The organism is Thermovenabulum sp., assembly GCF_049723235.1.
Lineage (GTDB): Bacteria > Bacillota > Thermosediminibacteria > Thermosediminibacterales > Thermosediminibacteraceae > Thermovenabulum.
On the sequence record NZ_JBNARB010000016.1, the window covers coordinates 1 to 57,671 of the forward strand.

The window sequence follows — 57,671 nt, forward strand, 5'->3', positions numbered from 1 at the left end:
CGGATGCCCTAAAATCGCTATTTCATCTGTCTCTCTGGTCATCGCAATTTACTCTAAAAGTCGAATGCCAATTTATATATCAAAAATTCTTTTCAGTTCTTTTGCCTGGCGGCGGCTTACCGGAACTTCATCCTTTTCGTAACCCTGTATTGATAAAATGTAAGTTCCACCAAACCAGGGGATTATTTCCTTAACCTTTTCTAAGTTCACGAGATAGCTTTTATGAGCCCTGAAAAAATTCGGGCTGTTTATTTTTTCTTCCAGTTCCGTCAGGGTATAAGCAGAATAAAATTCTCCGTATATTGTTTTAACTTTACTTCCCTTTTCCTCGGCCTCACAGTAACAGATTTCCTCGGGATATATTAGATGAATTCTGTTATTTTTCCAGAAAGATAGTTTCTTGCAGCAGGGTTTTTCAAGGCTCCTCAAGTATTCCGCCACCTTTAAAATTTCATCCTTCTCTTTCCTGTTTCGAAAAATTTCTATTAGTTTGTTCACAGTTTTTTCAATTCTGCTGGCGGAAAAGGGTTTTAAAATATAATCCACCGCATTTACTTCAAAGGCTTTTACAGCGAATTCGTCGTAAGCGGTAGCAAATATTATCAACGGCGATTTTTCTTTTTGAAGAATGTTTCGGGCTACTTCAAAACCGTCCATATCCCACAGTTTAATATCGAGAAAAACCACGTCGGGCTTTTTTTCATCCACCTTTTCAATGGCTTCCTGACCCGAAAAAGCCTCATCTATTATTTTTATTTCCGGATAAGCTTCCAGAAGATATCTCAGTTCATCCCGGGCTGGCGGTTCATCATCTACCAGCAGCGCGGTAATTTCCATAAGCCTCCCTCCAGGTCCTTTCGGTAGAAGGAATAAAGAACTTCACTTCAGTGCCCTTCATTAACTTCGTATTTATTCTTAAACGGCTTTCGGATCCATAAAGATTTTCCAGCCTGGCATTTACATTATATAATCCTATTTTCTCACCGCACTCCTTCTTATTCAGGAGATTTTCAACTCCATTTTCATCCATTCCAAGACCATTATCGGCAACAGTTATCTCTATTCCGCCTGTAACTTTTTTTGCTTTTATTAATACAACCCCGCCTTCCTTTTTCGGCAGCAAACCGTGTTTTACAGCATTTTCTACCAGGGGCTGCAAAATCAGCGGGGGTACCATTACATTGGTATCCGGTTCAATTTCGTAAACTACTTTTAATCTGTCGCCAAACCTTGCTTGTTCGATGGCAAGATAAGCCCTCACGTGTTCAAGTTCCTGTTCTAAAGGCACCATATCCTTAACGGAGCTAAGGTTTTTTCTCAAGAATTCACCCAGGTAAATAAGAAGTGACCGTGCTTTTTCGGGGTTGCTGCGGCAGATGGAAACAATTGTATTTAGCGCGTTAAAGAGAAAATGGGGATTAATTTGAAACTGCAAAGCTTTTAACTCCGCTTTAGCAAGAAGCTTTGCCTGATATTCCATCTTTGAAAGCTCCAGCTGGGTGGAAAAAAGCTGGGCAAGCCCTTTAGCCAACCGAACATCGATATCGGTAATGCTGTTTTCCCTTACTTTATAAAGTTTAAGGCAGCCTATAACCTGGTCCTTTTCCTTCAAGGGCACGATTACCGCCGACCTTAACGGGCATTCGTTAATCCTGCATTCGATTTCTTCCTTATTTGAAGCTATCTGGCATTCGCCTGTTTCTAAAGCTTTTTGCGTAAGTTTTGTCAATACATTAATCTTGCTCTTATGGTGATCCTCTCCCGCCCCTATGTGTGCAAGTATCTGTTTATTATCGGTAATCGCCACCGCATCGTAATTTACTTTTTCGTAAATTATCTTTGCCGCTTTGTAAGCGGAAAATTCATTTAAACCCTGCCTTAAATAGGGGAGTGTTTCCGAAGCGATTTCCAGTGCAATTTGCGCTTGATAGGCTCCTACCCTTTCCTGCTCGCCAAAGATGCTTTCTATTATCGATATAAAAAGCGCAATTCCTGCGGAGTTTACCGAAGTCATGGGGAACCATATCACCTTTACCAGATTCAGAGCAGCAGAAAAAGGTTTTGCAACGATCAATATAATAACCATCTGTAATAGCTCCAAAGCGATACCAATTAACAAAGCACTTTTCCAGCTTACCTTCCCATGATTTAATTTTTTATGCAAAAGACCGGCTATCGTTCCTTCGGTAAAAGTAGAAAGACCGCAGGCCAGCGCGGTAAACCCTCCAATATCTATGGCCCACCTGTGAAATCCCGCGATGAATCCCGATAAAACACCAACAAAGGGCCCTCCTAAAAGTCCTCCTATTATGACACCTACCGCCCGGGAATTGGCAATAGCTCCATATACAGGAATACCCATATAAGTCCCGAGTATCCCGAAAGCTCCAAAAATAGCTGAAAGCAGTAATTTATCCTTAATTGAAACATGCTGCTTTAATATTAAATTTTTAAAAGCTCTGTTTTTTGAAAGAAGTAGAGCAATAATTATAAATATCCCCAGTCTATTAATAAGTCCTTTAAGGATTAAATAAGCCATTAAAGCTTACCCCCAAAAATATTCTCTCCATCAATAATCTTTATAATATAAATATACCATATTTATGAGATTTTTAATTAATTTTTTGATTTTCCATTTTTCTCTGTTTTTAAGACCTTTTCCAGGTTTTTTCCCCAACGGCTGACAATTACCTTTTCGTTTTTTAGATCCACTGCGGCTATATTTATTCTGCTCCATCCCTTTAATAAAAAAAGGTAGCTCTTTTCAAAGGAATAACTTTTAATAGATTTTTCTACCTTTTCCTCAAGGCCCTCATCTAATATCGCTATCCCGTTTACAATGGTGCACATATGGTCTTTATCAGGATTTACGTAATTATCGTGAATTTTCTTGAGCAACCCGCTAAAAAGCTGAAAATCCTTTTCTTCAAATCTTTTTTCAAATAACTTTATTGCATAATACTCATTAGTATAATAGGAGTCAATAACATCATTGGGAGTTAAAAAGGTTCTAACATGTTTTGCGTGGTATTTTGCAAAAAGATCAAATTTATTTTCATCAATTAAATAATCTTTTTCTATATCAAAAAATGGTTTTAATTTGTTGTATATTATTTCTAAGTACTCTGCCGGTTCCATCAAGCCTTAATCCTCCCTTCTTTAAAGATAAAGGAGGTGGGTATTCACCCACCCCTTTAATTTTTAATTACATTTTTATATTTGTATTTTTACCCGTTTTTTTATTCGTCAGGGTGTTATAAGTTACAACTATCAGAATAATCGAGAGGACGAAAAGCGCCACCGCTAAAAATACCAACAGGTAATTTTTTGCAATATAGAAGTTCTTCATTAAAAGCAAGGTAGCTGTGAGGGTAACTGCAAACATCCAGATCATAGGCACTAAAGTAAACGTTGGGTTCTTACCGGTTTTTATGAACCATGCGGTCAATGCCAGTAATGCTAAAGCCGCAAGGAGCTGGTTTGAAGAACCGAAAATGGGCCATATCTTCTGATAACCGTAGGTCACTAAAACATAGGAAATAATTACGGTTATAGCGGTAGCTACGTATTTATCCGCAATCCAGCTGGTTTTGCCGGTTTCGGATTCAAAATATTCCTGGAAAATATATCTGGCAAGTCTTGTAGCGGTATCCAAACTGGTAAGAGCAAAGGCTGAGAAAGCCAGGGTTATAAATACCTTGCCAAATTCTTTTGGAACTCCAAAACTGCTCATAAATTCAGAAACACCGTTAGCAAAAATTACTGCAGGCGCTCCTTGAGCTTTTGCCACGTAAGATACAGATATTAGAGAAACAATAGCAAGAAGTCCTTCAATTAACATTGCACCGTAACCTACGAACCGGGTATCTTTTTCGCTGTCAATTTGTTTTGCAGTGGTACCTGAACTTACGAGGGAATGGAAACCGGAAATTGCGCCACAGGCTACGGTAACGAAAAGTATCGGGAAAAGATACTGGGGTCCTGCACTGGTAACAACCGTAAAACCCTTAAAAGCTTGAAGTTGAAGCGTCGGTCTCATTATAATAATCCCCAGAGCACCGCCAATGAGCATAGCGTAAAGTATAAAGGAATTCAGGTAATCCCTGGGCTGAAGCAGTAACCATACGGGTAATACCGATGCAAAGAAAACGTATACAAGAAGGATATACTGCCAGGTTTCCTTACTTAACTGGAGGAAGGGGTATTTGTAGCCTATCCATATGGAAAGGAAGATTACTGCAACACCAATTATTGTTGAAACAGCTAAATTTGCATTTCTCCTGTAAACAAACTCACCAAACAGCATTGCAATAAAAATAAACAAAACCGATGCGGTTCCCGCTGCCGGAGTTGCTGCAAAAGCATCTGCGGTTATGCTCGTAAAAGCACCTACCACCAGAATCAGTGTAAGCCAGGCATAGATGTTAAATAGCTTTTTCCCTGTTTTGCCAATATTGGCTTCAATGATTTCGCCTATGGATTTACCCTTGTGTCTGATGGATGCTAAAAGAGCTCCAAAATCGTGAACTCCACCTACAAATATACTGCCTATCACTATCCACAAATACACCGGCAGCCATCCGAAAATAGCCGCCTGAATAGGTCCCGCAATAGGGCCCGCTCCCGCAATGGAGGCAAAATGATGCCCGAGAAGTACAAATCTATTAGTTGGCACATAGTCTACGCCGTCGTAAAGTTCATGAGCGGGAGTTTTCCTGTCTACAGATATCCCCCACTGTTTTGCCAGGTAGGCACCATAAGTGGCATAGGCCGCAATGAAAAGCACGGCACCCAGAATAAGAAGAACCAATGAATTCATTAGTCCAACCTCCTTTTGAATATTAAGCGGATAAATAAATTAAATTCCTATGCTATTAAATCTTTCCCCTTATCCCCCCCTTATCCAGTTTTTTGCGAAATTTGGGGTAATTTTAATACTAATATAAATATACTAATATTCAGTTTATTTTATTATACCTTCAGGCTTTCTTAGTGTAATCTGCTTTTCCCCGAACGGCAAAAAAATAGCTTCCATCGGCACAAATTACGGAGTAATCGAAAAAGCCATCCCTAATTGAGATGGCTTCTATTATTTCAATTAAAAGGCTGGAAAGGTTATTTAAAAACCTTTCCAGCCTTTTTTAAAGAGCTAAAATTTATTGCCTCTTTTTCAAAAACCTTTTTCAAAAACATTCCCGTGTAGGAGTTTTCATTTTCCGCTATTTCTTCTGGGGTGCCTACCGCTATTACCTGTCCGCCCCTTTCCCCGCCTTCGGGGCCTAAGTCAATTATATAGTCTGCCACTTTTATCACATCCAGGTTGTGCTCGATTACTATAACGGTGCTTCCACCGTCCACCAGCCTCTGAAGGACATCCAACAATTTTATTATATCCGCCGGGTGAAGCCCTGTGGTGGGTTCATCCAGAATATACAGGGTCTTGCCGTTACTTTTTCTGGATAACTCCGTAGCAAGCTTTACCCTCTGGGCTTCTCCTCCGGACAAGGTGGTGGAAGGTTGTCCGAGCTTTATATAGCCCAGGCCCACATCCCGCAAAGTTTCTAATTTCCTCTTAATTTTGGGATGGTTTTCAAAAAACTCTAAGGCCTCATCCACGGTCATATCAAGGACATCAGCAATGTTTTTTCCCTTATACCTTATTTCAAGGGTTTCCCGGTTGTACCTCTTCCCTTTACATACCTCACAGGGGACATAAACATCCGCAAGAAAATGCATTTCAATCTTTATTATGCCGTCCCCTTTGCAGGCCTCGCACCTTCCGCCCTTTACATTGAAGCTGAACCGACCCGGCCTGTAACCCCTCATCCTTGCTTCCACCGTTTGGGCAAAAACTTCTCTTATATCGTTGAAAGCTCCCGTATAGGTAGCCGGGTTCGAACGGGGGGTTCTTCCAATAGGAGATTGGTCCACGTTTATAACTTTTTCGAAAAATTCCACACCCTCGATAGAATCATAAACTCCGGTGTTGGCCCGCACATTGTAAAGCTTTTCCTTTAACGCCTTGTAGAGTATTTCGTTAACAAGGGTGCTCTTTCCCGAACCGGAAACCCCGGTTACGCAGGTAAAAAGTCCCACCGGGAAGGAAACATCAATGCTTTTCAGGTTGTGTTCCCTGCACCCCCTGAGGGTAAGCCATCTTCCATCGGGAATACGCCTTCTTTCCGGTATTTCAATCCTCAATTTCCCTGATAGGTAACGCCCTGTCAGGGATTCCTCGCATTTTTCAATTTCTTCCGGAGGGCCGGCAGCAACAACCCTTCCGCCCTTTTCTCCCGCACCGGGACCGATATCAATAATATAATCGGCAGAGCGCATGGTGTCTTCGTCGTGTTCCACCACTATGACCGTATTGCCAAGATCCCGTAGCCCTTTTAATGTGTTTATAAGTTTTTCGTTATCCCGCTGGTGAAGGCCGATGCTCGGTTCGTCCAAGATATAAAGCACTCCCACCAGCCTTGACCCTATCTGGGTGGCAAGCCTTATTCTCTGGGCCTCTCCTCCCGACAGGGTACCGGAAGCCCTGTCCAATGTAAGGTAGTCCAGGCCCACATCCATCAGGAAATTCAGCCGGTTTTTTATTTCCTTAAGAATCTGGTGGGCAATCACCTTTTCCTTTTCCGTAAGTTGGAGGTTCTCAAAGAACTCCAAAGCATCCCTTACCGAAAGGGCACTTACCTGGGCGATGGATCTACCGTTTATTTTTACCGCCAGGCTTTCGGGTTTTAAACGCGCTCCATTGCAGGCGGGGCATGGCTTCGTGCTCATATACTCCTCTATTTCTTCCCGGGACCATTCCGAATCCGTTTCCTGGTAGCGCCTCTTTAAATTGTTAATAACCCCTTCAAAATAGCTTTTAAAATGGCGGGTACCCGAATATCTCCCTTCAAAGGTGAATTCAATAAGCTCGTCGGAACCGTAAAGGAGTATATTTATCATCTTTTCCTCCATTTTCTCAAGGGGAGTATCTACATCGTACCCGTAATGCTCGAGAACCGCTTGAAGCATCTGAAAATATATCCCGTCAGGGCTGGAATTCCACGGTGCTATGGCACCTTCCGCCACCGATTTTGTTTTATCGGGTATTACCAGGTCCGGGTCAATTTCCATGTTTATACCCAAACCGCTGCAAACGGGGCATGCACCGTAGGGGCTGTTGAAGGAAAACATCCTGGGGGTTATTTCTTCAATGCTTATCCCGCAGTCGGGACAGGCGAAATTCTGGGAAAACAGAATCTCTTCTTTTTCCACCACATCAATTAAGACGAGCCCCTCCGCCTTCGAAAGGGCAACTTCTATCGAATCGGCGAGCCTGGATTCTATACCTTTCTTTACGGTTAGCCGGTCCACAATTATTTCTATATCGTGTTTTTTATTCTTATCAAGTTTAATATCTTCCGAGGTTTCGTATATTACTTTGTCCACCCTTATCCTTACAAATCCTTCCTTTTTAATTTTCTCAAAGAGTTTCTGGTATTCACCCTTCCTGCCCCTGACAACAGGGGCTAAAACCTGTATTTTAGTCCCTTCCGGAAGAGCCATTATGGAGTCCACCATCTGGTCCACCGTCTGCTGGGATATCTCCCTGCCGCATTTCGGGCAGTGAGGCTTGCCGATCCTCGCAAATAAAAGCCTTAAATAATCGTAAATTTCCGTTACCGTCCCCACTGTGGATCTGGGATTTTTACTGGTCGTTTTCTGGTCAATGGAGATCGCAGGAGAAAGCCCCTCGATGTAGTCCACGTCGGGTTTCTCCATCTGGCCCAAAAACTGTCGGGCATAGGCTGAAAGGGACTCCACGTACCTCCTCTGTCCTTCAGCGTAAATGGTGTCAAAAGCAAGGGTGGACTTCCCCGATCCAGAAATACCGGTTATCACCACCAGTTTATCCCTGGGAATTTCCACATCTATATTTTTCAGGTTGTGTTCTCTTGCACCTTTTACTATTATCTTATCTTTGCTCATTTTTATCTAACCTTCCCCAAAGCTTTTTATGCCTTTATATTTTTTACCACACCAAATACCTGTGCATTTATCTCAAATATTATATCCCTTATTTTTGCGGCTTTTTCAAACTCTAAATTTTTGGCCGCATCTTTCATTTCTTTTTCGAGTTTTTCCAATAAAGCCTTAATCTCCTTTTTGGTCATCTTGTTTATATCCTTATCCGGCAGGTATTCCATTTTATCTTCAGCCGCTTTGGTGGCTTCGATAAGTTCCCTTATACCTTTTCTAACCGTTTCGGGTGTAATGCCGTGCTTTTTATTGTATTCCATTTGTATTTTTCGCCTTCGGTTGGTCTCGTTTATGGCTTTTGCCATGGACTCGGTGATGGTGTCCGCGTACATGATTACCTTTCCTTCCGCATTTCTTGCAGCCCTGCCAATGGTCTGAATGAGGGAGGTCTCGGACCTCAAAAAGCCTTCTTTATCCGCATCGAGAATCGCCACAAGGGATACTTCGGGTAGATCCAATCCCTCTCTCAAAAGGTTTACCCCCACCAGGCAATCGAATTTCCCAAGGCGAAGGTCCCTCAATATTTGAAGCCTCTCTAAGGTATTTATTTCCGAATGAAGATATTTTGCTTTAATACCCACATCCTTCAGGTAATCGCAGAGGTCTTCCGCCATCTTTTTTGTGAGGGTTGTTACCAGCACCCTCTGGTCCTTCAATGCCCTCTTTTTTATTTCCCCTATCAAATCGTCAATCTGTCCTTTAATAGGCCTTACTTCCACTTCAGGATCCACAAGCCCGGTAGGCCTTATAATTTGCTCAACTATTTTGCTGGATTTTTCAAGCTCATAAGGGCCGGGAGTGGCGGACATAAAGATAACCTGATTAATCTTTTTTTCAAACTCTTCAAAAGTAAGGGGCCTGTTGTCGAAAGCCGATGGAAGCCTGAACCCGTGTTCAACCAGGGCTTCCTTCCGCGAGCGGTCTCCCGCCCACATGGCTCTAAGCTGCGGTATGGTTACGTGGGATTCATCTATTATAATCAGATAATCTTCGGGAAAATAATCGAGCAATGTGAAGGGCGGTTCCCCGGGTTTTCGCCCGGTAAGGTGCAGTGAATAGTTTTCTATACCCTTGCAGTATCCCGTCTCCAAAAGCATTTCTATATCATAGTTGGTCCTCTGCTTCAATCTTTCTGCCTCTAAGACCTTGCCCTGGCTCAAAAGCTCGTTAACCCTTTCCTCCAGTTCCTTTTGTATGGAAGCAATCGCCATCTCCAAGCGATCCCTCGGAGTAACGTAATGGGAAGCTGGAAATATCGCCACATGAACCCTTTCGCCTATCACTTCTCCCGTAAGCACATCCACTTCGGTGATTCTATCGATGGTATCGCCAAAAAACTCTACCCTTATAGCCCTTTCGGAAAACGAAGCGGGGAAAATTTCCAGCACATCTCCCCTTACCCTGAAGCTCCCTCTTTTAAAATCTATATCATTTCTGACATATTGTATTTCCGTTAACCTTCTTATTACCTCATCCCTGTCCCTTTCCATCCCGGGTCGAAGGGAAACCACCTGGCTTTCATAGTCCACCGGTGAGCCCAGGCTGTAAATACAGGAAACGCTGGCCACTATTACCACATCGCGTCTTTCAAAAAGGGCAGCAGTAGCCGAGTGGCGAAGTTTGTCTATTTCGTCATTTATAGAAGCATCTTTTTCTATATATGTATCCGTTTGAGGAATGTATGCTTCCGGCTGATAGTAATCGTAGTAGCTTACAAAATATTCCACAGCATTTCCCGGGAAAAATTCCTTAAGCTCGCTGCAAAGCTGTCCTGCAAGGGTCTTATTATGGGCAATTACCAGGGTGGGTTTTTGAACCCTTTCTATAAGATGAGCAATTGTAAAGGTTTTCCCCGTTCCGGTCGCTCCGAGCAGTGTTTGAAATTTATAGCCCTTAAAAATCCCATCAGCCAGTTCTTCTATAGCTTTCGGCTGATCACCTTTTGGTACAAAATCCGATACCACTTTAAAACGGCCCATTTTCAGGCCCCCTTTTTTTATCAGTTATTCAAATAGAAAATGTCACTTTAGCATTATAACAAAATTAGATTTTGTTTAAAAGTATTATCGAAACATTGTTCGGTATAATTTTATATTAAAAACCGGCCCTTTGCAATAAGCTTAGGGCCGGTTTAGAATTTGACTTAAGTCATTCTCTTACTTAAATTACTTCTCTTCAGTATTTTTAATTGCGGACCTGAGCATGGTTATTGCGGTGTAAACTATTACGAATACTACAAGCCACTTTAGTAATGTTAAAGGTAAGGATTTTACAATATAAGCTGCTATTAATACGCCGAGAGAACCGAAGATTGTGATAGCTACCGAAGCTTTTCTGTCGTAAGCGCCTTCCTGAACGAATTTAATGGATGCTGCCGGCATCAAGAAAGCGCAGGAACCCATCATTATCGGGAATGCCACCCTGGGGCTCATGCCGAGCGCATAAACCAGTGCCATACAGGGTGCGTAAAGTCCGATTCCTATTGTCATCAAAGCGCCCAGGATAAAGTTCCCTACAACACCGATAATTAATTTTGAACCGGTTAGCCCAATGGCTTCACCGCCAACAGGCATCAACCCAAGAAGACCGGCAACGAATACGAAAGCAACTACCAGTAAAGCGATACCCATACCCAATTGAATTTTCTTTTCGGGAAGTTTTGAAACAATTCCGGCACCCAGAACCGCACCAAGGGTTGCCGCAGCGAGCATGGAAATTAACGTAATGGGCTCTACTTTAATTACAGTCATGAATATGAAGGCTTCGAGTACAACGGGGATGGTCATGCTTACGTTCAAAGTACCGGGGATTAGTCTGTCAGGTACTAATTTGAACAGCTTAAAAAGGGCGGTGGTCGGAGCAAAGCTTCCTATTCCAAGGGTGTCGAAAAAGTTTACGATAAATCCTACTACCGAAAGTGTGGCAAAACTTGCGTTGGAGAAGGTGTGCTTGTTCTTCACCGTATCCTTTACGAAATAGTAGGAAAAACCTAAGGTCAAAAGACCCAGCGCTGATAATACAGCTTGAAGCATATAATTTTTTCCTCCTTCTTATTAATAATTTTTCATGGTTAATTTTTATTTTACGATTTTACAGCAGTCACCGCTGGCAGATGAACCGAGTAAGAATCCGTATTTTACGGGATCTTCGGGATCTATTACCATCTGGTTAAAACCGGTTATAAAGGCATTTCCCGTAATTTCAGGTATGACAGCTTTATAAGGCCCAACAGTTGTCTCTGCCACCAGTTCACCTTTAAAAATAGTTCCTATAATACTTTCATAGTAAAAGGGTTGGTTTAAACTGAGCTTCCCTTTTGCAAAGAGGGTAGCCATTTTTGCACTGGTGCCGGTTCCGCAGGGAGACCTGTCCGCCTGTCCATCCCCAAATATAACCACATTTCTAAGGTGAGCGTTAGGATTATCGGTTTCATCGTAGATTTCCACAAGGTCAATGGTTTTTATGTGTTCCTTTTCCGGATGCTGGACTCTTATCTGTTCATTGGCAGCTTTTTTTATTGCCATCCCTATTTTTATTATTTCATCAACATTTTCCGGTTTTACTTTAATATTCAGCTGTTTCGCATCCACTATTGCAAAGAAACTTCCGCCGAAGGATATATCAGCTTTTATTTTCCCTATTCCTGCTACATCTATTTCCACATCGGATTTGTATAAAAATGCAGGGACGTTTCTTACCGTAACCGATTTGACCACATTGTTTTCCACTTCCGCTCTTGCTTCCACAAGGCCTGCAGGGGTATCCAGTTTTACGTAAGTCACCGGCTCAACGGGTTTTACCATACCCGTCTCGATGGCTACCGTTACCGCACCAATGGAGCCATGGCCGCACATATTGAGATAACCACCGCCGTCCATGAATATTATTCCAAAATCCGCTTCAGGATTCACCGGGCTTGTAATTATTGAACCGAACATATCCCTGTGACCGCGGGGTTCGTGCATTAAAGCCCTTCTTATATGGTCCATATTTTTTTCCAGATATTCCTTTTTCTCGGCCATGGTCTTACCCGGAATGGCCGGAATACCACCTATTACCACGCGGGTTGGCTCTCCCATGGTATGAGAGTCTACTGCATATATCATTTTTTCAAACCTCATTTTTTACCACCTCTTCTTTTCATTTTTTCTTTTAATATTTTCAGGGCTTTAATCATATCCTTTTCTTCGACGGTATTCTGGCACACTATTTCCGTCTCCATCCCTTCCTTTGCCTTATCTAAATCAATTATATCCTCCATATACTCATTTTCAACCACAAGCCCGTTTCCTGCAAAGGTTAAGCCAACCACCGGTATACCCCTTTTGCCCAGTTCTTCAATATGAGCTGCAAAATCCACATGCTGATTTCCAAAACCTTCGGCATAAATAATTACTCCATCCACTCCCAAGGCTTCTGCCAGCATCCCCAATCTTTTTGCTACATAAAACTTTTCTTCATTGTCCTGCGGACTTCCCACCACTGCAACACCTAATAAATCTATTTCCTTATCCCTCCTTGCCACATCTACCATGGGGTCATTGACGTGGTGGAGGGTTGTTTCTTTTGTAGAAGGTCCTACACCCATTTTTACCACTCCTAAGTTACCGAATGTATGCCGCCATCCTTTACCTCGTTGGGAGTAAGAATAATCGGCACATTTCCGAGGTCTATGATGGATTTTCCTCCCCTTACACCGCCCGGCTCGGAAGGCATTATAATTTTTTCATGCATTGCCCCCTGTCCCCCGAGCTCTTTTACTATGAGTACTTTGGGCAAGCCCTTTCTCCTTACATCTTTGTAAACCACGGTATTTGCCGCTTCTTCGGGGGATAATTTCTTCAGCTCCTGTCTTATTCTATCCAGTATAAAATCCGCTACCTGATGCGCTGCCAATGGTCCCCGCCTCTCCATACCGGTACCTTTTTCAATAACCACATTAATCCTAAAAATTATATCTTTAGTTCCGGGTGTGCCGGGCATATTAAAGGCTACCTTATCCTTCAGTACGCCGTGGGAGGAACCGAATTCCGACACCTGTTTTCCTTCTTCGTCAACTCCGGTAAGAAAAACCACCATTCCGTTTAATATATGAGTAATTCCTTCCCCTATTTTTCCCTCTACTTTTGTCATTACCGGGATTATATCCATTATCGTATTTGTGAAAATATTTCTATTTTCGGGATAAATTACATCAAACGTTATTTTTTTCACAAGTTGGCTAATTTTTAAAGCTTCTTCCGTTAATGAAGAATCAATATATAAGGTATTATTGCAGATTTTCGTATTATCTGAAATTTTAATATCTTTTATAAAAAATTCTCTTATTTTGAGCTCCCTTAAGACTTCTTCTCTCGGGAGTACCCTAAGGTTTTCCTTTTTTAACTCTTTTTCCCTTTTTTTCTGCTTCTCAATGGCTTCCACGTATTTTTCAGGCATTTCTACGGTAACGCTTTTGGCGTTAGCCATAGATATCTTGAACATATGAAGACCCCCTGACTGCCCCCTGATAAATTTTTTTTAGCTCCCGGCAAAAGCCAAAAAGCTTTTGCCGGGTATAATTTGGGGGGTATTAGATTTTTGCTTTGTATTCGTAGGGTAGGTGAATAATTTTTCCGGGAACATCAATTTCTTTAAGTGCTTTTAATGCATCTTTTAATATTGCTGTTTGCATTGCTTTGTTGTTGGGTTCTCCTACGTTGGCTCCCATGGGTACCATCGGAGCGACTATTCTCGGTGAACCCTGCTGTTTTGCTACCGGCGGCAGTGCTGCTATAAGCACCGTAGGAATTCCCGCACTTTCAATTGCTCTCTGCACAATCACGGCAGAGCGGTGGCAGGTCCCTCACCCGGCGGTAAGAACAGCTACATCCACCCCTTCTTTTTTCAAGATTTCTGCAATGGCAGGACCGGTTTCCTCCTGGAATTTCTTAACGTTTCCACCACCACCCATAAATCCTATATTTACAGGTGCAATGGCTTTTATAAAGCCTTCTGCTGCCAATTCCCTCAACCGGTCAATAGGGAACATACAGTTGATATCTCTGTTTACATCGGTGTTATCATAACCTCCGTGAGTTACCATCAACTCCGAAGAAGGAGTATCTCCCGGAATTTCACGGAAGGTAAAATCGCCTGCTAAATTGAAGGGTTTTTGTGATTTTAAGTGAACACCTGCTGCAGTAACAAAGGCAACAGTGCAATCCTTTAATTCTTTGGTAAAAGGAGTAAAAACGGGTGGTGGGGTTATTGGTACGAATATTTCCGACTGCAGCCCTTCTATTACCGTCAACTTCATCTTTCACGACCTCCCATCATTTATTAATGTCACATAGCTCATCATTAATTCCACTTCGTCTCCTTCAGAGGGGTGCCTGTCGGATATGAGCATCCTCAAGGGCACCCGGAGCATTCCCATTCGACCTTTAAATTCAATTTTTACATCCCTTTCGGTAACCTCAATGATCCTTCCTCGTATCCTGTTGAGGCCCGAATATAATTCATCCATTTAAAAGACTCCCTTTAAGCCTTATATTTTTCATCCACCAGTTTCTGGTTATTTTCTACCACCGACTGATCCCATTTCTTGGAAGGAGGCAGGATTTTTACACCGGCCATTTTTGCTTTGAGCATTGCTACTGCCCTTCTTGCATCTTCGGGGCACAAAGTGTTATCTCCGAGAATCTCGGATTCCATACCGTTTTTGTCTTTGTTGAGCTCTACCATTGCATCCATGTATTTATTTCCAACTATTAACTGACCCTGATAGGCTGCATAGGTAACACCGACTACCGGTATTCCGCGTTTTCCTATTTGTTCAATGTGGGACGCAAAGTCGATGTGGTTGTTTCCAAAGCCTTCGGTGGTTACAATGGCACCGTCTACTCCCAGTGCTTCGACTAAAGCACCCAATCTTTCGGAAACGTAGAATTTCTCCTCGTTAATCTGCGGGCTTCCTACGAATACTACACCGACCAGGTTGAGTTCTTCATCTTCTGCCAGCAGGTTCACCAGCGGTTCTCTGAAGTAGTGGCGGGTATTTTCCTTGGATGCGGGTCCAATGCATGTTAGAGCGTGAATTCCGCCGTCTCTTACTTCATTGGGAGAAAGAACTACGGGTATATTTCCGAGGTCTACATTTGGCCTTCCCCCAAGAACACCTGCGGGTTCTTTCGGTAGTATCACGTTATCGTGCATTGCACCCTGGCCCATGATTTCTTTTACCAGAACTACCCTTGGCCTTCCTACTCTTTCCACATCTTTGTATTCGGTGACCTTTACAGCTTCCGAAGCGGGCTTTTTCTTCAATACCTCTCTGATTTCCTGAATAACGGCATCGCAGGCCTTGTGAGCAGCATAGGGTCCTTTTCTTTCCATACCGGTGCCGCCCTGAATTGTTACGTGAATCCTTATCATAATATCGTTCTCATCAGGGCATCCGGGCCTTCCGAATCTTACTTTTTCTCCGATTATTCCTTCGCAGGAACCGAATTCATGCACCTGTATGCCGCTTTCGTCCACACCGGTAAGCACAACCACAGCTCCGGACATTACGTGAGTTACGCCTTCTCCGAGAGGACCTTCCACCTTTGTAGCAATGGGGATTACGTCCATTATTGTATTTGTAAAAACATTCTTGTTGTCGGGAGTGATGATGTCGATTTCCATTTTCTTTGCAATGGGATCTGCTTTTAATGCATCTTCCATTAATGACTTTCTAATGGTAAGAACTCCGTTTTCAAAGGAGGTTTCTTCACCCAGTTTTACCTCTTTTACTTCAAATTCCCTCATTACAAGGGTGCGTTTTACTCTATCCTCAATTTTTACTTCTTTTTTCTCCTCTTTTGCCTCTACCGCTTCTTTTTCAGGGGCTGGAGCGGTAGCCACAATTGCAGGAATTTCAAGGTTTATACCTTTACCTTCTTCAATGTGAATCCTGATTACGTTAGGAGCGGTTTTTACCGGAGCGGCTTCTACCACTTTTGCTTCCTTTGCTTCTACTGCCGGAACTGCTTCCTCTACCTCTTTTACCGCTTCTTCGCCTCCTTCAATCATATCGGGAGTAATGGGCGTAAGAGCATCCACCGTTTTTACGAGTTTTTTGCCGAGTACTTGCCCGATGGTCAATACATTTGCGGGTATTTTCAAAAGTCCTGAATCTTCTAAGTCCGGGAATATAGCGGGATCCTCCAAATCTGCCGGACTTATTACTGTACCTGCCTGTGCAAGGCAGCAAACCACTGCAGGATCGTTTTTATGCTGGCTGGCTGTTTCTGGAGTTATAGACATCCTTTTTACCTCCTTTTCTTTCTAAATAGACTTCTTCTTTATTATTTTTTTAATCTGCGGACCAATTTATGACCTACGGTACGCAGGACATGATCCGTATGATGGTAAACAGGAAGCTGCAGTTTCGGGGCAACTCCCATTACCGTATTGGTGCAGTCACTGCATGTCCCAACCAAAACTACGTCAGCACCGGCTTTTTTGAGCTTTAATATTTTTTCGGCTTGACCCGGGCAGTTGCCGGGATTTTCGCATTTTATGCCGCCCTTTACATCCATTACCTGTTTGCACCTTTCTACCCCGGCTACAGGAGCACCCATTTTTTCTGCTACTTCCCTCAATCTCGCTTCATTAGCTCCGCAGCCGCAAACCAAAAGCCCTATCTTTCTTTTTTCCTTTGGGAGAGGATCGGTTACGATTACGCCGCCGGTGGTTTTAATTACCGCTGCGTCTAAATTTACGCTTTTTCCCGTAAAGGGGCCACCCATCAAAATTTCACCGTATTCTCCTTCAATACCGCCTGCTTTTTCTATTAACTCCGATACGGGGGTTCCAATGGGTACATCAAAGAACACTACGGGTTTCCTTCCTGACTTTAACCTTCCAACTACGGTCACATTTTTAGATATAACCGGTTTTCTGTAATCCACTGCCTCGGCAATTCTCGACAGGGTTTCCACATTGGTTACTACCGCTTTTGCCGCAGCCGGCAGTTGGTCAGGCCTCAGCAATACTCCCAGGATATCGCGAACCAGAGCCCTTTCTTCTCCCATCGGGTAAATGTCGGGCATCATTTTAACCTCGATTCTGTCATCATCTATTACCGATTTTATTGCTTCAATAGCTTTCTTATTCTTTTCTTTAATTGCAATATACCCTTTAGATGCATTGGTAACTTTCATTGCGTACTTCAATCCTCTGTAAATTAGCTCCGGTTTTTCCTCCATCTGCTTTACGTTGTGAGACAAAAGGGGTTCGCACTCTATACCGTTTGCTATAACATATCCACCCTCGAGATTCACGTTCATTTTTATATGGGTGGGAAAACCGGCACCGCCCATACCGACAATACCCGCTTCTTTAATGGCTTCCAGTATATTATCGGTTTCCTTAATAGGCACAAATTCTTCCGGTTGTTCCTCATCCGCTAAAATTTCTATATAATTTTGAGTTATATTTACAACCTGGCCGTAGAGGCTGGAATGGATATTGGCGCCCAATCCATTGGGGACTGCTATTAACTGACCTTTTTTAACCCTATCCCCAACATTTACCTGTGGGATGGCAGGAGCACCAATGTGTTGTTGCAAATATATGAAAATCCTCTTGCTCAACCGCGTCACCTCCTTTGTGATTGCGTTAACAAATTACTTGCAAAGTTCATGCCATTGTTCCGGTGAATAGCGATTATTTTTTTAAATAAATTTTGTTATTTCCATAATTTTTTTCAATGAGAAAAAATCTATTTTGTACTTAACTTACCCATATAAAAACTTTTACATTCTATGAAAGCAATCCAAGTTTTTACAAAAAATATTCGACATAGTGTACAAAAATTCGACGTTAATTTTATAACATATTTTTACATTATATTTGTTATATCATTCACAATCAGCTTTTTGTCATCTGTTTGACAAATAAAAAAAAGCATGTCCAATAAACTGACGCATTGTCAGTCTGCTGGACATGCAGAAATTCCTAAGGACTGCATCTTGTAATACAAGGTACTTCTTGGTATTCCCAGTATTTCCGCGGCCTTTGCCTTATTGTAGTTCGAAATTTTTAAGGCTTCCATTATTGCTTTTCTTTCTGCTTCCTGAACCACTCTTTCTAAGCTCAGATTGCCCAACTCCCGGGAGGGCCCATCCTTTTTATGCTCAAAGTAATTCAAAAGAGAATTGGGAAGCATATCTTCTCTGATTACGCCGCCCTCCGCTAAGATTACCAGTCGTTCTACCACATTTTTTAGTTCCCTTACGTTTCCCGGCCATGGGTATTTCAACATCATTTCCATGGCGCAGGGTTCTATCCTGTTTATTACTTTTTTATTTTCCACTGAAAATTTTTTGAGAAAGTAATTAATCAAATATGGAATATCTTCTGTTCTTTCCCTCAAAGGAGGAACTTTAATACTTACCACATCCAAGCGGTAAAATAGATCCTCTCTGAACTTACCCTCCTTTACCATTTCCTTCAAATCCCTGTTAGTCGCTGCGATAATCCTGATATTTACTTTGATGGGTTTAATTCCACCCACTCTGTAAAATTCCCGGTTTTCCAGTACCCTTAAAAGCTTTGACTGCATTTCTAAGGGTAACTCACCTATTTCATCCAGAAAAACCGTCCCGCCGTCTGCTATCTCAAATTTCCCCGGTTTTCCCTTCTTTTGAGCTCCCGTAAATGCACCGGATTCATATCCGAAAAGCTCGCTTTCAATCAGGTTTTCCGGTATGGAGCTACAATCCACGACCACAAAGGGCATATCCCTTCTCGCACTGGAGTAGTGAATCGTCCTTGCCAGCAGGTCTTTTCCGGTACCGCTTTCTCCCTGAATTAATACCGAGGCATCGCTTTCCGCCACCTTTTTGGCCAGCATTAAAAGGTCGTACATTACCTTGCTCTTGTAAACGAAATTATCCGTTTCCGTTTCCGGATAAAGCTTTTTTATCTCTTCCTTCAAGTATTCCAAGTACTTAATTTTATCTTCAGCCTTTTTCAGTTCATTGCTCAATTTCTTGATTTCCGTTACGTCCTGATCTATCGAAACCACCCATGCAATAGCTTCATTTTCCATTATGGGAATGGAGCTAATAATAGCTACACTACCTTCCCTTGGCCTGTGCTCAACAAATTCCATAGGTTTTCCTGTTCTCAGTACCTCCAGCGCCAGTGCGTTTGGAAAAAACATCCTTATATCCTGATCAATAATTTGCTCCTTTTTAATACCGTAAAGCTCTTCCGCCTTTTTATTCCAGTAAACTACCCTCATTTGCGAATCAATTACACATATTCCCTCATTTATGTGTTCCAAAACCTTGTCCAAAGGAACCTTAAAATCTATATGTTCAAAATTTTTTTTCGTAATTTGCACCTCCCCTTCTTATCCAGCAAGGGATTATGTATTATTATAGCACTTTATCCGCATGGCATAAATGCGAAAAATGCATTTTTCGACAAAAAAATATAAACCGGGCACAATTCCCGGTATTAATTTACATAGATAATTTTATTTCTTCTTCGCGTTATAAAACCATTTGAGCGCTGCCCGTAGGTATCTTTATTTTCGTGCTGCGCATCGATGTTCATTATTTTCATCATTATTTCCCGTTTTTCTTCTTCGGACGCGTTAATGTAAGCTTTTAAGAGCATTTCTCTTTCCCGTTCTAAGTACTGTTCTCTGGTCATATTATCCCTCCTTTTTTATGTAAATTAACTAAAAATGATATGATAAAAATTATTGCGATAATTGTTGAGACTGTTATATCTTTCACAATTATTATATACTATGTTAAAAAATTATTCAAGTACGTATGTTAAAAATATCCTACAATTTTCTATAATTTTTTCAATTTTTATTTTTTATCCTTCAATAATATTATTTCACCTTTTGCTAAAATTATACATAAAAAAACCTCCCCCCATTCAGGAAGAAGGTTTTTTACTAAATAAATTTTTTATCTTTTTAATGAGGCCCGATTCCTCTAAGGATATTGCAGGGACCTCTTCTCCCCGGGGTATCAGCACAACCCCGAGGCTTTCAAACCCGTAAGGGTAAAAGGACATCTCGGAATACTTCACCTCATTTTTCGTATTCAAATATTCCATCCAGATGTAGGCTGGTGCAAGGGCTTTGATTTCCTTCAGATCTTCTATGGAATTTACAGCTTTATTGTTTATTGAAAGGATGATATCACCGGGTTTCAATCCCATTTTTTCTGCTGGAGAATTTTCTAATACATAAAGAATCCTCATGCCAAAAGGAGGAACGGTAAAGAGAGGATCCCCTTTTTTTTCTTTTGCTTTGCCAATATTTATTAAATATTCATGCCCTACCGGAGCAAACAAGGCGGCAATGTATTTAAAAAAGTTGATCCTCGATGCCAAAACGGAAATAAGTATCAACAGGGTGCTGAATATTAAAAGATTGAAAGCCGATTCCCTTCCTTTTTTACCGGGAAGTCTTGTCAATGCAAAATCTCCGTAGCCCAAAGCTGCGACAACGGGAAGCATCAGGTAAAGAGCATTTTCCAGGTCTACAAAAGGAGGTCTAATTATCGGCCACCAGTCGGGCATATTTACAGAATCCACTCCGGAAGGAATCCCGGTAGCTATTGTCAACAGTATAAAAGGTACCGGCCAAAAGCTTTGCATTAAATAACCGCCAATAATTCCCCTTTTTTCGTCTTTAATAAATACCGGTGAAGCGTTTAAATGCCCGGAAAGATATATAAGGAGGCTTTCTACCGCATGAAGTACCCCTACCAATGCCATTAATCCCGCCACATCTACCTTGGGAACCCCAAACAATAAGGAGATTACCGATATTATGCCGCCTGCATAGGAAAAGCACATAAGATGAGGGCTTATCAGCATCAATAAAAGGGCAAGGGGCCATACATAGGAAAGCCCCGAGCCTGCTATACTTACACCAAGGGCTACGACAATTACGCTTCCCAAAAAACCGCCGAATATGCCGTACAAAAGCGAAGACGAAACCCTTTTTATGGGATTCGTCGTAACAAAACCAAACATTTTCTCTTCAAAGTCTGCGGCTCTTTTATATTGAATATAAACAATTACCAGGACAAACCAAAAAAAAGGGTTAAAAATAGCCTGGGGAATACCGAGCAGTATAAATGTAATTAACTTTATAACAAGATTCATAAATCAATAGCTCCCCGTACTTATTTTATTTTTTATAACTTCCAGAGCTTTTTTCAACCAGGTATCTTTATCCAGCGGTGAATTAAAATCACCCGAATTCTGCTCTTCTTTTAATGTAATGTCGGGAATTATGCCCTTACCATCGATGGATTGCCCGGAAGGGAGAAAGTATTTTGCAATGGTAAGCTTTATCCCGGCACCTCCCGCTAAGGGGACGAGCTCCTGCACCGTCCCTTTTCCAAAGGTTTTTTCTCCCAGTATTATTCCGGCTTTAAAATCTTTTATTGCCCCCGCTACTATTTCGGACGCGCTGGCGCTATTTTCATTTACCAGGACCGCAAGGGGAATATTAATTTTATTTTCATCCGAATAGAATTCTTCCAGCCTGTTTTTGTTTTTATCCTCCGTATATACAATTAAACCTTTCCCCAGCAAAAGGTCCGCCACCTTAACCGCCGAATCTAAGGAGCCTCCCGGATTATTCCTTAAATCCAGTATTAAAGCCTTTGCCTTTTTCAGTTTTAAATATTTTAGAGCATCCGCCATTTCCTGAGGAGTATATGTATCAAAAGAGGAAATTCTTATATAACCAATATTATTTTCTATTAACTGGTATTTTACCGTTTTAATCTTTATATTGTCTCTAATTAGTTCAAATTTTAATACATCCTTTACACCCGGTCTTTCTATGTAAACGGTCACCCTGGTTCCCTTTTTGCCCCTTAATAATTTTACCGCTTCATCCAGGCTTTTGCCTTTAAGGTCCACATCGTCCACTTTAACTATTACGTCTCTTGGAAGAATACCAGCTCTATGGGCGGGAGTACCTTCAATGGGCGAAATGACGATTATGTTGCTGGTTTTTTCATCCACACCCAGGGATAACCCAACTCCCTCAAAGGAACCATTTATGGAGGAGATGAAATCTTCAAATTCGCTATTATCCATGTACACCGAATAGGGGTCCTTTAGAGCCTCTACCATTCCTTTTATTGCACCATGCACCAGAACCGAATCGGGTACATCTTTCACGTATCTTTCCTTGATATAATTCATTACTTCAATCAAGGGTGCTACTTCATCTTTTTTTTCTATTGATGCCAAATTACTTTCTTTTAAAGTATGAAGGGGCATAGTTTTAAAACTGAGCCCAAGGTAAAAGGAAAAAACGCAAAGTACCGTTACCGCAAATACGGTAAAAATTATTCTTTTATTTCCAGAAATCTTCAACGGAAAAACCACCTATCCTTAATCACTTTTTGTAAATTACTTAAAATCTTGCTTATTATATTATACTCTATATTATACTCAATAAATCCCAAATCTTTTCAAAAAAAGTTGAGATTATCTCAGCCAGTCCCAGGGGTTAACGTGCTGGCCTTCCTTTCTTACCTCAAAGTGAAGGTGCGGGCCCGTTGAAAACCCCGTGCTTCCCACGTCAGCAATCTTGCTGCCCTTTTTTACCTTGTCCCCTTCCTGGACGTTTATCTTTGAAAGGTGTGCGTACAAAGTAGATATGGAACCACCATGGTCAATTATAACCGTATTGCCGTACCCTCCGTACCAACCGGTATAAATTACCACACCATCATCCGCTGCGACCACATCAGCACCGTAGGGTGCTGCTATATCCAGTCCCGTATGGAATTTCTTAACTTTAAAGATGGGATGCACCCTCCAGCCGTAATCGGAAGTCACCTCCTGAGAAGAAGGCACCGGCCACTGAAATACTCCCGTCCCCACAAATTTCCTCTTATTTTGCGATTGAATCCTCTGTATCATAGCTGCGATTTGTTTTGAATCTCTTTCTAATTCTTCCTCTTCCCTTAAATACTGCTGCTTTTCCTTCTCCAGTTCGGCAAGAAGCTTTTTCCTCTCGGCTTGCCGGGAAGCAATTTGTATCTTTTTCTCCTTAATGGTATTCTGCTGCTTCGATATTTCATACTGCTGTTTTTCCAGTAATGCCTTTTTCTGGTTTACCTCTTCCCGAATGGCTTTATAATTATCTAAAAGGTCTTTATCGTAATCTACAATTCGCCTTACCATATCCAGCCTTGTAAGGAAATCGGAAAAACTTGATGCGGAAAGGATTACTTCTATGTAATCTACAGGGCCAGCCTTATACATCGCTACAAGCCTGCTGGCGAGGCTTTGCTTTTGGTTCTGTAAAGCATTTTCCGCGTTTTTTAGATCCTGTTTGGTCTGTTCAAGCATCTTCTGGGTTTGGACCAATTTAGCCGCTACCGCCTCCAAATCTTTCTGAGCCCGGTCCAATTCCTTCTCTATTGCGGTTAGCTCCTGCACTACGTTTTTCTTTTTCGTTTCTACCTTGTTTATATTATTTTTAACATCGTTTAATCTGCTCTGTATCTCCTTTTGCCTTTCCTTTAACTCCTCCAGATCGATGCCCAGGGCTGTCCCACAGGAAAATACCAAAAAGAACAAAAGCAGAACTGGTAAAATTCCGTACTTCCACTTCTTCCTCACGGCTCTCCCTCCCTGTAGATTTTTTTCTTAATTAGACCTTTAAAAATCTCTTTAATGAAAATGCACTACCCAGAGCTCCCAGTAACATACCCATTAATCCGAAATAGGGAAGGTATACGTAAAAACCTTCTACCGGTACAAGAGATATCATGGGCAGGTTCAATTTAATTGTGGAGTAAAAGTAATTGTAAGTAACTGCAAGGATGATTATCGCTACCGCTGAACCCACCAATCCCAGAATCATTCCTTCTATAAAAAACGGCCACCTGACAAACCAGTCCGTAGCTCCTATAAATTTCATTATCTGGATTTCACGACGCCTTGCAAAGACGGTAATTCGGATAGTATTGGAAATAATAAAAATAGATAGCAGGGCAAAGGCGAGCATGGCCACAATGCCAATTAATCTCATCCAGTAGGTTATTTTAAAAAGTTTTTCCACTATTCCTTTACCGTATTTAACCTCCTCAATTCCTTCCAGTGTTTTCACCTTTTGAGCCACACTTTCCACCTGCTGAGGAGTTTTTACCTTTATTCTGAAAGAATCGGGCAAGGGATTTTCAAGTCCCTCTAAAAGCTCCGGACCTACCTGTTTCTTAAACTCCTCAAAAGCATCTTCCTTTGAAATATATTTGAACTCACTTATTTCTTCCATTATTTGCAGTTGTTTTTTGAGAAGGTCTACCTGCAGTTGATTTAAACCGCTTTTAATATAAGCGGTGATCTCCACCTGGGATTCCACGTCCTTGGCTATGTAATCCACATTTATAGCAAGCATTAAAAAAGCTCCCAGTATAATCAGAGCGGAGGCCACTGCACCGGCAGAAGCAATGCTCATCCAGCTGTTCCTTAAAAGGCTTTGCATCGCTTCCTTTAAAAAATATTTTAAAGTCCTCGGCTTCATCCTAATAGACACCTCTTTCTTCATCTCTCACCAGTTTGCCCGAATCTAACTGAAGCACCCTTTTTCTCATGGCATTGACTATATCTTTGGCATGGGTAGCGACGATTAAGGTGGTGCCATTCATGTTTATTTCATTTAAAAGTTTCATTATCTCCCAGGAGGTATCAGGATCAAGGTTTCCCGTAGGTTCATCGGCTATTATGACATCGGGATTGTTCACCAAAGCCCTGGCTAAAGATACCCTCTGCTGTTCTCCCCCCGAAAGTTCGTGGGGCTTTGCGTTCATCTTATGAGAAAGTCCTACCATCTCCAGGACCTTTGGCACCCTTTTTTTGATTTCCCTTAAAGGCGCTTCTATAACTTCCATAGCAAAGGCCACGTTCTCGTAGACGGTCTTTTGCGGCAAAAGTCTGAAATCCTGAAAAACGACGCCAATCCTTCTCCTTAAAAAAGGTACCTGGGAATGCCTCATTCGGGTAATATTTTTCCCGTTGAAAAAAATCTGCCCTTTTGTAGGCATCTCTTCACGAATTAACAATTTAATAAACGTAGATTTCCCCGCACCGCTGGGGCCTACGATGAAAACAAACTCCCCTTTTTGGATTTTTACTGTAATATCCTGTAAAGCTACATGACCCCCACTGTAAATTTTTGTCACATTATACATCTCTATCACGAATATCACCCCGGAAATTATATCGACAAAATACCCTGATTTATTTAAATTTCGACGAAAAAAATAAAAATCCTTCCCTTTTTTCGGTATTAATTTCAGGAAATATTGGGAAAATTATCTTTTCCCATAAAAAAGGCCGTCAAGCCTTTTTGGCCGACAGCCTTTGCCTTATTTCTTTTGGAATTAAATCCGCTACTTTACCCGTAGCCACACATATACTTGTATCCGCAGCACCGTAGTAAACGATTATCTCATCCTCATCCTCAAGAATTTCTTTGTCCCTTACCGGTACCGCTCCGCAGGTGAAAACCACATTGGGTACCCAGCTTTCTCCCTTCTTCCCTATTTCGCTTTCCGTTTCCGGGGAAAGTATAGGATTTGGAGACCTGTAGAGAACCTTACCCGGGTCTTTTAGATCCACCAGCAGCACACCCAGCCGGTAGACCAGTTCAAAGTCCACACCGTGGTATATTAAAAGCCAACCGTACCTGGTCTTCAGCGGTTGGGCTCCCGCTCCTATTTTCAATGAATCCCACATGAAGCCGGACCTGGGTCCCACTATAATCTTATGGCCTTTATCCGGCCAGGGAAATTTAAGCTCATCGGAAAAAGCCATCCAGATGCTCGGCTCAATTCTGTGGTAGATTACGTATTTCCCATCTATTTTTTCAGGAAAAAGTAAAGCATCTTTATCCCAGAGACCCGGGAATGCAAGTCCCAGCCTCTTCCACCTGTCAAACTCTCTGTTGAGGAAGTCTTCCAGCTTTATAGAAGCAGCGGCAATCTGGGCAACCACACCGTCGTAAGCGGTGTATAACATAAATATCTCATCATCGATAATTACGATCCTGGGGTCTTCACACCCTTTTACCTCTTCTTTGGTCTGGGGTATGAAAATGGGATTTTTTAACCTTTCTATAACGTTGAAGCCATCGGTTATAGCAAGCCCGATCCGCGATACCTCATCCTGTCCGTAAGCTCTGTAAAGAATATATACCTTCTCGCCCCGGCGGAAGGCTGCGGCATTTAATACGTACCTGTTCTCCCACCAGTGTTCCTTTATGGGTGAAAGTATTGGCTCAATTTTGTACCTTTTCAAAACCCCCGCAGGAGGCCAGGGTTCTATGTCCTGAATCACAACTTCTTCCTGATAGGGTACCGCTCCAAGAAGTTCCTGCCTTAAATCCTGGGCTTCCCTGCCGAGCCCTATAAGGTAGAAAATCTTCCTTTCAATATCTCTTACATCATTTCCCAGTTCCCGGTAAACCTCTTCTATAAAATCGTGGTTAAACCAATCCCTTTCCACATGTAAAAACAACGGTGTGGGAATCCCTTCTCCTCCCTTAAAGCTGTAACTGGCCCACGTCCAGACGGAACAGGGCATGAAGGTGCCGTCTTTTAAAGTAGCGCTTAACCCATAGCCCCGAACCATAGTCTTAAGATAGGAGGCGCAGTCTTCCCTGCCCTCCCTTTGCAATATCCCTGCTAATTTTTCTACCCTTTTTATAAACTCCCGGTGTATAATATTTTCAAATATATGGTGGGCTGAAAAAATATTCTTACCGTAATGCCCTTTTATAGAATTTATAACTTTTATTCCCACTTCTTTGTGCTCGGCTGAAAAAGCGGCCCATAATTTGGAGTAATATTCCGCTTCTACCATGCTTTTGGCAATCCTGCAAAAATACCTTACCCTGGGATAATCCCCTCCCATACCCTTTCCCAAGGTTACCACTGAAATTCTTGCCGTCAGCCTGTTGTAATCGGATATCTCCCTCAATTCACTTATACCGGGGAAACGCTCCCTGTTAATGATCACCGGGGAAATCTCCGTTTCCTCAAAACTATCATGCCTCAGGTTGTCATTTAGCCATGAAAAAATCCTGTCGAAATAGTCGGCATCTTCGGTGTACTGGGCCAGGGTTAGAATATCCCTGACATCTACGTTATCCAGCATTTCTCTTAAACTTTTGTATTTCATCATTACCAGGAGATTCCTGGGAGGAAACTCATACACAATTTTTCTTAAAATTTCCCATTTTATCGCAAGAATCCTGCCGTGAGGGAATTTTGTGAAAACATTATTGCAAAATTCTACCAATCCTTTTTCGGTAGAAAGTTCTCCCGGAAATACCTCCTTCAATTTCCTTTCAAGGTTCATTATGAATTCTCTGTATTTTTCTACTACGTTTTCAGGCTCATCTTCCCGGGTTTTTAGTTCCTCAAATACAAATTCTCTAAAGGCATTTTTGTACTTTTTATGCAACCTTTTCAATATTTCATTGGGATATACTTCTTTTCCCCTTATCCCCTTTAACCTTTTAGGAATTACTATTGGCACCCCGGGTATATACTCTATATAATCTAATGGGGTCAGGGCAGGGTTTTTAAATATAGATTTCTCCTTCCATCGGGCAGTAAAATTTATTTTTTCCTTTTCAAAGGCTTCAAAGCTTTCTTTTATCTCGCCCCGGTTATGTTCTTTGATGTATCCCGCTACCCTTCCTTCGTACAGCGCTAAAAAAGAATTCATCAAATCGTCTTTTGATCGTTCCTCCTGAAAGGCTATACCCAGCAAAAAGGAGTATACAGTTTTTGCCCATAGTTCGCCGGAAAAGGAAAACTCGGACGGTGAAGCATTGAGTAAATTATCCAGTTGTTCTATTAAACTGTCGTGCAATATTTCCGAAAGTATTTTTCGATATTGTGTATATCCGGTCTTAAACTCCTTTACGTATTCTTCGTAATTGCAAAAAACCTCCTCCGGCTCTTCGCCTTCCCGGTAATCGTATAAATCCGGGAACTTAATAACCTTTTTGGCCTCCCTCCACCTGCTTTCATCCTCAATCACCCTGCAAAAGAGGGCATAAGCCATTTCTTTAAAAACTACGGATCTCTTGCAAAAAGTTGAGGGAGATAACTTGGAACCTAAGTAAACTTCACAGATTTTTTTGTTTTCCCTCAATAAAAAGGTCAGGAGCCAGGGATTCAGGCCATAACCCCCAGCTAATTCTTTATTTTTATCAAAGTCTTTGGAAAGTTCCTCAACAATATCTCCGGAAAGGGCAAATAAACCGCTAAGGGGATCAGTAAATCTTACCCTGTAAAGCGCCGAAAGGAGAGGTGCCACTAAAAGAGGGCCGGCGGTATCTTCCAGGGGATGCCTTTGAAAAACCGCTACGGAAGCATGATATCCTTCCGCAATCGGCTGATAAAGCTTATCCACCCATTCGGATTTTATGCCCTTTCCCTTTTGCTGCATCAAATCCGCTTCCAGAAGAACCACATCGCTTTTTAATTTTCTTGCCGCTTCTAAAATCGCCCTTATGCTAAATCCCCTTCCATTAACCCCCTTCGGCATCAAAAACGCTATGACTTCTTCTTGAAATTCTTTTTTTATCGTATCCAGGGCTTCCTTCCCGGCAGGGTCGCCAACTGCCATAACAATCTTAGGTTCTTTCAAATCTCTGAGGCTTTCCCTGGCAATTTTAATTACTTCTAACAGAGTATTTTTTTCATTATAAAAGGGAATTCCTATTATTACTTTCGCATCAATACTTTCCGGGATACATTTATTTATATCCTCCATTGTATTAAAATAAATGACATTATCTATACCGCCGGAACGCATTCCACCGCATTTCCCCTTTCAAACTCATTTAAAAGCTGACAGGCCATCAAATAGGAAACCAAAGCTTCTGCACCCTGATTTAAATTCACCCCATCGGGGACAAGAGCATCATGACATCCCTGGGTTTTGTCGTTAATAAGAGGCACTTTGTTAATATTTTCTCCCATGTACCAATTAAATGCTACCCTGGCCAGGACCATGTATTCCTTATCCCCGGTTGCAATATAGGCCTGAAGGCAGGCAAGAATTATGGAAGCCGCATCCACCGGCTGCTGATCAAAAAGGGGAGGTTTATCTTCTTTATTCCACCAACCCCGGTTCCCAACTATATTTAAATACCCCTTTTTAAAAAGAGCACTGGATAAAAATTTGAGGGTTTTTTTAGCAACCTTCAGCGCATTTTTATCACTGCTAAGTTCATAATAAGAAAACAGCGAATGGGGCAGCAGTGCATTGCAGTAGGTTAGCCTATCTTCAAACCACTGCCATTCCCCGCAGCTATTTTGCTGGTATTTTTCTATCAAATGATAGGCTAATTTTTTAGCCGATTCCATTATAAATCTATTTCCCGGGAAAATATCCTCTAAATAGAAAAGACCTATAAGGCAATAGGCGGCAGCCCGGAGAGACCGTATATTGCCGATATACTCAATACTCTTCAGGATGAGATTCAAACCGAGATTTTTCAATTCCGCATCCCCATGGGTTGCCACATAGCAGGATGCTAAAAATGCCCTTCCAAAACAGTCTTCCGAATCTAAGTCCGGCAAAAAATTTTTGTCCACTTTTAAATTTGAAAAACTGCCGTCTTCTTTTTGGGCTTCCTTTAAAAAATTTGCATAAATCTTTGAAAGTTCCCTGCCTTCTTCATTTTTCATGTTCAGGGATACTATAAGCGCTCGAGCATTATCATCAACGGTATACCCGCTGCTTTTATCCGGTTCGTCTTTTTTCGAGAACTGTATTATGCCGTTTTTATCGGTCATTTTAAAAAGATGTTTATACATCTTCCGCTGCACTCCTTTTTAGCTTGACACCGAGGAGTTCTTCCATTATCTCGATATAATTTTTGGCCACATTTGGCCACAGCATGGTTTCTCCCAATTTCCCTGCATTTTTTTCAAGTTTTGCCTTCAATAATTCGTCGGACAACACCTTATCCATCAACAAAGCCAGCTCGTTCGGGTCAGCACAGGATGATACCAGCCCCCGATCATTTTTGAGCATTTCGAGAGAATACTCATAGGGGGTGGATACTATAGCCCTTCCGCTGCCCAGGGCATAGGAAAGGGTTCCGCTTACAGCCTGATGCCTGCCCGGATAGGGCGTCAAATAAACATCCGTCATGTAAAGCAAATCTCCCAGCTCTTCCAAAGGAATGTATTTGTTAATAAAATGCACATTATCTCGTAAATCCAACTGGTCTACAAGTTTTAAAAGGGATTCCCGGTAAATTTCTCCTTCCTTCTTTTTCAGCTTAGGATGGGTTTCTCCCGCTACAATATATATTATGTTTTTAAATTTCTCCTTTAATTTATTGACCGCTAAAATTCCAATTTCTATCCCTTTCCCCGGGCCAATAAATCCGAAAGTGGTAATAACCGGTCTTCCCGAAATACCGTATTTTTCTTTGAGTTTGTTTCGGTCTTTTTTCTCGAATTTTGGCACGCCGTGGGGTATAATGTAGATTTTATTTAAAGGCACCCCATAAACTTCATTTAAAAGTTCTGCCGAGCGTTTCGTCATACAAATTACGGCTTTTGACATCCCGGCTAATTCGCAAAGTATTTCTTTTTGCATAAAGGTGGGATGAGGTAATACCGTATGGGTGGTCAGCAGATAGGGCTTGTTTAAATTTTCGCAAAACTTCAGGATGTGTACACCGTCAGGGCCTCCAAAAATCCCGTATTCATGCTGTAAAAGCAGTATATCGAGATTCGAGGCATTTACCACTTCCGCCGCGATGATATAATCATCCTCTGCTTCCTCATGGATCTCGAAAATCACGTCCCGGGTGTAATCGTAAGAAGAATTTTTATCGGTCATAGCGATAATTTTTACCTCCTGCTGGTGCAGGCGGAGGTTATCGCAAAGGTCTTTCGAAAAGGATGCCAGTCCGCATTCTCTCGGGAAAAATGTAGAAACTATTCCTATATTCATATTTTATCCCTCTCTTTTAAAAATTTTGTTTATATCCATTAAAAGACACATTATTAGTATTATGTCAAAATTTATTACCTATTATCCTCCTGCTTTCATTAATTAAATGTATTTCACGTTCATATTATGTCAACTTTTGTTTTTGTTAAACCTTTCGGGAATTTTATTAATTTTTACCAAAATTCCCCTTGTACCAAAAATTTTTTTTAAAAAAACATAAAAAGCCCGCAAAAACATCAAATTTTTCGCGGGCTAAATAACCTCTTCTTTTTTATTGAAACTGAAACCTTCGCCCAGCACCTCATGCACATCGTGCACGATGACAAAGGCCGTGGGGTCTATATCTTTTATTATTTTTTTCAAACGGGAGAGCTCCAAACGGGTAACGGCACACAACAGCACATTCCTGCTTTCTCCCGTGTAACCGCCGGTGCCTTTAAAAACGGTCACCCCCCTGTTCATTTCCTCCATTATTTTTTGAGCTATTTTTTCATTTTCACCGGAAATAATATATACTGCTTTTGCGTAATTAATACCTTCCTGAACCAGGTCAATTACCTTGCTGCTGACATAAAGGGCGATCCAGGAATACATGGCCAGTTCCCAGTTAAAAACAAGTCCGTCCAGCAAAATAACAAAAAAATCCACCAGGAGGATTCCCTGTCCCACGCTGACCGAAGGTAAAAAATGATTAATAAGCATTGCTGCAAGATCGGATCCACCGGTCGTAGCTCTCGTCCTGAAAACTATACCCAGCCCGGCTCCCAGAAGTATTCCGCCGTAGACCGTTGCCAAAAGTAAATCCTTTGTAGGTACGGGAAAGTTTGCGGTGAGTTCGGTAAAAATTGAAAAAAGTACGGTGCCGACAATCGTTTTAAATCCAAAACTTTTTCCCAGGTATATTACCCCTGCCACAAATAAAGGAATGTTTAGAATGAGCATTGTCCAGCCCACCGGCACGTGAAAAAGGTAATGAAGTACGGTGGCAAGGCCGCTAACACCGCCCGCCGCCACCTTGTTTGGGACAAGGAACATGGTAAGGCCTAAGGAAGAGATAAAGCAACCCGCCGCAATCTGCAGGTAATCAAATAAGATCTGCTTTCCTTTCACCTTTTACCCCTCTTTCCGGTACATATTACCCTCAGTAAAAACAAAGGAAGTGCAGTCATCCTTTTAGCCCGGTAGGGCTCCTTAATCAGCCTGTAAAACCACTCCAGGCCTAATTTCTGCATAATTAGAGGAGCCCTCTTTGTTCTGCCTGAAAGTACATCTAAGCTTCCTCCTACGCCCATCAGAAAACCGCAGTTCACCTTGCCTTTGTTCCTGGAAATAAACAGCTCCTGTTTTGGAGCACCCATGCCTACAAAGACCATGTGGGGGGATTTTTTATTTATCTCTTCAATAATAATCGATTCTTCGCTCCCGGAAAAATAGCCGTGATGGGCACCGGAAGGGACTAGGCCGGGGAAATTTTTTTTAACGTTTGCCAATGCTTCATTCGCAACCCCGGGTTTTCCTCCCAGAAAGTATACGGAATATCCCTTTTTATCGGCAAGTTTTAAAAGCTCCAGCATAAAATCAAAACCCGTGGTTCTCTGTTTAAGGGGGGTTTTTAAAATCCGCGAAGCCAGATATACCCCTATTCCATCGGGCAGGGAAATATCCGCACTGCATATGGCATCGTAAAGTTTTTGGTCTTTATTTGCGGAAATTACAATTTCCGCATTGGGCGTTACTATCCCCGCCGCCTTTTTTTCTTTTATGAAGGATTCCGCTTTTTTCAAGGCTTCCTCGTAAGTTATATTATCGAAAGGCACGTTTAAAATATTTATAATATCCCTCATTCTTACCCTCCGCAAGGATTATATAAGAAATTCTAAAAGCTTTTTTACCGTTTCGCCTGCTCTTTTCTTTAAATCCAGAATCCTTTCCCTTTCTTCTTTTGTTATGCCTTCTTTCAGCCTTATTATTGCCATTTCGTAAATTTTTTCTCCCGAAATGTTTTTTGCGTCCATAAAAAAGGTGTTCCCCGCCATTTTCATAAACCTTTCTACTTTGGGATCATAGGATATTCCTATTGTAGGAATAAAAAGGGCTGCAGACATTATTAAGGAGTGCAATCTCATTCCCACGATAAGATTTAATTTTTTTAAAATGGAAAAAGCACTAATTGGGTCAAAAGTCTCTTCAATAAGGTAAACATTGTTATTGTAAGTTCTTTGCATAACCTTTTTTGATATGTTAAGATCGGCGGGAAAATGATAGGGTATCAGCAAAAAATCAGCAGCACCCTGAAAAAGTTCTATAAAGCGCGAAACTTCCTCTACAATTTTTTCATTATCACCGTGGCTTCTTATGGATATACCAATTAATGGCTTTTTGAAATCCACGCCCTTTTTTAATAATATGTTTTTGCCGGCATCTTCGTCAATAGCCTGGGGATCAATCCCTATAACAGGGTCCGCCGTAACCGTTATTTTCGATGGCGATAGTCCCAAATTCAGTAAATCCCTTTTGGAATCTTCATCCCTCAGAGTAATATAGTCCACCTTGTTCAAAATATACCTGGCAAGTTTTTTTGAAATATTCCTTTTTACCGGGCCATAGCCCTGGGCAAAAATAAACACCTTTTTCCCCAATTTTTTTGCAATATAAATGATTGAAAGGTAGTACAAAAGAGAAGCAAAACTGGTTGCATCCTGAATTAAACTTCCTCCGCCGCTTATCAGCACATCCGCTTTTTTAATGGCAGCAACCACATCTTTGAAATTATCCCTCTTTACAGAATTTATACCGTAGGTTTTTGAGGTACTTTCCGGGGAGTTGGACAGCACGGTAATTTTTACACCTGGAATTTCCCTTTTAAGGTTCTCCAAAAGAAAATAAAGTACCGCCTCATCCCCGAGATTATTGAATCCGTAGTACCCGGAAATTACTGCACCCTTCAATTTGTCCACCTCTTGTACAACTTTATGGAATAATCAACAAAAATGCACAGTGCAATTCCTATAATTATTCCGAAGGCCAGTCCCACAAAGGTCCTTAAAATAGATATCAAAAAGGGCGTGTGAATATGGGCAAAGGTATTTACTAAGGACACCTGTCCTATTGCTCCAAGAATCAACAGGGGTAATTTTTTGTCACTGTAACCCAAGTGAAGCAAAAGCATCATAAAGGGATGCCCTACCAAAAATTCTTTTGTCCTGGGCCTTACCCCTATAACCCGGTCTAAAAGGTATCGGATTTTTATTTCCAGCGGGCTTACACCTACTGTTGATTCATTTCCGGTTCTGCTTAAATAAATAAGACCAACGGCCAAAAATACCAGGGTCAGGACCATATACTTTACCATAAGAGGCTGCTCCAGTAAAGACCTTACCTTTTTTACGGGGTTTTCCTTTCCCGAGAATAAATACACAAGGCATGTAGCCAGTACTACAGGAAGTAAATACGCAGCCTTTACTCCCGTAAACTGGTCTATCTTAACCATATATTCCGTCGATGAAAGCAATCCCGACATTATAAAGGCACCGCACAGTGAACACACCGTTAAAAAGATCATTTTAATTGCTGCACGGCTGATAGAAAGTTTATTTCTGTTTAAGAGCACGAATATAGTCAGCACTGGAAAAACTACCACCGAAGCCAAAGCCATCAATTTTAAAGCGAGAGCAGGTATGACAAATAGCAAAATAATCCATCCAAGGGTGAAACTTAAAAAAGCAAAAATATCGTAATTGAATTTAATTTGCTGCAGTATCAGGGAAAAAGCAGCTATCGGTCCGATACCCATTAATAGCAAGAGTAGCCTTCCGGGTTGGATATTATTATAAGGGCTCGGAATCGTTTTTTTTCCGCTTTCCACGGTAAAACCCTGAGCCTTCAATTTTTGTATAGTTTTCGATATCACATCGGCATTTAGCTGAAGTTTCGCATTTTGCTCATCAACGGGAAGCATTTTATAATAAAGAATCCTGATATTTCTCTCCTTTGCTGCTAAGGTAAAACGGTCAATCAAATTTTCCGGCGAAATGGATAAAAGCTCATTGTCCGCTACGGAGTGAAGCCTTATCACCCTGTTGTTCAACAATTTTGCCAGTTTTTCGATACCCGTCTGATTGTAAAATTCTACCGTGCCCAGGGATAAATTTTTATTTTTAAACTCATCCCCTATTTCCTTTAGTTTATTAGGAAACCCCGGAATTTTCTTGTCGGAAAAAAGTACTGCGGTAATCATATCTGCGGAATTCGCCAGATCATTAAATACGAATTTAATGGATTCATCGTTCACTAAGGGCCAGTTTTTTATCATTAATACCGTGTGAAGCCCCAATCTTTCAATATTCCTTATTTCTTCCCCATCAAAACCAACACCGGTATTCAGCAGGCTAAGCAATGGGATATTTACCGCTATAGCGCTCTGTCCTTTAAAATTAAACACCTCTACCTTGTTTTTACCGATTTTATATTTTAAATGATTAATCAGCCTTGTGCTCAACTTACCGTCGGAAGTCAATATATAGCATTCATTTCCGTTAAAATAGTAGTTGCCTGCGTACCCCAGGGCTTTCATGCCCTGCCTGTTGGTTACAAACACCCTGCCGTCGTTAACCAGGTCCTGTACGACATTTTCTTTGTAGAGGACAGAATTTGCCCCCCACTCCTTAAAAAGGCCAGCAGCTTCTTTTACGCTGATATTCTGCTCCTGAGCTGTGTTTTTTAAGTCAGTATAAGAAATGGCAAAATCCAAAATTTTATTTTTATTTTCCGCATTAATTCTGGGGATAAGGGCAAGAAAGGACAGCAGTACCGAAAATACAATAACCGCAATATAAATTTTTTTTGTTAAATCCTTTATTTGCACACGAACCATCCCTTCAATAAACTACTTTTTTAATATTTGATAGCACCCCTTCACCATTAAAACTACCCCGGTCTTAGCCTGTATTCCCCTATTGTCATCCCTGGGGATAATCAAAAGATGGTTGGGTAAAATCTTTTCTCCTTTTTTCAAATCCCTGCCATCGGTTATATCCGATATACCCTGCCCCTGCTGGCTGTAAACAATTCCATTACCGCTTCTTAAAATTATTTCAGTGCCCATATCTCCGATAAGAATGTCCCCACTGTTAAGGTTAACAACCACAAATTTATCGGCCTTTTGAACCTTACCTTCAAAATAATTTTTTAATTCCTCTGCCACCGAGTCCACATAGCTTTTTGTAACAAGAGGATCGGCTTCTGAACCGGGATCGTTTATCGCACCCTTGGCAATGATCGCGAAAACTAAAACGGCAAAAAAAGAAAGGGTAAAAAATACTTTCTTCATCCGGTATCCCCCATTTTTTAAATTTTCAACCATCCTTATTCAGTTTTAAATACGCAATAATAAAATCGTCCAGCTCTCCATCCATAACAGCCTGGACATTGCCTACCTCCACATTCGTCCTGTGATCCTTCACAAGGCTGTAGGGATGGAAAACATAGGACCTTATCTGACTCCCCCAGGCTATCTCCTTTTGCTCGCCTCTTAATTCGTTTATCTTTTTTTGCTGCTCTTCCAAATAGAGGTTAAAAAGCTTTGCTTTTAGCAATTTCATTGCCGTATTGCGGTTACTCTGCTGGGACCTCTCGTTCTGACAGGTCACCACAATACCGGTAGGAATGTGTATTATCCTCACCGCCGATTCCGTTTTATTGACATACTGCCCTCCAGCACCGCCTGACCGGAAAGTTTCTATTTTAATATCTTCGGGTTTTATTTCCACTTCTATATCATCCTCAATTTCGGGGATGACATCCACCGAAGCAAAGGAAGTATGCCTTCTACCGGCAGCATCAAAGGGCGAAATCCTCACCAACCGATGAACACCGCTCTCGGATTTTAAATAGCCGTAAGCGTAAGGCCCTTCCACGAGAATTGTGGCACTTTTGATACCCGCTTCATCCCCGGGAAGGATATCCAGCACTTTGACCCGGTAGCCCTTATCCTCTGCCCAGCGGGTGTACATCCTCAAAAGCATCTCCACCCAATCCTGAGCTTCGGTGCCCCCAGCTCCAGCGTGAAGGGAAAGTATCGCATTATTTTTATCGTATTTGCCCTTTAAAAGCGATTTCAGCCTGAGCTTTTCAAAATCCTTTTTAAATTTTTCGGCATCCTGCAAAATTTCTTTTATTAAATCTTCCTCCTGTTCATCTTCGGCAAGTTCTATTAGAGCCAGCAAGTCCGTGTACTCCCGGTAAAGCCCCTCGTAACTTTCCACCTTCTCCTTCAACATATTCAATCTCTGCATTACTTCCTGAGCTTTCTGAGGGTCATCCCAGAAGTCAGGCCTGTAGGTCTTTTCTTCCAAGTTTTTTATCTCTTCCTTTAAAGCATCTATTTCAAAGAGCATCCCTCATCTCTTTAAATAACTCCTCGTATTCTCTTAGTTCGATTTTCAGTTCATCCAGCATCCGGTATACCTCCCTTTAAGATTCATTTCTGCCGCAGCACTTTTTATATTTTTTTCCGCTTCCGCAGGGGCAGGGATCATTTCTCCCGACTTTTTTGCCCTTTCTTATCGGCATTTTCTTTTCTCCTTCATCCCCGTGGGAATACGTCACATTTCTTGCCACTTCTTTTCTTTTGAGAGGAGCTCCCAGCCTTATTCTGAATAGATATCTTAAGGTATCTTCTTTAATATTTTTTATCATCTCCTGGAACATCTCGAATCCTTCAATTTTGTACTCTATTAGCGGGTCCCTCTGGCCATAAGCCCTGAGTCCAATGCCCTGCCTGAGCTGATCCATGGCATCAATATGGTCCATCCATTTCTGGTCTACCACCTTCAGCATTACCACTTTTTCTAACTCTCTTAAAGTATCGCTCCCTATTTCCTCCTCTTTTTTCTCGTAGGCTTTTTTAAGGAGGGAGATTAGGTCTTCCTTTATCTCCTCCCGGCTCTTTTCTTCAGGGTTCAGGCCGGCAAAATCCACCTTTATCAGGAAAAGGTCGTAAAAATACTCCGAGAGCCCTTTTAAGTCCCACTCTTCGGGGTAGACTTCCTTTGCCGCGTAGATATTTAAAAGTCCTTCCACCACATCTTCCATCATCTTGAAGACGTTTTCCTTTAAATTTTCTCCATCTAAAATCTTCGCCCTCTCGGAATATATGATCTCCCTTTGCTTATTCATCACATCATCGTATTCCAAAAGATGCTTTCTTATATCAAAGTTTTTAGCTTCCACTTTTTTCTGAGCGTTCTCTATGGCTTTAGAAATCAATGGATGCTCTATCGGCTGATCGTCTTCAATCCCCAGCCTGTCCATCAGGCCTTTTACATTGTCGGAACCGAAAAGCCTCATTAAGTCATCTTCCAGGGACACGAAGAACTTAGAGGAACCCGGGTCCCCCTGTCGGCCCGAACGGCCCCTTAACTGATTGTCTATCCTCCTTGCCTCATGTCTTTCCGTTCCGATAACGTGAAGTCCTCCGAGCTCTGCCACCCCTTCACCCAGTACAATATCAGTTCCCCTTCCGGCCATATTGGTGGCTATGGTTACCGCTCCTTTTTGGCCAGCTTTTGCAATAATTTCCGCTTCCTTTTCGTGGTATTTGGCATTTAAAACCTGATGGGGAATTCCCTTTTTCTTCAGCATCTCGCTCAGTCTTTCGGATTTTTCAATGGAGACGGTACCCACCAGCACCGGCCTTCCTATCTTATAGCACTCCTCTATTTCCCTTACTACCGCTTCAAACTTGGCTTTTTCAGTTTTATATATTACATCCGGATAGTCCACCCTTATCATGGGTTTGTTGGTCGGTATAACAACCACATCTAAACCGTAAATCTTCCTGAATTCCTCTTCCTCGGTGGCAGCCGTGCCCGTCATACCCGCTAATTTTTTGTACATTCTAAAATAATTCTGGAAGGTAATCATAGCGAGGGTTTTGCTCTCCCTCTCCACCTTTACACCTTCCTTTGCCTCGATAGCTTGATGGAGCCCTTCGCTGTAGCGCCTTCCGAACATCAGCCTGCCGGTAAACTCGTCTACAATAATGACCTGCCCGTCTTTAACTACATAGTCCCGGTCCCTCTTCATCAGATAATGGGCTTTGAGCGCCTGGTGAAAATGGTGCAAAAGCTCCATATTTTCTTCATCGTATAAATTTTCCACTCCTAAAAAATCTTCTGCCTTTTTTATCCCTTTTTCGGTGGGTATTACCGTATGGGCTTTTTCATCTACTGTGAAATCCTCTTCCGGTTTCAGTCTCGGAACGAACCTGGCAAATCTGTAGTAAATATCCGTGGATTCGTCGGACTGTCCCGAAATTATCAAAGGAGTCCTGGCTTCATCAATTAGAATGCTGTCCACCTCGTCTATAATTGCATAGTTCAGTTCTCTCTGTACCCGGTGTTCCCTGTAAAGCACCATGTTATCCCTCAAATAGTCGAATCCAAACTCATTATTGGTTCCATAGGTAATGTCTGCATTGTATGCCTTTTTTCTCTCCTCAAAATCCAAACCGTGAACGATAAGCCCCACTTCCAGCCCCAAAAACCTGTATACCTTACCCATCCACTCGCTATCCCTTTTTGCTAAATAATCGTTAACCGTTACCACGTGAACGCCTTTTCCCGTAAGGGCGTTAAGGTAAGCTGGCATCGTGGCTACAAGGGTTTTACCCTCCCCCGTCTTCATTTCGGCAATTCTACCCTGGTGAAGAACAATGCCTCCCAGAACCTGAACATCAAAGGGACGCATCCCCAGTGTTCTTTTGGCCGCTTCTCTCACCACTGCATAAGCTTCCGGTAAAAGCTCATCCAAAGTTTCGCCCTTAGATAGCCTTTCTTTGAATTCAATAGTTTTCGCTGATAATTCTTTATCGGATAGAACCCTTATTTTTGGTTCCCAATTGTTGACCTGCTCTACAACGGGCATTAATTTTTTTATTTCCTTTTCGTTGGTGCTGCCGAAAATCTTTTTAAAAATATCCAACATTTTAATATGCCTCCCAAACAATTTAAAAAAACCTAAAAATATAAGGGACCCCTTTTCAGGTTCCCTTTTCAGTTTATCTCTTAAATTTTATCACTTAAATATTGCTTTTTCAACATTCCCATCTGAATAAGCCAAAATACCCCTATACCCAAAAGGATATCTCCTATGCTTACTACCCTGGGCCTGGGATAAGGCGGCGGCAGGGGAATTATGTCCCCGAGTAAAATAAGCTTCGTCCAGGCATTTGCCGCGGTATGATAAAGGTAATCCTCGCTGAATAAAAGAGGTAATAAATCATTTAATTTTGCCATTTCTAAGGCCTTCAAAGATACGGGCATCTTACCCTTATTTGCCAGAATAACCATCGCATTTAAAAAAATGCCCAGAAAACAAATTAACATGGGCTTTAGATGAAAATTGGAAAACAGGGCGTAAAGCATTAGACCGTAGGAGATAATCACGAAAAAAATATTGTATTTTACCGCAAATAAATGAAGATCGCCTTTTAAATAAAAGGGGATGTACCTGATTACAAAAGAAAAGAAGATTAAATTTAAATTTTTAAGCGGGAGCTTAGCAAGGTTTAATATATTACCGCCTCTTATAATTCCCACTATTATTGCAAGAATAATAACATCCACCAGCATCTTTAAACGCACTCCTTAAGTTCCTCGCGTTTTTCCAGCACCCTCTTTAAAGCATCTACCACCTCTTCTTTAAATAATACTCCTTTATTTGTTTCAATTTCTTTAAAGGCTTCTTGAGGGGTTAACGCCTTTCTGTAAGGCCTATCCGTTGTAAGGGCATCGTAAACATCCGCCACTGCTATTATGGCCGCCCCAAGGGGGATTTCAGCCCCTTTTAATCCCTTAGGATAACCGCTTCCGTTTAGCCTTTCATGGTGGTGAAGGATAAAGAGGGATGCCTGGGAAAGAAAATCCACATTGTTGGTAATGCTCGCACCCTTAACCGGGTGTTCCTTTATTTTTGCAAATTCTTCATCGGACAGTTTTCCGGGCTTGTTTAATATAATTTCCGGTATTCCAATTTTCCCGATATCGTGGAGAATTGCCGCGTAGTTCAAATTCTGTATTAAATCCTGGCTTAAATTAAGATCTTCCGCAATTGCCACCGCAAGCTTGGCAACCCTTTCTGAATGTCCCCGGGTATAGGGGTCTTTTGCTTCCAAAGCATTGGCAAGGGCTCGAATGGTATCTAAATAGGTTTTTCTCATATCCATGTAAAGTTTGAAGGAATGCCGGGCTACCAAAAGCGGTATTAAAAATAAAATTACCCCCAGTATACCTACGTTAACGTAAATTATTGCTAATAGAACTCCTAAAAAACCGAGGGAAAAGTAATTGGGAATAAGTTTAATGAATATATTTAAAAAATTAAAAAACATAGATTTAGAATATAATAAATATACTACCGTTAGAATCAGTCCGACATTAATAAAAAAGTATATGGCAATCATTAGTAGTATTTTTAGAAAATCGGAATAAATATTGATATTACCTATAGTCCCGCCCAATTTTTCATATGTAAGTCCGGAAATGCTTACCATTATAACAAATATACAAATATTCAAAATTGACTTGTATAAAGGCATAATTTTTATTCTTTTTAATTCAGTTGCGGTAACAGCTATAAATGCTATTATTGTGCTGAATTTAAAGCCGAATATTAAAATAGTGGCCGTATTAATAGCAAAACCAACCGTGATTTCAGTTTGATTTGGTAGGGTTACCGAAAGTAACTCTCCTAATATAAGCATAGTAGTAAATATTACCATTGATGATAATTTACTTATATCATGCAATGGAAAAGTAATAATAGAAATATATAAAAAATATAATGCTAAGGCAACTAATATTAAAAAATAAATCCAAAAAAATTTAGAAACTTTTTTATCCCCCACTAAAAACCACCTGCTTCTTGCTTTCAATTAACATGTTGAAATTTCTATGAAAAATAAAAGGGCCGACAGCTTTATTTAAAATTATGGCCCTAATTTTAAATTGGCGCCGCCGGCTAAAACCAGGGCGAAAAGGGCAAGGATTATCTTAACAAGGGTGTCGTTAATTCTCATTAATTATAGCCTCCTCCTACCTACGGACTCTGCTCCTTCCGCTACCGGAGCAGGCTATAATTTTCGCTTCGCTTAAAAAAATGCTAAATACTGTCGGCCCTTTTATTCGCAATTTTCGGAATTAATTATTATAAGCCTCCTGTTAATGGCATCAAGAGCGGCTCGGGCAGTGGATTCGGGCTTGTCCTGTTTTAGCAATGTAGAACCCAAAAAATACTCTTCCTGTCCGTTTATCGAGCTGGAAATAAGCACTGCCACAGCTTCTTTATCTGAAATTTTATAGCACATCACTTCTTCCAGGTTAAAAACATAATCCTTGTTCAAAAATTTATGTACAGCATCCAAAGTGGCCTGAGCAGATAGTTTCATTAAATTTTTTAAGCTTATACCCCCCACAGCCTTCCCTTCGTATACGGCATTTTCCGGCCCAATAAGGCTAACAATCACCTCGTAAGTTACACCGCTCTTTTTAACATTAATACCGTTCACCTTTAGCCTCAAATGAGTCCTGCTTATTACTTCCTCCCCCACCTGAGCAATGCTTATCTTTTTGTGATCTATGTTAGAACCAAAACATGCTATTAGAGCGGATTCAATGTCCCTGACTATCTGCTTCGGACTTCTGTTGGAATTTGCAAGAACGTGGATTTCGGAAATGCTTCCATCGGAAGAAGTGTTAATCTTTACGGAAATTACATCCTTAATTTTTTTAATGACATCCTCATAACGCTTTATTTCTTCTCTTTCCGTTGTCATACCATCCCTCCATTTAGTATTTTTATGTATTCTACAAAATTACATAAAATTCCTGCAAAATTTACATATTTTATTAAAAACAAAATAAAAAACATAAAAAAATACCCCATCAGGGGTATTTTCACATTCCCATATACGCTTTTTTAACCATCTCGCTTTCCAAAAGCTCCCTGCCGGTTCCCTCCGCCACTATCCTTCCGGTCTGTAAAATATATCCTCTATCAGCCATCTCCAGGGCTTCCTGGACCTTCTGTTCTACCAGCAGTATTGTCATTCCCGATCGGGAGATCTCCTTTAGTATTTCCAGAACTTTATCCACAAGGAGGGGCATCAATCCGAGGGACATCTCATCCACCAGGAGAATTTTGGGCCTGGACATAAGACTCCTTGCTATAGCCAGCATTTGCTGTTCCCCACCCGACAGGGTTTCCGCTTTTTGATTTTCCCTTTCTTTCAAGCGAGGAAAAATCTCGTATACCTCATTTAAGGTTTTTCTCACCAGATTCGAGTCGGAAATTGTATAAGCCCCCAGCAAAAGATTATCGAGAACGCTTAACTTTCCAAAAACCCTTCTGCCCTCGGGAACGTGCGCAATTCCAAGTTTAACTATTTCGTGGGCAGGCATTCGGTCAATTCTTTTCCCCATAAACTCTATTTCCCCGGAAAAGGGTTTTAACAGCCCGGAGATGGTTTTTAAAATTGTCGTCTTCCCCGCTCCGTTTGAGCCTACTATGGACACCAGCTCTTTTTCTTTAACCTCAAAGGATACATCAAAAATCACCGGCACATTGTCATAACCCACATTAAGATTTTTTACTTTTAGCATGATATCTTTCCCCCAGATACGCTTTTATTACTTCCTCATTATTAACGATTTCCTGAGGAGGCCCTTCGGCAATCTTTCTGCCTGCATTTAAGACGATTACCCTGTCGGAAATTGGCATAATGGCTTCCATTATATGCTCCACAATAAGAAGGGTAATACCGCTTTCCCTGAGTTTCACGCAAATCTCCACCGCCTGTTTTATTTCGGTGGAATTCAGTCCTGCCATAACTTCATCCAGCATTACCATTTTGGGCCTTGTTGCCAGAATCCTTGCAAGCTCCAATCTTTTTTTATCCACAATCGTCAGGCTTGAAGCAAGATAATTCCTTTTTTCATAAAGCTGAGTAAATTTAAGAACATCGTCGGCGATTTCTTCTGCCTCCTTTCTGTTTTTGGCCTTTAAGAAAGCTCCGGTTAGTACATTATCCCTTACCGTCATTTCTTTCAGTGGCTTTACAATTTGAAAGGTTCGGGTAAGCCCGAGGGCCGTGATTTTATGCGGAGGCCAGCCGGTAATTTCGGTACCCTCAAAGTAAACCCTGCCCGAAAAGGGTTTATAAAACCCGGTAATACAGTTAAATAATGTCGTTTTGCCCGCCCCGTTAGGACCGATAAGGCTTACAATTTCTCCTTCATTCACTTCAAAGCTAACATCCTCATTGGCCACCAAATTTCCGAATTTCATCGTTACCTTTTCAAGAGAGAGCTTCTGCTTTTTCAACCGAAGTATCCCCCTTCCTGCTTCTTTGTTTTAAAAGCCCAATAATTCCGTTGGGTTCATAACAGGCAATTATAACTATCAGAGCTCCAAAAATAATAAGGTCTATTCCTTTACCGGTACCTCCGAGAAGGATACGGGTATATTCCGAAAGGGGGATAAGCACCGCCGCCCCTATGATAGGTCCGTATATACTTCCGATCCCTCCCAGGACGGTGAGTAAAACGATTTTCATAGAAATTTCCAGGGGGAACACCATAAAGGGGTCAATATATAAAATATACTGGGCGTATAGTGTCCCAAGTATTGCCGTAAAGGCTGCGCTTACCATCATCGCATAAAGTTTGTAAAGGGTGGTATTTATTCCAAGGGCTTCGGCAGCCTCATGGCTGTCTCTTATGGCTTTCAGGTAATACCCCATCCGGTTTTTTTCTATAAACTTCGCTGCAAAAACCACCGCGACAAAAAAGGCATAGGCAATCAGAAAATAAGGTATTTTTGAAGAATGAAACTGAAAATTGACAATCCCTTCTTCAACAATGGGAATGGATATTCCCGTGGCACCTTCCACATAATCCCAGCTTACAAAAATCTGTTTTATTATTTCGGCAATGGCAAGGGTAGCAATGGCAAAATAATGGCCTTTTAATTTAAAACACGGGTAACTTACCACCGCAGAAATTATTGATGCCAGAATTGCCCCGAAAATCATTCCTATCCAGGGAGAAAGGTGAAATTTATAAAATAAAATGGTGGAAGTATAAGCCCCTATCCCGAAAAATGCCGCATGTCCAAAAGAGGTTTGACCCGCAAAACCCGTAATTATATTCCAGGATTCACCCAGTCCGGCAAATATTAAAAACAAAATTAAAATGTGCCGAAAGTTATTATTGGGATATATAAAAGGAAGCATAAATATAATAAGAAGAATTAACGCCAAAATATTTCCCCTGATCCTTTTCACGTCTCACCACCAGCCCCTTTCGTATTACCAATTACCATCCAAACAATCCCTTAGGTCTGAATTGAAGCACCAGGAGATAAAGCAAAAATACCACCGCGTATTTAAACTGGGTTCCCAGGAAAAATCCGCCCAGGCTTTCCGCAAGTCCTACTATTATTCCTCCCAGCAAAGCTCCCTGGATATTTCCAAAACCCCCGAAGGCAACAATTACAAAAGCAAGTAAGCTGTAAAGTGCTCCCGCCTCGGGATATACGGGGAAAAAGGTGGAAAGGAGTACCCCCGCCACTCCGACGCAAATGCCTGATATTCCGAAAGTAACCGCATATACCTTTTCAGTATCTATTCCCATTAGTTTCGCCGTATCCCTGTCCAATGCGGTTGCCTGAATTGCCATTCCCATTCTGGTTTTTTTAACAAAATAATAAATCAGTCCCGTCATTAAGACACTGCCCAGGGCAGCCACCATTTGAGGCATACCTATTATAAGTGTTCCGAAAGCTATTTTCTTGTCGGTTACGATTGACTCGGTAATGAACCTGTAATTGGGAGTCCATAAAAATTGCGCCAAGTTTCTTATAAACAGGCTAAGCCCGAAAGTTGCAAGCAAGGCAGTTAAACCGGGAGCATCCAGCACCTTTTTTATTATCAACTTATAGGTTAAAAAACTTATGGCAAATATGAGGAAGGAAGCCAAAGGAAGGGTGAAAAGAGGATCCCACTTTAAAAGAGCGTACATCCAGAAAGCGGTGTACATGGAAATCATAAGAAATTCCCCGTGGGCAAAATTTATTATGTCCATCACACCCCATATCAAGGTCAACCCTACCGCCACCAAGGAATAAACAAATCCGATCAATATTCCGCTAAGTATTACCTGGCCCAGCATTTTTCATCTCCTTTCCGGATTAACTTTAAGGGGGCTTTAAAAGCCCCCTTTTTTTACTTTTATCTCTTATTCCATTCGGGGAAGGCGGGTACCGGCTGTTTTGTCTGGAAATTCTCCGGCCATACGGCTTCGTAAATTCCGTTTTGAATCTGGGTCATAACGGAAGCGGAATAAATATTCTGTCCATCTTCACCGAATTTAATCTTTCCGGATACAAAATACGGCGCGCTGAATTCAGTGCTCTTTAAAACTTCCATTACTTTAGCAGGATCGGTAGTGCCGGCTTTGTTGATGGCTTCAGCAATCACCATGGCTGATGCAAAATCTTCCAGCGTGGGCCCGTCAATATCCACCCCGGACTTTTTCTTGTAGATCTCGTTTATCTTTGCCAGGTCAGGCATCTTGCTGAACAGTGCGGAAGTAGTAGCATTGGGCCCGGCAAAATAATCTGCATCCTTACCCAGATTTTTCACGAACTGCGGATCCTGATAACCACCACAGTAGGAAAGTACAACTTTTGGAACTACATTCAATTCCTTGTACTTCTTTACAAACATAGTCATATCGCCTATATAGGAAGCATGGAAAATGGCATCCGGTGCCGCTGCCTTTACCTTCTGTACTTCCGTATCCACGTTGGATACATTGGCAGGGTATTTTACATCCAGTACCAGTTCAAAACCGTCGTTTTTATAATTTTCAATGGTTTTCTGCACCATCTGGAACGCATGTACTCCGTACTCATTATCTATATAAACCACAGCGATCTTTTTGATACCCGCGTTAAATTTCTCGTTTAAATACTTCAAATAATCAAAGAAGAATTTGGTTTCCATCCCATCGTGGGGCGCTATCCTGGTAAACCATTTTAAGCCCCTTTCGGTTAAAGCAGCTGAGCTGGAAGAACCCGCAACAAAGGGTATCTGGAACCTTTCTGCCACCTGGCTGGCGGGCTTGGTGGCAGAGCTGTGATAACATCCGATTAACCCTACCACCTTTTCGTTCTGAATTAACCTTTCCGCCTCGGATTTTGCAATTTCCGGATTTGCCTGATGGTCGGCAAAGATAAATTTAATCTTCGCACCTTTCAGATTCGGGAGCCCGGCGGATTTAGCCAGTTCCATATTGATTTCCGGATGCTCACCGTTAATTATTTCCTCCGCCGTCTCTATGGCATACTTTAGTTTTACTCCCGTTGCTGCAGCAGAACCCGTAAGAGGCAATATGGCTCCAATTTTTACCTCCTGCTGCTCTGCGGGTTTTTGCGCTTGCTGGGAACATCCCGGGAGAATTAATGAGGCAATCAATAGTAAGGCTACAATTACGGCTAAATTTTTCTTCACCCTTTAAAACCTCCTTTTCAAGTAATTTTTTTATTTTTTTATTAAATAGTTAAATATATATATTATTAATTCTATAAATTTTTTAAAATACCTCTTTTTTGGCAAATATTTTTTATTTTTACTATGTTTTTCGCATATTATGATATACTGTTTTGTTTTATTGTATTCATATATATAAATATGCAATTATTTGTGTTTGTTATTTATATTTTTGTTTCATAAGGAATCGTAATATCGAAATTTTGCAATAAAAAAGAAAATATCGGCGGATATTGATTGTTATTAACGTCACATTCCGGTTTTCGTCCTTTGACATTCCTGTCATAATTGAAGTATGCTTAAAAAAAGTTAAAAAAATTTTTTTGGAAAGGGGGTTTTCGTATAAGAAACAATACTTTCTGGAAAGGTTTCTGGCAATTAGCCGATCCGAAAATCTGGATCGCCTCTACGGTACCGATGGCAGTAGCCGCTTCATTAGCCTACAGTTTTGAAAATAAATTCCATCTTTTCTGGTTCTTATTAAGCGCAGCAGGGGTTTATCTTATAGAAATAGGTAAAAATGCCGTCAACGAAATCGTTGATTATATATCGGGAGTCGACACCTTTATACCAAAAGATGAAAGGACACCCTTCAGCGGAGGTAAAAAAACCATTGTCGACGGACTTTTAACGGTAAAGGATGTAAGAAATATCGCAATATACACCTTTTTGGCCGCTGTAGCGGTTGGACTTATTGTCTGGTATTTCCGGGAGCCGAAAATATTTTACATAGGGCTTTCGGGAATGGCTCTTTCCATTTTTTACAGTCTACCGCCCTTTATGCTCTGCTACAGGGGACTCGGTGAATTGGCCGTAGGAATAGCCTTCGGTCCACTTGTGCTATGCGGAATGTATTTGGTTTTAGCCAGCAGCATAAGGTATGAAGCAATCATCGCTTCAGTAATTCTCGGTTTCTTAATAGCCAACGTCCTCTGGGTAAATCAGTTTCCCGACTACGAAGCGGATAAAAAAGGAAATAAGAAAAACTGGGTAGTGAGGCTGGGAAAGGAACGCTCCGTTACCATCTTTGCTTTACTTTTTGCCTTAGCTTATTTAACGGATATAATACTTGTCTTATACACAAAAAACCTTGTATTTTTACTTCCTTTAATATCATTACCTCTTTCGGTAAAGGCTGTTAAAGTTGCAAAAGAAAATTTAAATTATATTCCCAAATTCATAGAAGCCAACGCACTAACCGTCCAGATTTATCAGTTAACCGGAATCACTCTGGTAGCAGCTTCACTTATATCGAAGTTTCTAATGCATTAAATCCTTGTGATTGTGATTATTAAAAATAATTTTTGCCAAACGAGGAGGATTTTTCATATTTCCGTATAATATAATTATTAGATTAAAAATTATAAACTAAAAATAAAATGATTTTGAGGAGGTTTTTCTATGAAAAAATTTATTGCCGCAATATTATGCCTCTTAATTGTTGCATCGCTTTTAGCAGGTTGCTCATCTTCAAAACAAGGCCAACAGCAACAACAACAGCAACAGCAGCAGCAACAACAAACTCAGCCCGCGCAGGAAGCTTTAAAAGACGGAGTTTACTATGCTGAAGCAAAGGACTTCGACTCTCATGGTTGGAAACCCATGGCCACCGTTATCGTAAAGAATGGAAAGATTACTAACGTATTTTTCGATTATATAAGCAAGGAAGGTAAATTAAAGACTTTTGATGCAGAATACGCAAAAAATATGAAAGCACAAACCAAAACAACTCCCCACGACGCTATTATGGCTTTAGAAGAATCATTGATAGCAAAGCAAAAGGTTGATGCTGTAGACGCTGTTTCCGGCGCTACCAGCACTTCCAACGACTTTAAAGCTATTGTGGCAGAAGCCTTAAAAAATCAGGTAACTTCTCAGGGACAGTATAAAGATGGACTTTACAAGGCCATGGAAAAAGATTTTGACAGCCACGGCTGGAAGGCAATGGTAGCGGTAATAGTAAAAGACGGAAAAATTGCTTCCGTATTCTACGATGAAATCAACAAAGACGATAACACCAATTACAAACTCTCCAATGCAGATTACGCAAAGAACATGGAAGCTCAGACAAAAACAACACCTGCAAAAGCCTATGAGGCTTTGAGCAAATCTCTCTTAGAAAAACAAGATCCAGCAGCTGTTGATACAGTAAGCGGTGCAACAGGAACAACTCAAAAATTCAAGACCTTAGCTTCGGAAGCTCTATCTCTTGCAAAATAAATCATAGATAAAGTAAAAAAATTGAAGGCATTTAAAATGCCTTCAATTTTTTTAGCAAAAATTCCCAAAAAATTTTATCAAATTAGTTTGGGAACTTATTGTATATTTTATGATAAACTTAATTAGGAAAACAATATTAAAAAGAGAGGTCGTTGTATGTCAAAAACTGCCTATGAAATTATCAAAGATGAATTAAAAGAAGTGGAAGCGCTAATCAGGAATCAGTTTTCCGAAAATTTCGGACTTATTTCTCAAGCTATAAATAGTACTGTTTTAAGCGGGGGTAAGAGGTTAAGACCTGCCCTTTTACTTTTATGCGCTAAAGCCGGAAAAGATTACGATAAAACAAAAGCCCTGAATTTAGCCTGTGCTGTGGAATTAATTCACTCTGCCACCCTTATTCACGACGATATAGTGGATGACTCTAAATTCAGAAGAGGAATGCCGACCCTCCAATCCCTTTTTGGTAAAGACGCAGCGGTATACGCCGGTGATTACGTTTTAATAAAGGCATTTAATTTTCTGTACTCCGTGAAGGATTTTGATATTATCCATCTATTTTCCAGGGTGATGGAAAAAATTGTTATAGGTGAAATAAAACAAAAAGAAGATGTATTTAAAATAATTTCTTTTAACGATTATTTTAAAAGGATAAAGAAAAAAACGGCCCTTCTTTTCGGGCTTAGCTGCGAAGTGGGAGGAATAATTTCCGGTACGGATAATGATAAAATAAGAGCCCTAAAAAATTTCGGCGTAAATTTCGGCATAGCCTTTCAAATAATAGATGATATTTTGGATTATACGGGAAGCAGAGAAACGCTGGGAAAAAGCCCCGGAAATGACATAAAAGAAGGGGTAATTACTTTACCCCTTCTTTTAGCAATATCATCGCCCCGTTATAAGGATCTGCTAATTCAACTAATAGAGGGTATCAAGATAGGAGAGGATAATTCTTCCCGTATAGTAGAAATCGTCCTTGAATCAGGGGCAATAGAACGTTCTAAAGAATATGCCAGGAGGATACTTGAAAAATCTATGAAGAACCTGAACATTATTGAGAATTTAACCGTTAAGAGTGCTCTGGAATACCTTGCCCTGTCCTCCATTGAGCGTACCTTTTGATGCAGGCTTTCCTCCTCTTAAAATTCTCTTACCAAATTTTATCAGGGCTGGTATGAGGTATTTATCAATACCGAAGGAATGCCCGGCACCGGAAAATAGAACAGCGATGGTTACCATAAAGAACCACATGTCACCGGAACCCGATATCATGAAGTTAATAAGCATAAAAAGCGATCCTAAGGATGCAAGGGTTGTAAAAAGACCCAATATCAAGCAAACACCTATGGCAAGCTCCGAAAGAGTAATCAATGTCTGGAAGAACAGCGCATGGGGGAAGACAAATTTCTCCATAAAATGCACGTACCATTCCGGTGTATTTGGACCAATTGGACTTGTAGAAGCTCCCGCTACAAGTTTTGTTCCTTCTGCAAGCCAGCCCGAATGTACCTTTTCCAATCCCGAAAGCAGCCAGCGGTAACCTAAGTAGATTCTCAATATGGCTACCCAGAATACACTTGTTGTAACACTCACATTGTCTACGATAAAAGACCTGTCTCTGAGCTTTTCTACAAATTGTTTCTTGAAGTACTCTTTTACAAAACCAATTCCACCCACCAGATACAAGTAGTGCATATCGGCTGCGTGTTTAATAAATTTAGCTGGAAAACCGGTTAGTTTTCTGCCCATTACCTGAGCCACACAATATCTATCTCCTAAGGAAACCATATTGCCGTGCAGGTTCAGCTTCAACGGCTTTTTGGATTTTCCGGTAATATCAGCATAAATGTTATAGGCTGCACATTCACCTGACTGCATAGCAGATTCCACCAGGGCAGGCATTACACTCTTTTTCTCATCGGTATAGAAGGCTACATCCCCTATGGCGTATATACCCTTTTCGCTCGTCTCCATGTATTCGTTTACAACAATTCTGCCCCTTCCGCCCGTCGCAAGTCCCAGTTTTGAAGCAATACTGCTTCCTCTAACACCGCCCGTCCATATTAATGTACGGGTTTTTATTTCTTCTCCAGACTTTAATATTACTTTGTCTTCTTCTACTTTTACAATGGGAGAATTTGTGAGTATTCTTACATTGTGCTTTTCCAGGTAATTTTTCGAAACATTTATTAATGAATCGTCTAAGTTGGGAAGTATTTTGGGAAGGGCTTCCACTACCACTAAGGATACTTCTTCTTTGTTGACCTCGCCTTTCCTGGCTAATTCATCCACCCATTCTACCAATTCTCCTACCATTTCGATACCGGTAAAGCCGCCGCCACCCACCACAAAGGTGAGTAATTCTTTTCTCTTTTCGATGTCCTTTTCCCTTTTGGCTTTTTCAAACATTTCTTCAATATGCTGCCTTATTTTCACCGCATCCTCATAGGACCACAGGGTAAAAGAGTTTTCCTGCATACCCGGGATATTGAAAAATTCGGGCTCGCTTCCGCAGGCTAAGAGAAGATAATCAAAGTTGTACTCTCCCTTTTCGCCTATAAGTTTTCTGTTCTTCAAATCAAAATCTTTAATTTCGTCTACAACAAGCTCTACTTTCGTTTCTTCGAGAGCTATATCCAAAGGATAGCATACACCTTCGGGTTTTATTCTTTTGCCCGCAACTTCATGAAGCTGAGTAAGGTAAACCTGGTCTTTGCTTCGATTGATTAGATAAAGTTCCACATCCTTGTGCTTTTTAAAAAGCTTGTTCAGGGCAAGTGCTGCCGTTAACCCCCCGAATCCTCCGCCCAGAACAACGATTTTTTTCGTATGCATTAACATATCGCCTCCTGTTATTGTTTTTATAACTTATCTATATATTATATTTCTATGATTTTTTTTTTAAACCTTCTTTTTTTGTAAAAAAATCCTTAAGATTCTTCTCCCTCTCCTTTAAGTACTCCTAAGGGTTTTAATCTTACCACCGGCATCGTAAGTTCAGCATCCACCAGGGTGTTTACCACCTCATCGATATCCTTATAAGCGAGGGGAGCTTCATCCAGCAAAGATTTCAAGTCTTTTGAAGCTATTAAAACATTTTCCACCTGTTTTAAAAGCTCTTCTTTTGTGAATTCCTCCTTGGCCCTTTTCCTGGACATTACCCTTCCGGCACCGTGATTTACGGAGTTGAAGGTTGCTTTTATATTTTCCGATCCTATTACCACATAGGAAGCGGTTCCCATACTTCCGGGAATTATGGCGGGATGCCCCGTCTTTTTATAAACTACAGGGTTATCGGGATGCCCTGCAGGTAAAGCCCTCGTAGCTCCCTTTCTGTGAACCAGCAACCACTTTCCACCGTGCATTTCTTTTTTTGCTATATTGTGAGCTACATCGTAGAGTACATCTAAACCTAATTCCTTCTCGTCCTTTTTAAAAACCCTGCAGAAGGCTTCCCTGACAAAATATGTTATAAGCTGTCGGTTGCAAAAGGCGTAGTTGGCAGCTGTACCCATTGCCCCTAAGTATTCCATCCCATCCTTAGAATGAATGGGAGCACATGCGAGTCCTTTAACCGGAGCAAAGGTTTTGTTCTTATCCTGATTATCCCACATCTTTTTCGAAAACTCCGTACAAATCTGATGGCCGAATCCCCTGCTGCCCGTATGAATAAGTATATATACAAAGCCTTTTTTTAATCCGAAGAATCCAGCAATATTTTCATCGAATACGTTGCTTATCCTGCCTATTTCAATAAAATGGTTGCCTCCTCCTATTGTACATAACTGATCCGCTCTTTCCCTGGCATTTTTGGGCACGCATCCGGCATCCGCAAAAGGTATTCTACCCTCATCCTCTATTCTTAAAACATCCTCTTTTCTGCCGTATCCTGCATCTATAAAAAATTTTACCCCGGTAGAGGCAATTGCTTCTAAATCAATTTTCCGAAAAGCCTTTACCGCACTGGATTTTCCTACTCCCGATGGTACATATTCCGATATTATTTCTAATATTTTCCTTAATCTCTCTTTCGTTAATTCTTCTGCAGGAATACGGGTGGTAATAAGCCTAACTCCGCAGTTAATATCCATTCCCACAGCTCCTGCCGATACCACTCCCTCTTCCCAGTCCGTTGCCATGATTCCTCCTATGGGAAGGCCAAACCCCGTATGTATATCCGGCATCCCCACCACCGGGCTTACCACACCTTTAAGCATTGAGGCGTTATAAAGCTGTCTTAGAGACTCATCTTCAAGAAATTCATTAAAAAGTTTGTCGCTTAAGTAGACATGAATATTGACATTTGTTTCCTCGTTTTGCAGCTGGTAAAGGTTAACAGAAATCTTTTTTAATTTTTCTTTCATAGGTATAAATTACCTCCTCAAATTTTAGCTACTTACTGAAACAGTTTATAAATCTAAGGGAAAAATACAGAAGGAGGGATAATTATGTACGAATTCATCCCAAAAAGGGCTTTTTTCGAAAAAGACGCGTTAGAGTATCCTATGGGTAAAAATATATATTTAAAACTGCAAGAGCTCGGCGTAGATACACAGATAATAGGGACCCACAACAGGGTGACGGGAATTCCGGGAAAAACTGCCCAGGAAGCTTATTTAGAAGCGAAAAGAACCCTGGTGGTAGGCGTAAGGCGCACTCTGGATTTTGAAACCTGTAAACCTTCTGCCCATTATCAACTTCCTTTAGTAACAAGCTGTCCAGGAGAGTGCGAATACTGTTACCTGAATACAACCCTGGGTAAAAAACCCTACATCAGGGTATATGTCAATATTGACGAAATCCTAAAAAGGGCAAAAGATTACATGGAAAAAAGGGCGCCGGAAATAACATTGTTTGAAGGATCGGCTACAAGCGATCCCCTGCCGGTGGAAATCTATACCGGTTCTCTCAGGAAAACTATTGAATTTTTTGGAAATCAAGAAAAGGGGTTATTTAGATTTGTAACAAAATTTGTTAATGTGGACCCTCTGCTTGAAGCAAAGCACAATAAAAGAACCACGGTCCGCTTCAGCATTAACTCGGGAACAATTATAAAACAATTTGAGCATAAAACCCCATCCCTGGAAGATCGTATTGGGGCTGCTTTAAAACTGGCAAAAAAGGATTATAAAATAGGGTTTATGATAGGGCCTATTATTTATTACCCCGCCTGGGAATACGAGTACGATAAAATGTTATCAAAATTAGCCGAAAGCTTAAAGGGGTATAAGGATACTCTGGAATTTGAGTTAATCACCCACAGGTTCACGGTAAAAGCAAAGAAAAATATACTGCAGGTATTTCCAAAGACGAAATTGCCTTTAGAAGAAAAGGAAAGAGTTTTTAAATTCGGGCAGTTCGGATACGGCAAGTACCTTTACCCTGCCGAAAAAATGCAAGAGCTCAAAAGTTTTTTTGAAGAAAAAATCCGGGAATACTTCCCGGCATATAATATACTTTATTTCGTTTAAGATTCCTCCTCAAAGGACAAAACAAACTTTTTTGCCTTTACCCGTTCTAAGGAATTAAGCTCCTTTTGAAGTTCTTCAATTTCTCCATCGCTTCCGCAGAGCTGCAGGATAATAAGCCCTTCGTCGTAACACTGCTTTTCATCCACCTCGTGAAGCCCAAGTCTTGCTTTGATGATGCATCCGTGTTTGGTGAGGATTTCCTGAACCTTCGGAGCAGAGGCATTTCTGTTGTCGACCAAAATGCCCATTATGGTGTGGCACTTCATAAAAATCCTCCTTTTTATTTTTATATTTTAATATAAATCGGGTCTTCTGTCCTCGTACACCGGGAGGTACCTCCTTATTTTTTCAATCTTATTCAGGTTTATAGTATGGCAAAGGCTGTACTCTTTATCTTCCAGTTCTACCTCCACTTCCCCCCAGGGATCTACCACCATGGATTTCCCGGGAAAAACAGTATTTCCCTGCCTTCCCACCCGGTTTACACCTATGACGTAGATTTGATTTTCGATTGCCCTAACCACATTTAAAAGCTTCCAGTGGTTTTCCCTTGGGATGGGCCATTGAGCCGGTACAAAAAGAACTTTTATTCCTTCAAGGGATATTTTCCTTATAAACTCGGGAAATCTAAGGTCATAACATATAACTACACCGCATTTTACTCCATCGATATCAAAGGTAATCGTCCTGTTTCCCGATTCCAAAAACTTTTCTTCCTTCATCAGCCTGAAAAGATGAACTTTATCGTACCTTTCTATTACCTCTCCCTGTCTGTTTATAATGTACGAAGAATTGTAGACCTTTGTTTTGCCTTCAACCTTCCTTTTATCTGCTATGGAACCCGCTACGATGTTCACACCGTATTTTCTTGCAATTTCCTGCAAATTAACTACCGAAGGATATCCTTCCTCGTCCGCCAATTCCAGAAGGTTTTTCAGGTCGTACCCGGTATTCCACATTTCGGGCAGTACGATAACATCCACATTTTTATTTTTTTCCATTACATCCTTTATTTTATCCATAACCCTTTTTCTATTATTCTCTACATTGCCATCTTCTATGGTCAATTGTATTAGCGCCACCTTTAAGCCACTCTTTTCAGTCTTCATTTCCAAAATTCCATAATATCCGAACAGTTTTTCTAAGTTCGGATAACCGGGATATTTGTATTCCGCCTTTTACAGCCTTTCCCGGCAGGCGGTATTCAGGCACATATTGTCTTTCCATATACTGCACAAGTCCGTCAACCAAAGCATAAGCCTCTGCATTACTTAAATAGCCGTTTTTTCTTATGATTTGTAAATAAGTAGTTTCATCAATTATTTTTTCTTTAAAAAGTTCTTCTATATCATTATAATTGCTATTTAGTATTTTATTTAATATGCGGATATAATCCTTTGCAGTTATAGGCTGGTCTTCACGGAAATCCTTCAAAAATTTCGTATCTATTTTTAATTTTGAATGACAATTAATAAGGCTAAACATTTTATTAAAAGTATTCATTGTAGCAGTATCATTCAAACGATAATCGTTCTGATATCCTTTTGAGAGCATAGCCTTATTTCGAAGCCGCCTAATATAAGGATAGGCCCAGCTTTTCTTTTCAGGATGTTCAATTTTTATAGGTGTTAGATCCACTCCTTGCTTTTTTAAGATTGCCCGAATTTCCATTATTGCTTTGTAGGAGTGTGCAATTTCTCTGAAAGATATTTTTTTAGTTATGGCATATTTTGCAGCAACTCCTGCGGCCTGTCCTAAAGCCATTCCCACCGGTACTGTCCTCGCACTGCCGTGTGCTATAGTATCATAACTTGCACAGCGGCTTGCTACTAAAAGACCTTCAATCTTTTTAGGCACCATAACTCCAAAGGGAATACCATAAGGATTTGTGCCTGAAAGAGCAACACCTGCTTCTCCCTTTTTTCTAGCTTGAATATCTATAGGATAACTTCCAAAAGCAACTGCAATTTCCTGATTTCTGTTTTCAAATACGTCATCCGCAGTCAAAGTATATTCTCCTTCAATGTGCCTTGATTCTCTTACATAAAGCTCTGGAGCAACGCCGACAAGTTCAGCCTTTTCAAAACCAGGAGCATTTTTCCTCATAAATTCGATAATAGCCGGCAACTCCCTCTTAGCCTTTTCTATAGCAGCTTTTTTTTCTTCTTTAACCAAAGGATTAACATTAAAAATTTGCAGTGCATTAATAACAACCGTTCCATCTTTTTGCTTTCCAATGTTTAACCCTCTAATCTGAATGCTTAGATCCTTAGTAGGAGCCTTAAACATTACTGCATATCCCCATGCAC

General features: G+C 41.0%; 48 protein-coding genes (1 of these 48 running past the window's edge). 4 read left to right on the top strand and 44 right to left on the bottom strand.

The genetic code is table 11. The features are described 5' to 3' along the window. Positions 1-72: 72 nt before the first annotated feature. The 39 genes from ACPLOV_RS08450 to ACPLOV_RS08640 form a co-directional block, all read right to left on the bottom strand. The gene (locus ACPLOV_RS08450; RefSeq protein ID WP_424908107.1) at positions 73-837 is read right to left on the bottom strand and encodes a LytR/AlgR family response regulator transcription factor; all 765 of its coding nucleotides are present in this window, start codon (positions 835-837) and stop codon (positions 73-75) included. After that, the gene (locus ACPLOV_RS08455) at positions 809-2,539 is read right to left on the bottom strand and encodes a LytS/YhcK type 5TM receptor domain-containing protein (protein WP_424911011.1); all 1,731 of its coding nucleotides are present in this window, start codon (positions 2,537-2,539) and stop codon (positions 809-811) included. Before ACPLOV_RS08455 ends, ACPLOV_RS08450 begins: the two co-directional genes overlap by 29 nt. Positions 2,540-2,616: 77 nt before the next feature. After that, complete coding sequence (locus ACPLOV_RS08460) at positions 2,617-3,141, bottom strand: hypothetical protein (RefSeq protein WP_424911012.1); 525 nt, start codon at positions 3,139-3,141, stop codon at positions 2,617-2,619. A gap of 64 nt (positions 3,142-3,205) precedes the next feature. Continuing rightward, a complete protein-coding gene (locus ACPLOV_RS08465; RefSeq protein WP_424911013.1) occupies positions 3,206-4,819 on the bottom strand; it encodes a carbon starvation CstA family protein in 1,614 nt (537 codons plus the stop codon). A gap of 296 nt (positions 4,820-5,115) precedes the next feature. After that, positions 5,116-7,983 carry an excinuclease ABC subunit UvrA gene (gene uvrA, locus ACPLOV_RS08470; RefSeq protein WP_424911014.1) on the bottom strand — a complete coding sequence of 956 codons (2,868 nt, stop codon included), beginning with the start codon at positions 7,981-7,983 and terminating at the stop codon, positions 5,116-5,118. A 26-nt stretch (positions 7,984-8,009) separates the two neighbouring features. After that, positions 8,010-10,013, bottom strand: coding sequence for an excinuclease ABC subunit UvrB (gene uvrB, locus ACPLOV_RS08475; protein WP_424908102.1), 2,004 nt, complete (start codon positions 10,011-10,013; stop codon positions 8,010-8,012). A gap of 186 nt (positions 10,014-10,199) precedes the next feature. Continuing rightward, positions 10,200-11,066, bottom strand: a complete 867-nt coding sequence (locus ACPLOV_RS08480; protein WP_424908101.1) for a sulfite exporter TauE/SafE family protein — start codon at positions 11,064-11,066, stop codon at positions 10,200-10,202. A 45-nt stretch (positions 11,067-11,111) separates the two neighbouring features. Further along, positions 11,112-12,155 carry a proline racemase gene (locus ACPLOV_RS08485; RefSeq protein WP_424908100.1) on the bottom strand — a complete coding sequence of 348 codons (1,044 nt, stop codon included), beginning with the start codon at positions 12,153-12,155 and terminating at the stop codon, positions 11,112-11,114. Continuing rightward, positions 12,152-12,622: a glycine/sarcosine/betaine reductase component B subunit gene (locus ACPLOV_RS08490; RefSeq protein WP_068748318.1), complete on the bottom strand. Its 471-nt coding sequence runs from the start codon at positions 12,620-12,622 to the stop codon at positions 12,152-12,154. Before ACPLOV_RS08490 ends, ACPLOV_RS08485 begins: the two co-directional genes overlap by 4 nt. Positions 12,623-12,633: 11 nt before the next feature. Further along, positions 12,634-13,518: a glycine/sarcosine/betaine reductase component B subunit gene (locus tag ACPLOV_RS08495; protein ID WP_424908099.1), complete on the bottom strand. Its 885-nt coding sequence runs from the start codon at positions 13,516-13,518 to the stop codon at positions 12,634-12,636. A gap of 88 nt (positions 13,519-13,606) precedes the next feature. Beyond that, positions 13,607-14,332 carry a D-proline reductase (dithiol) protein PrdB gene (gene prdB, locus ACPLOV_RS08500; protein ID WP_083947382.1) on the bottom strand — a complete coding sequence of 242 codons (726 nt, stop codon included), beginning with the start codon at positions 14,330-14,332 and terminating at the stop codon, positions 13,607-13,609. 3 nt (positions 14,333-14,335) lie between these two features. Next, a complete protein-coding gene (locus ACPLOV_RS08505) occupies positions 14,336-14,542 on the bottom strand; it encodes a CBO2463/CBO2479 domain-containing protein (protein WP_068748314.1) in 207 nt (68 codons plus the stop codon). Between the two features lie 14 nt (positions 14,543-14,556). Further along, positions 14,557-16,323 carry a D-proline reductase (dithiol) proprotein PrdA gene (gene prdA / locus ACPLOV_RS08510; RefSeq protein ID WP_424908098.1) on the bottom strand — a complete coding sequence of 589 codons (1,767 nt, stop codon included), beginning with the start codon at positions 16,321-16,323 and terminating at the stop codon, positions 14,557-14,559. A gap of 41 nt (positions 16,324-16,364) precedes the next feature. Next, positions 16,365-17,654, bottom strand: coding sequence for a proline reductase-associated electron transfer protein PrdC (gene prdC, locus ACPLOV_RS08515; RefSeq protein ID WP_424908097.1), 1,290 nt, complete (start codon positions 17,652-17,654; stop codon positions 16,365-16,367). Positions 17,655-17,992: 338 nt separating this feature from the next. Beyond that, complete coding sequence (locus ACPLOV_RS08520; protein WP_424908096.1) at positions 17,993-19,411, bottom strand: sigma-54 interaction domain-containing protein; 1,419 nt, start codon at positions 19,409-19,411, stop codon at positions 17,993-17,995. Positions 19,412-19,527: 116 nt separating this feature from the next. Continuing rightward, a complete protein-coding gene (locus ACPLOV_RS08525) occupies positions 19,528-19,725 on the bottom strand; it encodes a hypothetical protein (protein WP_068748311.1) in 198 nt (65 codons plus the stop codon). Positions 19,726-19,962: 237 nt separating this feature from the next. After that, entirely contained in the window at positions 19,963-21,204 is a 1,242-nt protein-coding gene (locus ACPLOV_RS08530) for a PDZ domain-containing protein (RefSeq protein ID WP_424911015.1), read from the bottom strand. A 3-nt stretch (positions 21,205-21,207) separates the two neighbouring features. Then, entirely contained in the window at positions 21,208-22,434 is a 1,227-nt protein-coding gene (locus ACPLOV_RS08535; protein WP_424911016.1) for a S41 family peptidase, read from the bottom strand. Between the two features lie 114 nt (positions 22,435-22,548). Beyond that, positions 22,549-23,691 carry a murein hydrolase activator EnvC family protein gene (locus ACPLOV_RS08540; RefSeq protein WP_424911017.1) on the bottom strand — a complete coding sequence of 381 codons (1,143 nt, stop codon included), beginning with the start codon at positions 23,689-23,691 and terminating at the stop codon, positions 22,549-22,551. Between the two features lie 31 nt (positions 23,692-23,722). Beyond that, a complete protein-coding gene (ftsX, locus tag ACPLOV_RS08545; protein WP_424911018.1) occupies positions 23,723-24,595 on the bottom strand; it encodes a permease-like cell division protein FtsX in 873 nt (290 codons plus the stop codon). A gap of 1 nt (position 24,596) precedes the next feature. Then, the gene (ftsE, locus tag ACPLOV_RS08550) at positions 24,597-25,271 is read right to left on the bottom strand and encodes a cell division ATP-binding protein FtsE (protein ID WP_424908091.1); all 675 of its coding nucleotides are present in this window, start codon (positions 25,269-25,271) and stop codon (positions 24,597-24,599) included. A gap of 139 nt (positions 25,272-25,410) precedes the next feature. Then, positions 25,411-28,902 carry a glycosidase gene (locus ACPLOV_RS08555; RefSeq protein ID WP_424911019.1) on the bottom strand — a complete coding sequence of 1,164 codons (3,492 nt, stop codon included), beginning with the start codon at positions 28,900-28,902 and terminating at the stop codon, positions 25,411-25,413. Next, positions 28,884-29,909 carry a hypothetical protein gene (locus ACPLOV_RS08560; protein ID WP_424911020.1) on the bottom strand — a complete coding sequence of 342 codons (1,026 nt, stop codon included), beginning with the start codon at positions 29,907-29,909 and terminating at the stop codon, positions 28,884-28,886. Before ACPLOV_RS08560 ends, ACPLOV_RS08555 begins: the two co-directional genes overlap by 19 nt. Then, the gene (locus ACPLOV_RS08565; protein WP_424911021.1) at positions 29,902-31,062 is read right to left on the bottom strand and encodes a glycosyltransferase family 4 protein; all 1,161 of its coding nucleotides are present in this window, start codon (positions 31,060-31,062) and stop codon (positions 29,902-29,904) included. The genes ACPLOV_RS08560 and ACPLOV_RS08565 overlap by 8 nt, the downstream gene beginning before the upstream one ends. A gap of 252 nt (positions 31,063-31,314) precedes the next feature. Continuing rightward, the gene (locus tag ACPLOV_RS08570) at positions 31,315-32,172 is read right to left on the bottom strand and encodes a YitT family protein (RefSeq protein ID WP_424911022.1); all 858 of its coding nucleotides are present in this window, start codon (positions 32,170-32,172) and stop codon (positions 31,315-31,317) included. Then, positions 32,169-32,906: a WecB/TagA/CpsF family glycosyltransferase gene (locus ACPLOV_RS08575; protein WP_424908086.1), complete on the bottom strand. Its 738-nt coding sequence runs from the start codon at positions 32,904-32,906 to the stop codon at positions 32,169-32,171. The genes ACPLOV_RS08570 and ACPLOV_RS08575 overlap by 4 nt, the downstream gene beginning before the upstream one ends. Positions 32,907-32,924: 18 nt before the next feature. Continuing rightward, on the bottom strand, positions 32,925-34,010 hold the full coding sequence (csaB, locus tag ACPLOV_RS08580) for a polysaccharide pyruvyl transferase CsaB (RefSeq protein WP_424908085.1): 1,086 nt from the start codon (positions 34,008-34,010) through the stop codon (positions 32,925-32,927). Continuing rightward, a complete protein-coding gene (locus ACPLOV_RS08585; protein WP_424908084.1) occupies positions 34,007-35,926 on the bottom strand; it encodes a DUF5693 family protein in 1,920 nt (639 codons plus the stop codon). The genes csaB and ACPLOV_RS08585 overlap by 4 nt, the downstream gene beginning before the upstream one ends. Positions 35,927-35,947: 21 nt before the next feature. Continuing rightward, positions 35,948-36,391: a hypothetical protein gene (locus ACPLOV_RS08590; protein WP_424908083.1), complete on the bottom strand. Its 444-nt coding sequence runs from the start codon at positions 36,389-36,391 to the stop codon at positions 35,948-35,950. A gap of 25 nt (positions 36,392-36,416) precedes the next feature. Continuing rightward, a protein-coding gene (gene prfB, locus ACPLOV_RS08595; protein WP_424908082.1) for a peptide chain release factor 2 occupies positions 36,417-37,518 on the bottom strand; the annotation gives its coding sequence in 2 pieces (ribosomal slippage) (positions 36,417-37,448 and positions 37,450-37,518; 1,101 coding nt in all). Positions 37,519-37,533: 15 nt separating this feature from the next. Then, a complete protein-coding gene (gene secA / locus ACPLOV_RS08600; protein WP_424908081.1) occupies positions 37,534-40,047 on the bottom strand; it encodes a preprotein translocase subunit SecA in 2,514 nt (837 codons plus the stop codon). 80 nt (positions 40,048-40,127) lie between these two features. After that, on the bottom strand, positions 40,128-40,706 hold the full coding sequence (locus ACPLOV_RS08605) for a DUF5317 domain-containing protein (RefSeq protein ID WP_424908080.1): 579 nt from the start codon (positions 40,704-40,706) through the stop codon (positions 40,128-40,130). Then, a complete protein-coding gene (locus ACPLOV_RS08610; protein ID WP_424908079.1) occupies positions 40,697-41,968 on the bottom strand; it encodes an HD-GYP domain-containing protein in 1,272 nt (423 codons plus the stop codon). Before ACPLOV_RS08610 ends, ACPLOV_RS08605 begins: the two co-directional genes overlap by 10 nt. A gap of 273 nt (positions 41,969-42,241) precedes the next feature. Beyond that, on the bottom strand, positions 42,242-42,895 hold the full coding sequence (locus tag ACPLOV_RS08615; protein WP_424911023.1) for a hypothetical protein: 654 nt from the start codon (positions 42,893-42,895) through the stop codon (positions 42,242-42,244). 121 nt (positions 42,896-43,016) lie between these two features. Further along, complete coding sequence (locus ACPLOV_RS08620) at positions 43,017-43,721, bottom strand: ABC transporter ATP-binding protein (protein WP_424908077.1); 705 nt, start codon at positions 43,719-43,721, stop codon at positions 43,017-43,019. Then, complete coding sequence (locus tag ACPLOV_RS08625) at positions 43,699-44,406, bottom strand: ABC transporter ATP-binding protein (protein ID WP_424908111.1); 708 nt, start codon at positions 44,404-44,406, stop codon at positions 43,699-43,701. Before ACPLOV_RS08625 ends, ACPLOV_RS08620 begins: the two co-directional genes overlap by 23 nt. A gap of 10 nt (positions 44,407-44,416) precedes the next feature. Continuing rightward, a complete protein-coding gene (locus ACPLOV_RS08630) occupies positions 44,417-45,403 on the bottom strand; it encodes a branched-chain amino acid ABC transporter permease (RefSeq protein WP_424908076.1) in 987 nt (328 codons plus the stop codon). A gap of 31 nt (positions 45,404-45,434) precedes the next feature. After that, on the bottom strand, positions 45,435-46,289 hold the full coding sequence (locus tag ACPLOV_RS08635) for a branched-chain amino acid ABC transporter permease (RefSeq protein ID WP_424908075.1): 855 nt from the start codon (positions 46,287-46,289) through the stop codon (positions 45,435-45,437). A 59-nt stretch (positions 46,290-46,348) separates the two neighbouring features. Next, the gene (locus ACPLOV_RS08640; protein WP_424908074.1) at positions 46,349-47,632 is read right to left on the bottom strand and encodes an ABC transporter substrate-binding protein; all 1,284 of its coding nucleotides are present in this window, start codon (positions 47,630-47,632) and stop codon (positions 46,349-46,351) included. Positions 47,633-48,088: 456 nt separating this feature from the next. Here ACPLOV_RS08640 and ACPLOV_RS08645 point away from each other — a divergent pair, with 456 nt between their 5' ends. The 3 genes from ACPLOV_RS08645 (at position 48,089) to ACPLOV_RS08655 (ending at position 51,013) form a co-directional block, all read left to right on the top strand. Then, on the top strand, positions 48,089-48,943 hold the full coding sequence (locus tag ACPLOV_RS08645) for a prenyltransferase (RefSeq protein ID WP_424908073.1): 855 nt from the start codon (positions 48,089-48,091) through the stop codon (positions 48,941-48,943). Positions 48,944-49,072: 129 nt separating this feature from the next. Continuing rightward, on the top strand, positions 49,073-49,891 hold the full coding sequence (locus ACPLOV_RS08650; RefSeq protein ID WP_424911024.1) for an FMN-binding protein: 819 nt from the start codon (positions 49,073-49,075) through the stop codon (positions 49,889-49,891). Between the two features lie 156 nt (positions 49,892-50,047). Beyond that, positions 50,048-51,013 (top strand): polyprenyl synthetase family protein, encoded by a 966-nt coding sequence (locus ACPLOV_RS08655; RefSeq protein ID WP_424908071.1) that lies wholly within the window; start codon positions 50,048-50,050, stop codon positions 51,011-51,013. Here ACPLOV_RS08655 and ACPLOV_RS08660 read toward each other — a convergent pair. Together ACPLOV_RS08660 and ACPLOV_RS08665 are read right to left on the bottom strand one after the other, a co-directional pair. Next, on the bottom strand, positions 50,954-52,726 hold the full coding sequence (locus tag ACPLOV_RS08660) for an FAD-dependent oxidoreductase (protein ID WP_424908070.1): 1,773 nt from the start codon (positions 52,724-52,726) through the stop codon (positions 50,954-50,956). The genes ACPLOV_RS08655 and ACPLOV_RS08660 overlap by 60 nt on opposite strands. 95 nt (positions 52,727-52,821) lie before the next feature. Then, entirely contained in the window at positions 52,822-54,255 is a 1,434-nt protein-coding gene (locus ACPLOV_RS08665) for an RtcB family protein (protein ID WP_424908069.1), read from the bottom strand. Between the two features lie 84 nt (positions 54,256-54,339). Here ACPLOV_RS08665 and splB point away from each other — a divergent pair, with 84 nt between their 5' ends. Further along, on the top strand, positions 54,340-55,362 hold the full coding sequence (splB, locus tag ACPLOV_RS08670; RefSeq protein WP_424911025.1) for a spore photoproduct lyase: 1,023 nt from the start codon (positions 54,340-54,342) through the stop codon (positions 55,360-55,362). Here the strand turns inward: splB and ACPLOV_RS08675 are convergent. The 3 genes in view from ACPLOV_RS08675 to ACPLOV_RS08685 are tightly spaced (at most 27 nt apart) and all read right to left on the bottom strand, a layout consistent with a single transcriptional unit that may run on beyond the window. Continuing rightward, on the bottom strand, positions 55,359-55,628 hold the full coding sequence (locus ACPLOV_RS08675) for a hypothetical protein (protein WP_424908067.1): 270 nt from the start codon (positions 55,626-55,628) through the stop codon (positions 55,359-55,361). The two genes, splB and ACPLOV_RS08675, sit on opposite strands and share 4 nt — an antisense overlap. A gap of 27 nt (positions 55,629-55,655) precedes the next feature. Continuing rightward, positions 55,656-56,471, bottom strand: a complete 816-nt coding sequence (locus tag ACPLOV_RS08680; protein WP_424911026.1) for a carbon-nitrogen family hydrolase — start codon at positions 56,469-56,471, stop codon at positions 55,656-55,658. Further along, positions 56,461-57,671, bottom strand: partial view of an FAD-dependent oxidoreductase gene (locus ACPLOV_RS08685; RefSeq protein ID WP_424911027.1) — the 3' portion only. The gene runs 715 nt beyond the window's last position; only the last 1,211 of its 1,926 coding nucleotides appear in the window; its start codon lies off the right edge, out of view — the gene reads right to left on this strand; its stop codon occupies positions 56,461-56,463. The genes ACPLOV_RS08680 and ACPLOV_RS08685 overlap by 11 nt, the downstream gene beginning before the upstream one ends.

What these genes read in the sequence shown, in the direction of transcription:
- ACPLOV_RS08450 (WP_424908107.1), bottom strand. Translation starts at nt 837, where the DNA reads ATGGAAATTACCGCGCTGCTGGTAGATGATGAACCGCCAGCCCGGGAT.
- ACPLOV_RS08455 (WP_424911011.1), bottom strand. Translation starts at nt 2,539, where the DNA reads ATGGCTTATTTAATCCTTAAAGGACTTATTAATAGACTGGGGATATTT.
- ACPLOV_RS08465 (WP_424911013.1), bottom strand. Translation starts at nt 4,819, where the DNA reads ATGAATTCATTGGTTCTTCTTATTCTGGGTGCCGTGCTTTTCATTGCG.
- uvrA (WP_424911014.1), bottom strand. Translation starts at nt 7,983, where the DNA reads ATGAGCAAAGATAAGATAATAGTAAAAGGTGCAAGAGAACACAACCTG.
- uvrB (WP_424908102.1), bottom strand. Translation starts at nt 10,013, where the DNA reads ATGGGCCGTTTTAAAGTGGTATCGGATTTTGTACCAAAAGGTGATCAG.
- ACPLOV_RS08480 (WP_424908101.1), bottom strand. Translation starts at nt 11,066, where the DNA reads ATGCTTCAAGCTGTATTATCAGCGCTGGGTCTTTTGACCTTAGGTTTT.
- ACPLOV_RS08485 (WP_424908100.1), bottom strand. Translation starts at nt 12,155, where the DNA reads ATGAGGTTTGAAAAAATGATATATGCAGTAGACTCTCATACCATGGGA.
- ACPLOV_RS08490 (WP_068748318.1), bottom strand. Translation starts at nt 12,622, where the DNA reads ATGGGTGTAGGACCTTCTACAAAAGAAACAACCCTCCACCACGTCAAT.
- ACPLOV_RS08495 (WP_424908099.1), bottom strand. Translation starts at nt 13,518, where the DNA reads ATGTTCAAGATATCTATGGCTAACGCCAAAAGCGTTACCGTAGAAATG.
- ACPLOV_RS08505 (WP_068748314.1), bottom strand. Translation starts at nt 14,542, where the DNA reads ATGGATGAATTATATTCGGGCCTCAACAGGATACGAGGAAGGATCATT.
- prdA (WP_424908098.1), bottom strand. Translation starts at nt 16,323, where the DNA reads ATGTCTATAACTCCAGAAACAGCCAGCCAGCATAAAAACGATCCTGCA.
- ACPLOV_RS08525 (WP_068748311.1), bottom strand. Translation starts at nt 19,725, where the DNA reads ATGACCAGAGAACAGTACTTAGAACGGGAAAGAGAAATGCTCTTAAAA.
- ACPLOV_RS08530 (WP_424911015.1), bottom strand. Translation starts at nt 21,204, where the DNA reads ATGAATCTTGTTATAAAGTTAATTACATTTATACTGCTCGGTATTCCC.
- ftsX (WP_424911018.1), bottom strand. Translation starts at nt 24,595, where the DNA reads ATGAAGCCGAGGACTTTAAAATATTTTTTAAAGGAAGCGATGCAAAGC.
- ACPLOV_RS08555 (WP_424911019.1), bottom strand. Translation starts at nt 28,902, where the DNA reads ATGCGTTCCGGCGGTATAGATAATGTCATTTATTTTAATACAATGGAG.
- ACPLOV_RS08560 (WP_424911020.1), bottom strand. Translation starts at nt 29,909, where the DNA reads ATGTATAAACATCTTTTTAAAATGACCGATAAAAACGGCATAATACAG.
- ACPLOV_RS08565 (WP_424911021.1), bottom strand. Translation starts at nt 31,062, where the DNA reads ATGAATATAGGAATAGTTTCTACATTTTTCCCGAGAGAATGCGGACTG.
- ACPLOV_RS08575 (WP_424908086.1), bottom strand. Translation starts at nt 32,906, where the DNA reads ATGAGGGATATTATAAATATTTTAAACGTGCCTTTCGATAATATAACT.
- ACPLOV_RS08590 (WP_424908083.1), bottom strand. Translation starts at nt 36,391, where the DNA reads ATGAAGAAAGTATTTTTTACCCTTTCTTTTTTTGCCGTTTTAGTTTTC.
- secA (WP_424908081.1), bottom strand. Translation starts at nt 40,047, where the DNA reads ATGTTGGATATTTTTAAAAAGATTTTCGGCAGCACCAACGAAAAGGAA.
- ACPLOV_RS08615 (WP_424911023.1), bottom strand. Translation starts at nt 42,895, where the DNA reads ATGACAACGGAAAGAGAAGAAATAAAGCGTTATGAGGATGTCATTAAA.
- ACPLOV_RS08620 (WP_424908077.1), bottom strand. Translation starts at nt 43,721, where the DNA reads ATGCTAAAAGTAAAAAATCTTAATGTGGGTTATGACAATGTGCCGGTG.
- ACPLOV_RS08625 (WP_424908111.1), bottom strand. Translation starts at nt 44,406, where the DNA reads ATGAAATTCGGAAATTTGGTGGCCAATGAGGATGTTAGCTTTGAAGTG.
- ACPLOV_RS08635 (WP_424908075.1), bottom strand. Translation starts at nt 46,289, where the DNA reads ATGCTGGGCCAGGTAATACTTAGCGGAATATTGATCGGATTTGTTTAT.
- ACPLOV_RS08645 (WP_424908073.1), top strand. Translation starts at nt 48,089, where the DNA reads ATGGCAGTAGCCGCTTCATTAGCCTACAGTTTTGAAAATAAATTCCAT.
- ACPLOV_RS08650 (WP_424911024.1), top strand. Translation starts at nt 49,073, where the DNA reads ATGAAAAAATTTATTGCCGCAATATTATGCCTCTTAATTGTTGCATCG.
- ACPLOV_RS08655 (WP_424908071.1), top strand. Translation starts at nt 50,048, where the DNA reads ATGTCAAAAACTGCCTATGAAATTATCAAAGATGAATTAAAAGAAGTG.
- ACPLOV_RS08660 (WP_424908070.1), bottom strand. Translation starts at nt 52,726, where the DNA reads ATGCATACGAAAAAAATCGTTGTTCTGGGCGGAGGATTCGGGGGGTTA.
- ACPLOV_RS08665 (WP_424908069.1), bottom strand. Translation starts at nt 54,255, where the DNA reads ATGAAAGAAAAATTAAAAAAGATTTCTGTTAACCTTTACCAGCTGCAA.
- splB (WP_424911025.1), top strand. Translation starts at nt 54,340, where the DNA reads ATGTACGAATTCATCCCAAAAAGGGCTTTTTTCGAAAAAGACGCGTTA.
- ACPLOV_RS08675 (WP_424908067.1), bottom strand. Translation starts at nt 55,628, where the DNA reads ATGAAGTGCCACACCATAATGGGCATTTTGGTCGACAACAGAAATGCC.
- ACPLOV_RS08680 (WP_424911026.1), bottom strand. Translation starts at nt 56,471, where the DNA reads ATGAAGACTGAAAAGAGTGGCTTAAAGGTGGCGCTAATACAATTGACC.